Source organism: Paenibacillus alginolyticus DSM 5050 = NBRC 15375, assembly GCF_000422905.1.
Taxonomy (GTDB): Bacteria; Bacillota; Bacilli; order Paenibacillales; family NBRC-103111; genus Paenibacillus_E; species Paenibacillus_E alginolyticus.
On the sequence record NZ_AUGY01000015.1, the window covers coordinates 1 to 57,671 of the forward strand.

56 protein-coding genes and 2 pseudogenes (1 of these 58 running past the window's edge) are annotated in these 57,671 nt (G+C 43.4%); 44 read left to right on the forward strand and 14 right to left on the reverse strand.

The genetic code is table 11. The features are described from left to right. Positions 1-93: 93 nt before the first annotated feature. The 5 genes and pseudogenes from G519_RS48785 to G519_RS0108215 all read left to right on the forward strand — a co-directional run. Positions 94-285 (forward strand): annotated as a pseudogene (locus G519_RS48785) (GNAT family N-acetyltransferase); the annotation flags it as partial. 46 nt (positions 286-331) lie between these two features. Beyond that, positions 332-766 (forward strand): hypothetical protein, encoded by a 435-nt coding sequence (locus G519_RS0108205; protein WP_029194265.1) that lies wholly within the window; start codon positions 332-334, stop codon positions 764-766. After that, a complete protein-coding gene (locus G519_RS50050; protein WP_154669555.1) occupies positions 751-891 on the forward strand; it encodes a hypothetical protein in 141 nt (46 codons plus the stop codon). The genes G519_RS0108205 and G519_RS50050 overlap by 16 nt, the downstream gene beginning before the upstream one ends. A 74-nt stretch (positions 892-965) precedes the next feature. After that, the gene (locus G519_RS0108210) at positions 966-1,751 is read left to right on the forward strand and encodes an arylamine N-acetyltransferase family protein (RefSeq protein WP_029194266.1); all 786 of its coding nucleotides are present in this window, start codon (positions 966-968) and stop codon (positions 1,749-1,751) included. 145 nt (positions 1,752-1,896) lie between these two features. Continuing rightward, positions 1,897-3,249: a stalk domain-containing protein gene (locus G519_RS0108215; protein WP_029194267.1), complete on the forward strand. Its 1,353-nt coding sequence runs from the start codon at positions 1,897-1,899 to the stop codon at positions 3,247-3,249. Positions 3,250-3,323: 74 nt separating this feature from the next. Here G519_RS0108215 and G519_RS0108220 read toward each other — a convergent pair whose 3' ends face one another. After that, positions 3,324-3,884 carry a hypothetical protein gene (locus tag G519_RS0108220; RefSeq protein WP_029194268.1) on the reverse strand — a complete coding sequence of 187 codons (561 nt, stop codon included), beginning with the start codon at positions 3,882-3,884 and terminating at the stop codon, positions 3,324-3,326. Positions 3,885-4,079: 195 nt separating this feature from the next. Here G519_RS0108220 and G519_RS0108225 point away from each other — a divergent pair, with 195 nt between their 5' ends. Further along, positions 4,080-5,054, forward strand: a complete 975-nt coding sequence (locus tag G519_RS0108225) for a LysM peptidoglycan-binding domain-containing protein (RefSeq protein ID WP_036632385.1) — start codon at positions 4,080-4,082, stop codon at positions 5,052-5,054. Positions 5,055-5,215: 161 nt separating this feature from the next. On the opposite strand, the gene G519_RS42235 is transcribed toward G519_RS0108225, so the two are convergent. Then, complete coding sequence (locus G519_RS42235; protein WP_051253249.1) at positions 5,216-6,130, reverse strand: polysaccharide deacetylase family protein; 915 nt, start codon at positions 6,128-6,130, stop codon at positions 5,216-5,218. A 229-nt stretch (positions 6,131-6,359) separates the two neighbouring features. Here G519_RS42235 and G519_RS0108235 point away from each other — a divergent pair, with 229 nt between their 5' ends. From G519_RS0108235 to rpoN, 4 genes are all read left to right on the forward strand, one after another. Beyond that, complete coding sequence (locus G519_RS0108235; RefSeq protein ID WP_029194270.1) at positions 6,360-6,692, forward strand: metal-sensitive transcriptional regulator; 333 nt, start codon at positions 6,360-6,362, stop codon at positions 6,690-6,692. A gap of 17 nt (positions 6,693-6,709) precedes the next feature. Then, positions 6,710-6,913 carry a copper chaperone CopZ gene (gene copZ, locus G519_RS0108240; RefSeq protein WP_029194271.1) on the forward strand — a complete coding sequence of 68 codons (204 nt, stop codon included), beginning with the start codon at positions 6,710-6,712 and terminating at the stop codon, positions 6,911-6,913. A gap of 96 nt (positions 6,914-7,009) precedes the next feature. After that, positions 7,010-9,439, forward strand: a complete 2,430-nt coding sequence (locus G519_RS0108245) for a heavy metal translocating P-type ATPase (protein ID WP_029194272.1) — start codon at positions 7,010-7,012, stop codon at positions 9,437-9,439. 145 nt (positions 9,440-9,584) lie between these two features. Beyond that, positions 9,585-10,910: an RNA polymerase factor sigma-54 gene (rpoN, locus tag G519_RS0108250; RefSeq protein ID WP_029194273.1), complete on the forward strand. Its 1,326-nt coding sequence runs from the start codon at positions 9,585-9,587 to the stop codon at positions 10,908-10,910. A gap of 18 nt (positions 10,911-10,928) precedes the next feature. Here the strand turns inward: rpoN and ablB are convergent, their stop codons facing one another. Further along, a complete protein-coding gene (ablB, locus tag G519_RS0108255) occupies positions 10,929-11,786 on the reverse strand; it encodes a putative beta-lysine N-acetyltransferase (RefSeq protein WP_051253250.1) in 858 nt (285 codons plus the stop codon). A gap of 298 nt (positions 11,787-12,084) precedes the next feature. On the opposite strand from ablB, the gene G519_RS0108260 reads away from it, so the two are divergent. The 5 genes from G519_RS0108260 to G519_RS0108280 are packed head-to-tail and all read left to right on the forward strand — an operon-like array spanning position 12,085 to position 16,432. After that, positions 12,085-12,348 (forward strand): YokU family protein, encoded by a 264-nt coding sequence (locus G519_RS0108260; RefSeq protein ID WP_029194275.1) that lies wholly within the window; start codon positions 12,085-12,087, stop codon positions 12,346-12,348. Between the two features lie 34 nt (positions 12,349-12,382). Beyond that, the gene (locus G519_RS0108265; protein WP_029194276.1) at positions 12,383-13,735 is read left to right on the forward strand and encodes an aspartate aminotransferase family protein; all 1,353 of its coding nucleotides are present in this window, start codon (positions 12,383-12,385) and stop codon (positions 13,733-13,735) included. Continuing rightward, on the forward strand, positions 13,732-14,463 hold the full coding sequence (locus G519_RS0108270) for a CoA transferase subunit A (protein WP_279626866.1): 732 nt from the start codon (positions 13,732-13,734) through the stop codon (positions 14,461-14,463). The genes G519_RS0108265 and G519_RS0108270 overlap by 4 nt, the downstream gene beginning before the upstream one ends. Continuing rightward, a complete protein-coding gene (locus G519_RS0108275) occupies positions 14,430-15,092 on the forward strand; it encodes a 3-oxoacid CoA-transferase subunit B (protein ID WP_029194278.1) in 663 nt (220 codons plus the stop codon). The genes G519_RS0108270 and G519_RS0108275 overlap by 34 nt, the downstream gene beginning before the upstream one ends. A gap of 59 nt (positions 15,093-15,151) precedes the next feature. Further along, positions 15,152-16,432 carry a peptidase gene (locus G519_RS0108280; RefSeq protein ID WP_409372000.1) on the forward strand — a complete coding sequence of 427 codons (1,281 nt, stop codon included), beginning with the start codon at positions 15,152-15,154 and terminating at the stop codon, positions 16,430-16,432. A 164-nt stretch (positions 16,433-16,596) separates the two neighbouring features. On the opposite strand, the gene kamA is transcribed toward G519_RS0108280, so the two are convergent. The 5 genes from kamA to fdhF (G519_RS0108305) all read right to left on the reverse strand — a co-directional run bounded on the left by kamA (position 16,597) and on the right by fdhF (G519_RS0108305) (position 24,347). Next, positions 16,597-17,997, reverse strand: coding sequence for a lysine 2,3-aminomutase (gene kamA / locus G519_RS0108285; protein ID WP_036632389.1), 1,401 nt, complete (start codon positions 17,995-17,997; stop codon positions 16,597-16,599). A gap of 114 nt (positions 17,998-18,111) precedes the next feature. Then, a complete protein-coding gene (locus G519_RS0108290; protein WP_029194281.1) occupies positions 18,112-19,560 on the reverse strand; it encodes a sigma-54 interaction domain-containing protein in 1,449 nt (482 codons plus the stop codon). A 182-nt stretch (positions 19,561-19,742) separates the two neighbouring features. Then, complete coding sequence (locus tag G519_RS0108295) at positions 19,743-20,798, reverse strand: P-loop NTPase (protein ID WP_029194282.1); 1,056 nt, start codon at positions 20,796-20,798, stop codon at positions 19,743-19,745. A gap of 114 nt (positions 20,799-20,912) precedes the next feature. Beyond that, the gene (locus tag G519_RS0108300; RefSeq protein WP_029194283.1) at positions 20,913-21,392 is read right to left on the reverse strand and encodes a helical membrane plugin domain-containing protein; all 480 of its coding nucleotides are present in this window, start codon (positions 21,390-21,392) and stop codon (positions 20,913-20,915) included. A 15-nt stretch (positions 21,393-21,407) separates the two neighbouring features. Beyond that, positions 21,408-24,347: a formate dehydrogenase subunit alpha gene (fdhF, locus tag G519_RS0108305; RefSeq protein ID WP_029194284.1), complete on the reverse strand. Its 2,940-nt coding sequence runs from the start codon at positions 24,345-24,347 to the stop codon at positions 21,408-21,410. Positions 24,348-24,701: 354 nt separating this feature from the next. Between fdhF (G519_RS0108305) and G519_RS0108310 the strand changes: the two genes are divergently transcribed. The 19 genes from G519_RS0108310 (at position 24,702) to G519_RS0108400 (ending at position 43,498) form a co-directional block, all read left to right on the forward strand. Next, the gene (locus tag G519_RS0108310; RefSeq protein WP_029194285.1) at positions 24,702-25,061 is read left to right on the forward strand and encodes a Na-translocating system protein MpsC family protein; all 360 of its coding nucleotides are present in this window, start codon (positions 24,702-24,704) and stop codon (positions 25,059-25,061) included. Positions 25,062-25,063: 2 nt separating this feature from the next. Next, the gene (fdhD, locus tag G519_RS0108315) at positions 25,064-25,858 is read left to right on the forward strand and encodes a formate dehydrogenase accessory sulfurtransferase FdhD (protein WP_029194286.1); all 795 of its coding nucleotides are present in this window, start codon (positions 25,064-25,066) and stop codon (positions 25,856-25,858) included. A gap of 24 nt (positions 25,859-25,882) precedes the next feature. Then, positions 25,883-26,899, forward strand: coding sequence for a GTP 3',8-cyclase MoaA (gene moaA / locus G519_RS0108320; RefSeq protein ID WP_029194287.1), 1,017 nt, complete (start codon positions 25,883-25,885; stop codon positions 26,897-26,899). Between the two features lie 245 nt (positions 26,900-27,144). Next, positions 27,145-27,930, forward strand: a complete 786-nt coding sequence (locus G519_RS0108325; protein WP_029194288.1) for a formate/nitrite transporter family protein — start codon at positions 27,145-27,147, stop codon at positions 27,928-27,930. 12 nt (positions 27,931-27,942) lie between these two features. Beyond that, positions 27,943-29,208: a molybdopterin molybdotransferase MoeA gene (locus G519_RS0108330; protein WP_029194289.1), complete on the forward strand. Its 1,266-nt coding sequence runs from the start codon at positions 27,943-27,945 to the stop codon at positions 29,206-29,208. Between the two features lie 51 nt (positions 29,209-29,259). Beyond that, a complete protein-coding gene (locus G519_RS0108335) occupies positions 29,260-29,640 on the forward strand; it encodes a phosphate-starvation-inducible protein PsiE (protein WP_036632391.1) in 381 nt (126 codons plus the stop codon). Between the two features lie 174 nt (positions 29,641-29,814). Beyond that, complete coding sequence (gene fdhF, locus G519_RS0108340) at positions 29,815-32,787, forward strand: formate dehydrogenase subunit alpha (protein ID WP_029194291.1); 2,973 nt, start codon at positions 29,815-29,817, stop codon at positions 32,785-32,787. Next, positions 32,762-33,244, forward strand: a complete 483-nt coding sequence (locus G519_RS0108345) for a helical membrane plugin domain-containing protein (protein ID WP_029194292.1) — start codon at positions 32,762-32,764, stop codon at positions 33,242-33,244. Before fdhF (G519_RS0108340) ends, G519_RS0108345 begins: the two co-directional genes overlap by 26 nt. Before the next feature lie 25 nt (positions 33,245-33,269). Continuing rightward, positions 33,270-33,560 carry a heavy-metal-associated domain-containing protein gene (locus tag G519_RS42240; RefSeq protein ID WP_051253251.1) on the forward strand — a complete coding sequence of 97 codons (291 nt, stop codon included), beginning with the start codon at positions 33,270-33,272 and terminating at the stop codon, positions 33,558-33,560. A gap of 283 nt (positions 33,561-33,843) precedes the next feature. Then, on the forward strand, positions 33,844-34,005 hold the full coding sequence (locus G519_RS50055) for a hypothetical protein (RefSeq protein WP_154669557.1): 162 nt from the start codon (positions 33,844-33,846) through the stop codon (positions 34,003-34,005). A 199-nt stretch (positions 34,006-34,204) separates the two neighbouring features. Continuing rightward, complete coding sequence (locus tag G519_RS0108360; RefSeq protein ID WP_029194293.1) at positions 34,205-36,526, forward strand: xanthine dehydrogenase family protein molybdopterin-binding subunit; 2,322 nt, start codon at positions 34,205-34,207, stop codon at positions 36,524-36,526. After that, positions 36,523-37,362 (forward strand): FAD binding domain-containing protein, encoded by an 840-nt coding sequence (locus tag G519_RS0108365; protein ID WP_029194294.1) that lies wholly within the window; start codon positions 36,523-36,525, stop codon positions 37,360-37,362. Before G519_RS0108360 ends, G519_RS0108365 begins: the two co-directional genes overlap by 4 nt. Then, on the forward strand, positions 37,359-37,832 hold the full coding sequence (locus tag G519_RS0108370) for a (2Fe-2S)-binding protein (RefSeq protein WP_029194295.1): 474 nt from the start codon (positions 37,359-37,361) through the stop codon (positions 37,830-37,832). Before G519_RS0108365 ends, G519_RS0108370 begins: the two co-directional genes overlap by 4 nt. Positions 37,833-37,949: 117 nt before the next feature. Then, a complete protein-coding gene (locus tag G519_RS48790) occupies positions 37,950-38,069 on the forward strand; it encodes a sporulation protein YjcZ (RefSeq protein ID WP_084160074.1) in 120 nt (39 codons plus the stop codon). A gap of 162 nt (positions 38,070-38,231) precedes the next feature. After that, positions 38,232-39,719 carry a spore germination protein gene (locus tag G519_RS0108380; RefSeq protein ID WP_127527791.1) on the forward strand — a complete coding sequence of 496 codons (1,488 nt, stop codon included), beginning with the start codon at positions 38,232-38,234 and terminating at the stop codon, positions 39,717-39,719. Further along, on the forward strand, positions 39,700-40,791 hold the full coding sequence (locus G519_RS0108385; RefSeq protein ID WP_029194297.1) for a GerAB/ArcD/ProY family transporter: 1,092 nt from the start codon (positions 39,700-39,702) through the stop codon (positions 40,789-40,791). Before G519_RS0108380 ends, G519_RS0108385 begins: the two co-directional genes overlap by 20 nt. Continuing rightward, positions 40,788-41,888 carry a Ger(x)C family spore germination protein gene (locus G519_RS0108390; protein WP_029194298.1) on the forward strand — a complete coding sequence of 367 codons (1,101 nt, stop codon included), beginning with the start codon at positions 40,788-40,790 and terminating at the stop codon, positions 41,886-41,888. Before G519_RS0108385 ends, G519_RS0108390 begins: the two co-directional genes overlap by 4 nt. A 222-nt stretch (positions 41,889-42,110) precedes the next feature. Then, complete coding sequence (locus G519_RS48795; RefSeq protein WP_051253252.1) at positions 42,111-42,593, forward strand: PepSY domain-containing protein; 483 nt, start codon at positions 42,111-42,113, stop codon at positions 42,591-42,593. 308 nt (positions 42,594-42,901) lie between these two features. Then, positions 42,902-43,498, forward strand: coding sequence for an undecaprenyl-diphosphatase (locus tag G519_RS0108400; protein ID WP_029194299.1), 597 nt, complete (start codon positions 42,902-42,904; stop codon positions 43,496-43,498). Positions 43,499-43,574: 76 nt separating this feature from the next. Here the strand turns inward: G519_RS0108400 and G519_RS0108405 are convergent, their stop codons facing one another. Then, positions 43,575-43,775 (reverse strand): hypothetical protein, encoded by a 201-nt coding sequence (locus G519_RS0108405; RefSeq protein WP_029194300.1) that lies wholly within the window; start codon positions 43,773-43,775, stop codon positions 43,575-43,577. Positions 43,776-43,948: 173 nt separating this feature from the next. Here G519_RS0108405 and G519_RS0108410 point away from each other — a divergent pair, with 173 nt between their 5' ends. Then, entirely contained in the window at positions 43,949-45,364 is a 1,416-nt protein-coding gene (locus G519_RS0108410; protein WP_029194301.1) for a LysM peptidoglycan-binding domain-containing protein, read from the forward strand. Positions 45,365-45,662: 298 nt separating this feature from the next. On the opposite strand, the pseudogene G519_RS42250 reads toward G519_RS0108410, so the two are convergent. Beyond that, positions 45,663-46,142: pseudogene (locus tag G519_RS42250) on the reverse strand (C40 family peptidase); the annotation flags it as partial. A 275-nt stretch (positions 46,143-46,417) separates the two neighbouring features. On the opposite strand from G519_RS42250, the gene G519_RS0108420 reads away from it, so the two are divergent. From G519_RS0108420 to G519_RS0108435, 3 genes are all read left to right on the forward strand, one after another. After that, positions 46,418-46,837 carry a GTP pyrophosphokinase gene (locus G519_RS0108420; RefSeq protein ID WP_029194302.1) on the forward strand — a complete coding sequence of 140 codons (420 nt, stop codon included), beginning with the start codon at positions 46,418-46,420 and terminating at the stop codon, positions 46,835-46,837. Positions 46,838-47,122: 285 nt separating this feature from the next. Beyond that, entirely contained in the window at positions 47,123-47,602 is a 480-nt protein-coding gene (locus G519_RS0108430) for a GNAT family N-acetyltransferase (RefSeq protein ID WP_029194304.1), read from the forward strand. A gap of 337 nt (positions 47,603-47,939) precedes the next feature. Further along, a complete protein-coding gene (locus G519_RS0108435) occupies positions 47,940-48,389 on the forward strand; it encodes a DUF441 domain-containing protein (protein WP_029194305.1) in 450 nt (149 codons plus the stop codon). A gap of 153 nt (positions 48,390-48,542) precedes the next feature. Here the strand turns inward: G519_RS0108435 and G519_RS0108440 are convergent, their stop codons facing one another. From G519_RS0108440 to G519_RS0108450, 3 genes are all read right to left on the reverse strand, one after another. After that, positions 48,543-48,773 (reverse strand): cold-shock protein, encoded by a 231-nt coding sequence (locus tag G519_RS0108440; RefSeq protein ID WP_029194306.1) that lies wholly within the window; start codon positions 48,771-48,773, stop codon positions 48,543-48,545. 72 nt (positions 48,774-48,845) lie between these two features. Next, the gene (locus G519_RS0108445) at positions 48,846-49,046 is read right to left on the reverse strand and encodes a cold-shock protein (protein ID WP_029194307.1); all 201 of its coding nucleotides are present in this window, start codon (positions 49,044-49,046) and stop codon (positions 48,846-48,848) included. Between the two features lie 186 nt (positions 49,047-49,232). After that, positions 49,233-49,655 (reverse strand): MarR family winged helix-turn-helix transcriptional regulator, encoded by a 423-nt coding sequence (locus G519_RS0108450; RefSeq protein WP_029194308.1) that lies wholly within the window; start codon positions 49,653-49,655, stop codon positions 49,233-49,235. Positions 49,656-49,850: 195 nt separating this feature from the next. Here G519_RS0108450 and G519_RS0108455 point away from each other — a divergent pair, with 195 nt between their 5' ends. From G519_RS0108455 to G519_RS0108480, 6 genes are all read left to right on the forward strand, one after another. Further along, a complete protein-coding gene (locus G519_RS0108455; RefSeq protein ID WP_029194309.1) occupies positions 49,851-50,306 on the forward strand; it encodes a CBS domain-containing protein in 456 nt (151 codons plus the stop codon). Between the two features lie 44 nt (positions 50,307-50,350). After that, a complete protein-coding gene (locus tag G519_RS0108460) occupies positions 50,351-51,799 on the forward strand; it encodes an MDR family MFS transporter (RefSeq protein ID WP_029194310.1) in 1,449 nt (482 codons plus the stop codon). 217 nt (positions 51,800-52,016) lie between these two features. After that, positions 52,017-53,462 (forward strand): eCIS core domain-containing protein, encoded by a 1,446-nt coding sequence (locus tag G519_RS48410; protein ID WP_064743405.1) that lies wholly within the window; start codon positions 52,017-52,019, stop codon positions 53,460-53,462. Between the two features lie 140 nt (positions 53,463-53,602). Continuing rightward, on the forward strand, positions 53,603-54,208 hold the full coding sequence (locus G519_RS0108470) for a pentapeptide repeat-containing protein (protein ID WP_029194311.1): 606 nt from the start codon (positions 53,603-53,605) through the stop codon (positions 54,206-54,208). A gap of 85 nt (positions 54,209-54,293) precedes the next feature. Then, positions 54,294-54,695 carry an Rrf2 family transcriptional regulator gene (locus G519_RS0108475; RefSeq protein WP_029194312.1) on the forward strand — a complete coding sequence of 134 codons (402 nt, stop codon included), beginning with the start codon at positions 54,294-54,296 and terminating at the stop codon, positions 54,693-54,695. Positions 54,696-54,975: 280 nt separating this feature from the next. Further along, the gene (locus G519_RS0108480) at positions 54,976-56,382 is read left to right on the forward strand and encodes an MATE family efflux transporter (RefSeq protein WP_029194313.1); all 1,407 of its coding nucleotides are present in this window, start codon (positions 54,976-54,978) and stop codon (positions 56,380-56,382) included. Positions 56,383-57,238: 856 nt separating this feature from the next. Here G519_RS0108480 and G519_RS47320 read toward each other — a convergent pair. Then, positions 57,239-57,671, reverse strand: partial view of an alkaline phosphatase family protein gene (locus G519_RS47320; RefSeq protein WP_051253253.1) — the final stretch only. 752 nt of this gene lie beyond the right edge of the window; only the last 433 of its 1,185 coding nucleotides appear in the window; the start codon falls outside the window, past its right edge; the stop codon is at positions 57,239-57,241.

A 57,671-nucleotide genomic window follows, 5' to 3' on the forward strand; every position in this document is an offset into this window, starting at 1 on the left:
CCTTTTCCTTTACTGTGATACGGTCATTATATTCGTCAATCCCTGGACAGGCAATTCCGTCAGCTTTTGGGCATTATGATTCAGCGGCAACAGTACACCCCAAATAGCGAAAGAAATAAGGGATACGCCTCTGATTGTGTTTCGGCATTCACTCAATTCTTGTTAGATCGTGGTTATAAAACAACAAGTTTATATACGGATCTCAGTAATCCTACTTCCAATAAAATTTATATTCAAATTGGATATGAACCAATAATGGATTCAATCGGGATTGTTTTTAAATAAAAGTATTGCGGGTTTATTCCAAAGCTTCCCATACAAGGAGGAACCAATGGAGGATTTCAAGAAATCGGCGAACCGTTTTGTTAAGGCACACTTCGGTGACCGTGCCCAACATCTAGTGCCACTCGCTGCCGGCGATTGGTCGCAAGCCTATTCCTTCATGCTCGACGGGCATGCGATGGTTATCCGTTTCGGCGCCCATCTGGACGACTTTGAGAAGGATCGTGTAATGAGCACATTGTCATCAGACATACTTCCGATTCCGAAGGTTCTTGAGGTAGGCGAGACGTCGAGAGGCTACTTCGCCGTATCTGAGCGAGTTACTGGAAAGCATCTCGATGAGCTGAATGGACCAGAGATACGACTTGTCTTGCCCCAATTGCTAGAAGCTCTCTACGAGCTCCAAAAACTCGACCTCACAAAAACAAAGGGGATTGGCCTTGGTTTCCGAAATGGCAAGAGATTGACTTGCAGGAAATTCTAGACCGCCACTGGGATAAGAACGGAGGCCGACCTGAACAGCTGGAGGAACGACTTCTTGTTGTCTCATCCACATCAGCCTCGACCATATCGCCTACAGCGCTTTTAGGCAGCGCACAGAAGATATGAGACGTCACGCCAAGCAATTGTTGACCTACATACTTTAAGGTGGATTACACAAAAACATGGAGGATATCTATAACATGAATGAGTTAAATGGTTTATTTCGTAAAAGACTAGGCATTCCAGAGAACGAAATACTTACATTCGAAAAATTAGATAACATTCTTGTGAAAACAGCAAGAACCATTCCTTTTGAAAATTTAAACATCATTTCAAATGAAACAAGTGCTATTACAAAAGAGAGTTTGATTTCCAAAATTCTCATGAAAAATGAAGGCGGTTTATGCTATCAATTGAATCCTCTGCTATATTTTTTCCTAGTTGAAAATGGGTTTAATGCCGTGTTAGTTCGCGGAGAAGTGTATAATTATGCAACGAAGGACTGGTCAAAGCTTGGGAGAACTCATGTAACTATTCTTTTGCAGCATAAGGGTCAAACGTACTTGGTTGATACTGGATTTGGTGGAAACTTACCACTAAAACCTGTGCCGCTAAATGGAGAAACTGCCTCATCTGTGAATGGAGAATTTCGAGTCCGAGCAACGGAAACTGATTATGGGGACTATATACTTGAAATGAAGCTAAAATATAAAGATACAGATTGGAAAATAGGGTATGCTTTTGATACAAAACGACCATTAAAGGACTTATCTGAATTGAATGAAGTCCAAGAAATCATCGTCCAGCACAAAGAATCACGATTTAACAAAATCCCACTGATGACTCAACTTACAAGCGATGGAAACGTTACATTAACCGATACTTCTTTCACACAATGGATTCAGGGGAAATCGAGTAAGGAACAAATTGATAAGGATAAATTTAAAGAGCTAGCAAAGCAGCATTTTGGATTTCAAGAACTATGAGAAGCCGTGTTGAAACGGCTTCTTTTTGTATAGGAAATTATGATAATGGTGAAAATTAACATTTTTTTAATAAGGTTAGGGATGTCCTTTTACACTTGTCTGTTAGCCTAGTTAAGATAGAAACTAAGCATAGGGGTGCAAATGGATGAAAAAAATGTTGAAAACATGGATAGGAGCAAGTCTTACAAGTGTGATGCTGCTAGGGGGAGGAGCAACAGTCGTCACTGCTGCCGATATGGGCGATTCAGCGCTGCGCACGACGATTGAAAGCATGAACGGCACATTAGGTTGGGCTTCAGATGCACAACAAATTACGGTCGATATTGCAGGAAGCAAAGCAACGCTGAAATTAGGTTCAGTAGACGCAACCATGAAGGGACAAGCTGTGAAGCTGGACAAAGCGCCTTACTTGGCTAATGGCGTTACACAAGTGTCAGCCGCCACGGTGACACAGCTGAAGGATGCTTTCAAGAGTACGGACAAGCTTCTGTTCACCCATTCATCCGTAGGGGATTGCCGCATTGACAGCACAGTAACAGATGCTTCTGCACAGGATCTGAAGTGGCTTGTTAACAGCAAAGTGTTAACTCGAATGATGGATGAAATGCAAGCACAGAAGTCAAGCATGCTGTTCTACAATGGCGACATGATCATGGGTTACACACCGAACTCGGATGTAAATATTTTGAACCGCGAGTATGCGTTCTGGCGTGGAATCGTAGCTACAGCGTTCGAACACGGCATGTACGTGTTTCCAGTGCCGGGCAATCATGAGACACAGGACAATTATGTGGACTCGAATGGCAAAACCGTGAAGGTATCGACCAAAGCAAACGAAGATACATGGCGGGATAACATGGGTGACATCATTGTTGACCAGAAGCGTTTTGCACAAATTCTAGGTGAGAATATCGCAGGATGGGACCCTAATAACTATCCGCAAATCGGCATGGATCATATCACAACGCAGCAACAGCAATTAGACTATTCCTTCGACTACCGTGGCTCCCATTTTGTTGTGATCAACACGGATCCAACGGGAAATGACTCCCACGCACCAACGGAATGGCTGGATAAAGATTTGAAAGCAGCCAAAGATCGTGGCATGAAGCACTCATTCATTTTCGGGCACAAGCTTGCTTACACTTATTATTTTGACTCCTCTGCAAAAATTAGTGGACTTGATGTAGATAAAGACGCGGCTAGCGCGTTCTGGAAAGTAGTTCAAGACAACAAAGCTACTTACCTGAGTGGTCACGAGCACATCTTCAATGTAAGTCGTCCGAACAACGGTTCCGCTTACCAAGTGGTTGTTGGTTCCGGCGGTTCCCCATTCGAAGCGAAGAAAGCAACAAGCAATCCGATTGACCGCGACTACGCTTATGTAACTGTAAAAGTGTACGAAAGTGGTAAAGTACACTTCGATGCTTACGGATTCGATGCGTTCTATGGCCCTACTCAAAACTTCATGAGCTGGGATTTAGATCAAGGCTTCTAAGTCTAAAAAGTAAGTCGTCACGAGGTTCTCGTGGCGACTTTTTCGTATCATTAGGTAGTCCGGATGGGTACAGCTTACTGTCCAAGAAAAAATGAATTTTCATAAGAAGCGCCGTTTGGAAATCGAAATGTTAACTGCAAAGCGCTGCCGGACTCCCCTGTAACAGTTAGTAGATAAGGAGATTTGACGAGCTCCCTAACAGCACTTGATAATTTGGCGTCATTTTGAGTATTTATCGCATTAACGATTCTATATACAAACCGTCGATCAGTAGCTAGCTTAAAATACAGCGGAACTACCGCTTTAGACAATAAACGAAACTCATTTGCTCTGAATTTTTTGTTCTCGGTGCGAACCGCTGTTAGGTTACAAAGCTGATTACCTAGAACACCAAAACAAATAAAAAATCCAATTTGCTCTACTTCAATAGATTCTGATGAAACGGAAGGTACTGTTTCTTTGATGATTCTGTCGATTCTATCGCCGCTTTGCTCCCGAAGTGCCCTTGCAAATCGAGTTGAATAAGCGGCATCGTTTGCCACACGACGATACAGCGGAAGCATTGTCCCTGCAGTTCCTTGAAGCAACGTACTCTGAACTTGTTGAATTTGGATCTTCTCTTGTATTTTCTTCATGGTGGTTTCACTCCGATTTCTTCTAAATAGTATCATTTAATGCAGCAATATCCGATTACGTAAGGGGCAAGGTCCCATTCAATCAGTTGAATTTCATTGTTTCCTATTTTGATTACGAAAAATTAGGCTCGAGATATAGTCCCATTTCCCAACCTACTGAATAAAAAGTAATATCCAATCAAAGGTGGGATAGAAATGGCTATTGCACGAAATTTTCAAATGACTATCTTTTTGTCACAGAAGGATTTTTTCGAAAATATACGAAGGACTTTCAAAAATAAAACGCTTATTGTTCAAAATGGCATTGGTTACCTTGCTCTGGACGATGTGCTGGAGATTCTAGAGTATGATCTAAAAGGAGGAAATGCCAGATTCCGATTTGCTACGGATGGTTCTGAATTTTTATCGCTTCCGCGTAGTGGCGGGATAGCAAGAAGAGAGGATGTCAACTTCCGCATTGATCCGTTAATAACCGATCAAGGGAAATTATACGTGAGTTTGCGCTCTATCAATCGGCTCTTTAATGTAGATGTATCTGCAAATTTAGTGAAAAGCCAAGTTTTTATTCGGCAACCCGCACTATTTTTCATAACTTTCAAAGGAGATACTTTACGAAGTTTAACTAAGCTTTTAAACACGACGGTGAATAAATTGCTTGCACTTAATAAAAATTTAAAAGAACCAATTCCAGCTGGTATCCGATTAAGGATTCCTACAACTCAACCTAATTCACCTACAGTTAAAGGTAATACAAAAAAATCATCCGTAAGAATCAAGCAAACAGATAAGGCACCTACCATTATTGCTCTTGGCACGACTTTAATTGGAACGCGCTATCAATTTGGGACAGCCCCCTATCCAAGGTCAAAAAGATTTGATTGTTCTTCCTATTTGCAATACATTTTCGGGAAAAACGGAGTCGCATTGCCAAGAACATCTAGAGCTCAAGCGACGGTGGGCAAAAGGATTGGACAAAGGGACATAGAGCCTGGCGATATAATATTCTTCCGTAGACCTCGCTATTCGGATAATCGAATTGGACATTGCGGGGTCGATATCGGAAATGGGCGAATGCTGAACACGTATTCCTCCCCTCCCGGTGTGACGATAACAAGATGGAAAGACCCGTATTGGTTAAGCAGATACATTACTGCTAGCGAAATTTTATAGTCTGAGCAAATCGATAGAAGGGACATGTGGTAATGTTCTAGTAAATATGGGATGCTTTACGGCTTAGAAGGAAGAAGAAGCCCTGGCAAAACTGCCAGGGCCTTTAATATGTAAAATATTAATATTCGTACATACAACAAGGTAGTAATTATTTTTGAATACTATTCTGACATTCGCTGCTTTACGATAATGTTTTTCAAGAATATTCTCAGATTTCCGGTTACGCTTGTTTCACCATTGAGTATGCGCAGCAGACTTTTTGCTGTAACATGTGCTGATCCAACATTTACCCGTTTTATCAACTTAGTTCCAGGCGTGTTCAATCCATCCAACCCAGTAAAGTAATATTTAATTCCTAACTGGTCTCCGATATCTAAAAGGGTATTATTATACCTCCCGTGAGGAAAACAAAATAATTTATCTGGATTTCCCAATTTCATTTGAATGATTTCATCTGCTTTTTTTAGATCGATTTTGACTCGTTGTTTATATTCTTCCTCGGTTTCCATTCTGTTCTGGTCCTTTAAATAGATAGGATTAGTTAAGGGAGAAATCGGATTTCCGTTTTGATCAGCAGCAAAATCATGGGAATTAAAGGTGTGGGAGTAAAAATCAAAACCATCACTCTTCATGGTCTGAATTTCATCCCAGTTCAAAAAAGGAGTTCCAGGATTAGTTCCTAAGTAATTTACAATAATGAAATTAGTAGCCGTCATGTTTTGCTCTTTCAAAGCAGGATAGGCATATTTGTAAAAAGATTCATACCCGTCATCAAAGGTAATTACAACGGCATCAGGGGGAACAGAGCCTTTACCATTTAGAAAATTAACGAATTCTTTCATTGAAATCACATGATAGTGATTAGCCTTCAGCGCTTCTAAATGTTTTTTGAATGTATCAGGAGTTATGGTAAATTCAGATTCGGTAGGATCGATGTGGTGATATTCAAGAACTGCAACCCGATTGCTGTAGTGGTATCCGTTATAGGTTTTATACTTATCATTTAAAAGTGCATAACAAAATACCAAGCTTACAAATGCTATACAAAAGTATTTTATAAAGTTCTGTTTAGACATGTTGTGTAATCTCCAACTTTCCATGGTATCATTTACTCATCAATCCTGAGGCTTGCGAGATGTGTCAGTACCCGATTATACGACTAAAAAAGAACGAGGTAAAGTTTTACGCTTTCGTCGTACTCCCTAATTAGATTTAGAAACTTGAAAAGGAAATGGAAAAATGTAAAAAAGGGCTTGATATAGGGTATGGGGGTATAGTATATTATGAATGTGAGGAGGAAATGCTATGGAACAACATGGTAACCAAGAACTAAATGAGGCCAGCTGTCATTCGGGCAGTGATCGAAAAAGTCATCATTCGGATAAAACAAAAAACAATTTGATTTCTAGGCTCAACCGCATCGAAGGACAAATTCGGGGTGTGAAAGGTCTTATTGAGAAGGATACGTATTGTGACGATGTGTTAAATCAAATCGCCGCGGTTCAATCCGCTTTAAACGGTGTTGGGAAACTGCTTCTCGAGCATCATCTAAACAGCTGTGTGATCGAACGCATTCAAGAAGGCGATAATGAGGTTATCAAAGAACTCATGATTACCATGAATAAATTAATGAAATAATAAGGGAGAGATTAGATATGCAATCAATTACACTTAAAGTTGAGGGTATGTCCTGCGGTCATTGCGTGAATTCGGTCGAAGGCGCCGTTAAGAAACTTGGTGCTAATGGTAAAGTTGATTTGAGTGGTGGATCCGTTACGGTAGATTTCGATGAGTCTAAAATTTCTTTGGACGCTATTAAAGAAGCGATTGAAGAACAAGGCTATGACGTTGCGAAATAAAGATAAATGAGCCGCTGCAGGCGGCTCCAATGTAAGACCTATTTTTTTTCGAAAATATATACCCCGTAGGGGTATGTGGAGGACGGAGGAACTGAAATGGCGAAACAAGTAGAGCAGCAGCAAGCTAGTCTGCAAATTACGGGCATGACATGCGCGGCATGCGCGAACCGAATAGAAAAAGGCTTGAAGAAATTAGAAGGCGTTGCAGAAGCCAACGTGAATTTTGCACTTGAGAAGGCTTCGGTGAGATATAACCCGAATCAAATCAGTGTTTCTGCCATGGAAGAGAAAATACTGGATCTGGGTTACAGCACCGTAAAGGATACAGTCGATTTTAATATCGTTGGTATGACCTGCGCAGCGTGTGCGACTCGTATTGAGAAAGGTTTAAATAAAATGTCTGGGGTTAGTAAAGCTACAGTTAACCTCGCCTTAGAAACAGCCCATATCGAGTATAGCGCAGCAGAAGTTTCTGTAAGCGATATGGTTAAAAAAGTCGATCAGCTTGGATACAAAGTCATACGTAAAGAGGAAGTGGAAGCTAAAGGCGATTATAAGCAAAAGGAGATACGTCACAAGAAAATACAGCTAGCCGTATCAGCAATCCTTTCGCTGCCGCTTCTGTGGGCCATGGTAAGCCACTTTACATTTACATCGTGGATTTACCTGCCAGAGTTCTTGATGAATCCTTGGGTCCAGCTTATTCTTGCCACACCGGTACAATTCATTATCGGTAGTCAGTTTTACGTTGGAGCATACAAAGCACTTCGCAATAAAAGCGCCAATATGGATGTGCTTGTTTCTCTAGGCACTTCAGCCGCGTACTTCTATAGTCTATACCTAACGCTGCAATGGGCAGCATCTACGGATGCTCATCACCATGCGCCTGATATGTACTACGAAACTAGCGCGATTCTTATTTCTTTGATTATTTTAGGAAAACTATTTGAGGTGTTGGCAAAAGGGCGAACCTCTGAAGCCATCAAGAAATTGATGGGGCTTCAAGCGAAAACAGCGTTAGTCATTCGAAATGATCAAGAAATGTCGATCCCGGTTGAAGAAGTTGTCATCGGGGACATGGTACTTGTAAAACCGGGAGAGAAAATTCCAGTCGATGGTGAAGTTGTAGACGGATTGTCTGCTGTTGATGAATCCATGCTTACGGGGGAAAGTATCCCTGTCGAGAAGAAAACCGGTGACGCCGTTATAGGCGCTACTGTTAATAAAAACGGCAGTTTGAAAATTAAAGCAACTCGTGTTGGTAAAGAGACAGCTCTTGCTCAAATTATTAAAGTTGTGGAGGAAGCCCAAGGCTCCAAAGCACCCATTCAACGTATAGCTGATGTGATCTCGGGTATTTTTGTCCCGATCGTTGTAGGTATTGCTGTTATAACATTTCTGGTATGGTATATCTGGGTTGCTCCTGGCGAGTTTGCCACTGCGTTGGAAAAAGCTATTGCTGTCCTTGTCATTGCTTGCCCATGTGCATTAGGTCTTGCAACACCAACCTCGATTATGGCCGGATCCGGTCGCGCAGCGGAATTTGGCATCCTGTTTAAGGGTGGAGAACATTTAGAATCGATGCAAAAAGTGCAAATTATTGTACTTGATAAAACGGGTACGGTAACGAAAGGCAAACCGGAACTTACCGACGTTCAAATTGAAAACATAGATGAAGAAGAAACAATTCTTAGACTAATCGGCTCTGCCGAAAAACAATCGGAGCATCCGCTTGCTGAAGCGATCGTTGCCGGAATTGTGGCTAAAGGAATTGCCCTTACTACCACCGAGCATTTCGAAGCCATTCCTGGCTACGGAATTCGTGCCATTGTAGAAGGCAAGGAAGTGCTGGTTGGAACCCGTAAGCTCCTGCAGCGTGAAGCCATTGACTTCGGAAAAGCAGTTACTGACATGGAAAAGCTCGAATCCGATGGTAAAACCGCTATGCTCGTTGCAGTGGATAACAAGTACGCAGGTATGGTAGCCGTAGCGGATACGATCAAAGACACATCGAAAGAAGCAGTCACGCGCTTAAAACAAATGGGCATCGATGTCATCATGATGACAGGTGACAATCAACGGACGGCGCGTGCTATCGCGAAGCAAGTTGGCATCGATCATGTTCTCGCGGAAGTCCTTCCGGAAGGCAAAGCCGAAGAGGTGAAGAAACTACAAGAACAAGGAAAAATAGTGGCAATGGTGGGTGATGGCATCAACGATGCTCCTGCTCTTGCGACTGCAGACGTCGGGATAGCTATCGGCACCGGCACCGACATCGCGATGGAAGCAGCGGACGTGACACTGATGCGCGGAGAGCTTACAAGCATTACAGATGCCATTTATATGAGCCGTAAAACGATGACGAACATTAAACAGAACTTGTTCTGGGCACTTGGTTACAATACGCTTGGGATTCCGATTGCGGCACTGGGACTTTTGGCTCCTTGGGTAGCTGGTGCAGCAATGGCACTAAGCTCGGTGTCCGTTGTATTAAATGCTTTGCGCTTGCAACGAGTAAAGTTATAAGGATCAACGAATAATGCCACACAAATAAAAGCAGTCTAGTTTTCTTAGAAAACTGGGCTGCTTTTATGTTTCAACCCCGGAATATCGAAATAAAGGGATCATACTTGAATACATATAGAAGCAAAAACGTAAAGGGGTGATGCACATGCGCCCAGGATACGGAATGTTCCAACAGCAAGCTGCGAAAATGCGATTGACTCCGCAACTGCGAAAAGCAATAACGATTCTCAAGCTCTCGACCCCGGAATTACTGGAGGCAGTCCAGCAGGAGATGAATGATAACCCGATATTGGAATTCTCCGGAAACGAATGGGATGCTTATACTACCACTTATAAATTTCAGAGTGCAATAGGCAGGCGTGACCAGATCTATGACCCCTTACAACACGCCTCATCGAACGAGGAATCCCTGGAAAGGCATTTAAAGGAACAGTTGAGCTTTGTAAAAAAGATCTCGCCATCCATTCGTAAAATGGTTGCGTTTATGATCGGAAATCTGGACAATAATGGCTATCTAGGGCCTTCTTTGCATGAAATTTCTGATGTATGTAAGGTCGATCTTGCTCAAGCGGAACTTGCGTTAAGAATCTTGCAGGGCTTTGATCCCATCGGTATCGGAGCTAGAAATTTAAGAGAATGTTTGCTTCTACAGGTCCAGTCCTTGTCAGAATGCTTTCCGTTAGTCTCCTTATTAATTCGTAATCATCTGAAGGATGTTGCTGATTACCGCATCCATAAGTTGTCGACGATACTGCAAGTGACCTCTCAAGAAATTCAGGCTGCGATCGATGTGATCAAAGAATTGAATCCTAGACCCGGCTCAGCCTATCACATAGAAGCTGTTCATTATATTATCCCCGAGGTTATCATCGAAAAGACAGGTGAACAGCTCGTTGTGCTGATTCATCAAGCAGCGTCGCCCCGCCTATCGGTTAATGGGTATTACCAGCGAATGGGGAAAGAGAGTAGTAACTATAACGAAGCAGCCAAGTTCCTCTCTGTTAAATTAAATTCAGCAATGTTTTTCTTAAAGTGTTTGGAACAAAGACGAAAGACCATATTCCGCGTAGCACAAGCCATTGTGGAGGAACAGACCGAGTTTTTTTGGAAAGGTGCATCTTTTCTGAAACCTATGACGTTGAAGCATATTGCGGATAAATTGGGCGTGCATGAATCAACGGTAAGCCGCGCGACAGTTGGCAAATATGCTCAAACACCATGGGGCATATTCGAGCTGAAGCACTTCTTTCCCTCTGGTTTACTTAAGGAAACAGGAGATTCAGCATCCTCGGAGCATATAAAAGCAAGAATAAAGGAATGGATCCAAAGGGAAAACATCGCCAAGCCTTACTCTGACCAGAAGCTAACAGAGCTAATGATCCAGGAAGGCATTCAAATTTCTCGCCGTACGGTAACTAAATATCGGGAGGAGTTAGGCATTTCTTCTTCACTGAGAAGGAAACGCATATAGATACTATGGGGGTCACAATCACTTCAACATTTTGCACCACAAATTCATGTCCTCAAATTTGTCGTAAATATCACAATTTTTCGTTAGTCTGCCATAATATCGGTACCCCATCTGAAAGAATACGGCATTCATACCGAAAGATAGAGCTCTAGATAACGAGTAAGCGCAAGTGATGTTTCGCGCAATTAATTCATCTTCCAAAGCATGCATAAGCAGTCTCATGAGTCCTTGATTCCGATAGGCAGGGAGTGTGGCGCAATCCGTCATTTCCGCATTAGCGTAAACCGTATTGATCTCTGCGGATGCGGCGCTAATCAGTTGCTGCGGCGATTCTATCAGATAATAAACCGTACCCTCCCGCATGGTTTTTTTGACATACTCAGGTTCATTCATAGGTGTCGGGTACGTTTGAAATATTTGATCATATAAAAGAGAAAGCTGCTCAGCATCCTCCATCCTTGCTATACGCAGTATACATTGTTCCGGAACTAAGGGCCGATCTGGCTTGAGGGGAAGAGCGAGCACTTGCTTTAATATGTGATCTTCCTCTATCCAATAATCGCTAGTCCGCCGCTCAAGATCATCGTAGAGAGCCATACAGTAAGCGTCGCCACCGTTGAAATATCCTTTATAAATTCCCTCCAGCATGCAGCCTTTGGATAGAAAGGTTTGCCAATCATCCTCCCTCGATTTAATAAACATTTTGGTCAAAGCATGGGCTTTGGCAATTTCGACAATTCGCTTGCAGATGGCATCCGCATTTCCTAGATAATCATCTACTCGAAGCCTCTTGTTCAAGAAATCAAGGCAATAGCTTACCGTATATTCGTCGCCATTCTCAACCAGATTTGTATAAGTTGGCAGATTACTTGGCATGGGGTATTCCCCTTTCTCCCTAAAATAGTTCCATCCAGGTATGTGCAAAAATAGTGCCAACTGCAAAACGAGATCATGCTTTGTGCTGCAAGCGTGCAATACGTGTGAATTCTAATTTTTGCTGCCAAAAATATAGCAACTGCCAAATAATTGGCGGCTTTTCCCACAATAACCGACCCTGCAGCAGTTTAGTTGCCTACTTCAAAAAGTTGGCATTTATTTTGCTTAATAATCAGACAGCGATAAGAAGGTTCTATATACATCACTTTGTGGGATACATGGAGGAGGATGGATGCATATGAAATGCATATGGTGTGAGACGGAGGATATTCGTGAAAGTGTGAAAGATTGCTACTGGATCATGCCGGATGGGAGAGTGTCGGTTCAGATTTTGGAAGTCCCGGCTATTGAATGCGCCAACTGCCGTACTTACGTATTGGAGAGCACCGCGCAGCAAATTGAAGAGACACTTTACTGGCATGATGTATCCGCGTTAGGTACTGCATTCAGCTATGAAGATCTGTTGAAGGCTCCTCGAGTTAAGAATATGTTTCTAAAATAAAACCATAGCAATGGTTATCAATGGAGGGAGCCTTATGACGCGGGAGCATTTGATTAAGCCGGTTTTGGATCACCATTATCCCACCATTCAATATGGAAAAGGCGTTTTTTTGTACGATGATCAAGGCAAAGCCTATATAGACGCTTCCTCGGGAGCTGTGACAGCCGGAATCGGGCACGGGGTTCAAGAAATCATCGATGCGATGCTGGAGCAGGCGGGCAAGGTCTCTTTTGTCTACCGTTCTCAGTTTACCAGTGAACCTGCCGAAAAGCTGGCGAAGAAACTGAGTGATTTGGCGCCTGGCCAAGATTACTGGGCTTTCTTCGTGAACAGCGGATCTGAAGCAACGGAAACAGCGATGAAGATTGCCATTCAGCACTGGCAGGAGAAGGGGCGCCAAGGAAAAAATAAAGTTATTTCAAGACGGATGAGCTATCACGGTATCACGATGGGCGCTCTTTCGATGTCAGGCCATGTACTTAGAAGAAGACGATTTATTCCGTTATTGGAGGACTTTCCGGTCGTCGTTCCACCTTATTGCTACCGCTGTCCGCTTAACAAAACCTTTCCGGATTGCAAATTGGCGTGTGCGGATGATATGGAAACCGCTATAAAACGGATCGGAGCTGAACATATCGCAGCATTTATTGCTGAGCCAATCATTGGAGCTGCAGGGGGGGCCATTGTACCGCCCGAAGGATATTACAAGAGGATCAAGGAGATTTGCGATCGGAATGAGATTTTATTTATCGCCGATGAGGTCATGACAGGCATTGCCCGCACAGGAGCTATGTTCGGTATGCAGCATTATGGCGTCGAACCGGATCTGATTGCTCTAGGAAAAGGCATGAGCGCCGGATATACGCCAATGGCGGCAGCTTTGGTTAAAGATCATGTGATGGAACCCATTTTGAAAGGCTCCAAAAGCATCATGTCTGGCCATACCTACAGCGCAAATCCGCAATCAGCGGCAGTTTCACTGGCGGTTCTCGCCTATATTGAAGAACATCAGTTAGTCAGGGCAGTTGAGCTCAAAGGCAGCTATTTGCTGGGCCAGATGCGCCAAATGGCAGACCAGATCGAGATCGTCGGCGATGTGAGGGGTCAAGGACTTCTTTTGGCTATGGAATTCGTTTCCAATCGGACCAACAAGCTGCCGTTTCCATCTGAGCTAGGTATCACCTCTCGGATCATCGAAAAATCTTTTCAAAAAGGCCTGCTAGTGTATCCTGCATCAGGCGCGGTGGAAGGGGTAGGCGATGCCATTATTGTGGCTCCTCCTTTTGTGATTACAGAAGAAGAAATGGATCAGCTCGTGCGGATTTTGGATGAATCCATTCGGGAAGTCATGGCCCAGGTTACCCGATCCGAATTGGAGGAGAGATGATGGTGTCACGTGAGAATTCACATGCGGTCGTAGAAGGAAAAGTAAGGACTTTGGAAGATGCGCTTCATGAAATCACAGATGGTTGTACGTTGATGTATGGCGGGTTCGGCGGTATTGGAACGCCCCCAACGTTGATTGAAGGTATTTTGCAAAAAGGAATAAAAGATCTAACGATCGTTGGGAATGATACCGGGTTTCCGCATATCGGCATTGGTCGCTTAGTCACAGCAGGCAGAGTAAAGAAAGTGATAGCCTCCCATATCGGCTCCAACCCGAACGCCGGCCAAAGGATGGAGGATGGCACTATGGAGGTGGTATTTTACCCGCAAGGAACGCTAGCTGAGAAAATTCGGGCGGGCGGCGTAGGTCTTGGCGGCATACTTGTGGATGTCGGCGTCGGAACGATTATGGAGCAGGGGAAGTCTACCGTATCCATCGACGAGAAAAAGTATCTGGTGGAGCCTGCACTGACGGCTGACGTTGCTATTGTTCATGCAAAAAAAGCCGATCCGTTCGGGAATCTTGTCTATGATAAAAGCGGCAGAAATCTGAATCCACTGGTAGCCATGGCCGGCAAATTTACGATTGCTGAAGTCGATGAAATTGTAGCGCTTGGCGAGTTAGACCCCGAAAACATTGTAACGCCGGGCATTTTCGTAGATATGGTGATACTCAGCAGAGGGGTGACTTGGGAATGGGTATGGGAAAAGAAACCCGCGTCCGAATAGCAAAGCGGGCTGCGGAGGAATTAAAAGACGGCATGGCCGTCAATTTAGGAATCGGCATTCCGACGCAGGTTGCAGATTACGTTCCTGAAGGTATCGATGTTGTTTTCCATGCGGAAAATGGAATTCTTAGGGCAGGGGGTGCCCCGCTTCCGGGGGAAGAAGATGCTTTTCTTTGCAACGCAGGGGGATACCCTGTCACGATTACCGACGGTGCTTCCTACTGCGATAGCAGTATTGCTTTTGCCATGATTCGTAGAGGATGTATAGATATCACAATACTTGGGGCGCTAGAGGTTAGTGAAAATGGGGATTTGGCCAATTGGATCGTACCAGGGAAGCGGGTGGCAGGGATCGGAGGGGCGATGGAGCTTGCGCAAAAAGCGAAAAAAGTCATCGTTCTAATGAACCATGTTAACAGGCAGGGAGAATCCAAGGTTAAAAAGCAGTGTGACTTGCCGCTAACAGCGCGGGCCTGTGTCAAATTGATTATTACGGAAATGGCCGTGATGGAGGTCACTGAACAAGGATTGCTTTTAAAAGAAATCATGCTTCCTTATACGATAGAGGACGTTGTCAGCCATACGGAAGCTGCATTAATCATTCCGGAGAACGTTGCGTACATTCCATAACCGTTGTTACAAAGTCGCTTACTCGTGACTAACTGAAGGAGGGAATTCCTTTGCCCAATCTGAACGCTGAACTGCAAAAGCAAATTCATGAGTGGATTAGGCTTCATCGTGAAGACGGAACCGAATTTCTGCAGAAGATGGTCAGAATCCCCAGTACGCAGGGCCATGAGAAGGAGGCTCAGGCCTTAATTGCCGAGAAATTTCGCGAGTTGAAACTGGACGTTGATGTCTGGGAGCCGGATGGAGAGGCTCTAGAGGCGCATCCTTATTTTTGTTCCCCTAGAAACCGTTTTACGGGCAGTCCCAATGTAGTGGGTGTCATGAAAGGGTCCGGAGGGGGACGATCTATCCTCCTTAATGGTCATATTGATGTCGTTCCGGAAGGTAATCGGGATCAATGGCAAGATGATCCTTTTGGCGGCAATGTGGTGGACGGTAAGCTGTATGGACGCGGGGCAACAGATATGAAGGGCGGAAACGCTTCGCTTTTTATTGCTGTGGAAGCTATTCAGAGTCTTGGCATTAAGTTGAAGGGCGATGTCATTGTTCAAAGCGTTATTGAAGAGGAAAGCGGTGGGGTTGGCACACTGGCTGCGATTGTGAAGGGTTATCGAGCGGATGCGGCTCTTATTCCGGAGCCTACTAATTTACGTATATTTCCGAAGCAGCAGGGCTCTATGTGGTTCCGTACCCAGGTTAAAGGCCGCTCGGCACATGGGGGAACCAGGTACGAAGGGGTTAGTGCCATTGAGAAAAGCGTGATCGTACTGCAGCATATCCGGGAGCTTGAGGAGCAACGAAATGCTCGGATCTCGGATCCTTTGTACGCTCAAAACCCTATTCCTATCCCCATTAATATTGGTGTCATTCAAGGAGGGAATTGGCCTTCATCCGTAGCGGACACCGTAAAGCTTGAAGGAAGAATGGGTGTTGCACCTGAGGAAAAGCTTGATGAGGCTAAGGAGGAAATGGCGCGATGGATGGAAGGGCTTAAGGGAAAAGATCCTTGGTTTGAAGAGCATCCGGCAACCGTTGAATGGTTTGGAGCCCGGTGGGTCCCTGGCAGCGTCGATCTAGGTCATGACTTGATGCGGGTTCTGATGGAGCAATATCGAGAGGTTAAGCATGAGGAACCAATCATTGAAGCATCGCCATGGGGAACAGACGGAGGTTTGCTCACGCAGCTCGGGGAAACGCCTTGTATTGTTTTCGGTCCAGGCATCACACAAGTGGCCCACTATCCAAATGAGCATATTGTGCTGGATCATGTATTTCAGGCAGCGGAGATCATCGCATTGACCCTGATTCATTGGTGTGGATTTGATGGGATGGAGGCATAGGGAAGGATCAGGAGACGAATTGTTTAGTTATTGAGAATGAAAAGGCACCCTATGGGTGCCTTTTGGGTTTTACTTGTGTTGTCGCCCGCCGCTCCAGGAAATCCATCTATTCTACTTGTAACCGCGCTGCTCGGATAACGAAATGAGAATCGAGCAAGATTGCTTTAATTCTCGGTATTTAGAATACTCTCCGTATCTTCCTTATTCTCCTTCTGCTGTGCTTTCATCAATTTGTCTTTCATTTCATCCCTTTTTGGCCGACGATCCTTCAACGAAGCGTGCTCCGGCGTTTCTTGATAAATTTTCCTTCTGCCAATTCGGCGCAAATTTTCTGGCACTAGGTTAAATTTTTCATCTTTCATGAGTGCAATAATACCAGTGCTTTCAGGTTGTTTCTCAATACCGTAGATTTCGTTGAAATATTCGTCTGCACGGCCCGGTACATAGTTTTTCGGCTCGGGATACCCGACGATAACACCTTCATAATTACGCAGAATGACCTTATCCTGGCTTTGCGAGATCAAATAATTGGGCTGAAGGGCAATTTTTCCGCCTCCTCCAGGAGCGTCAACAACGAAGGTAGGTACCGCATAGCCTGAGGTGTGGCCGCGAAGTGATTCGATTATTTCCAAACCTTTGGATACAGGCGCCCGGAAATGACCGATCCCTTCAGACAGATCGCATTGATAAATATAGTAGGGACGAACGCGTATTTTCACAAGATCGTGCATAAGCTTCTTCATTATATAGATACTGTCGTTAATACCAGCCAGAATCACGGACTGATTGCCTAAGGGAACTCCGGCATTCGCCAACATTTCACAAGATTTTTTCGCTTCGTCCGTCATTTCCAAAGGATGATTAAAATGGGTATTCAGCCAAACCGGGTGGTATTTTTTGATAATGCTGCACAAATGCTCCGTAATCCGCTGCGGGAAAACAACCGGGGCTCTCGTGCCGATACGAATGATCTCAACATGAGGAATCGCCCTTAAATTTTTCAAAATATACTCCAAAATATTGTCGTTAATTAAAAGCCCATCCCCGCCAGAAAGCAGTACGTCACGGACCTCCGGCGTATTTCGAATATAAGCAATCGCGTCATCCAATTGTTTTTTGGGAACCCCCATGCCTACCTGACCGGAGAAACGGCGGCGAGTGCAGTATCTGCAATACATGGAGCATTGGTTCGTAACTAGAAATAGCACCCTGTCAGGGTAACGATGAGTTAAACCAGGGGTAGGGGAGTCCTCATCTTCGAAGAGGGGATCCTCGAGATCATACTTTGTTTTCAATAATTCGGCGGAAATGGGAACCGACTGCATACGGATCGGGCATCGAGGATCGTCCGGATTCATCAATGATGCGTAATAGGGAGTAATATTTAAAGGGATGGTCTGAGTTGAAATGCGAACGCCATCTTCTTCCTCGGGGGTTAAATTCACTACTTTCTTCAGATCTTCCAGGGTACGAATGGTATGTGTCAGCTGCCAAAGCCAATCATTCCACTGTTCATCTGTTACGTTTTTCCATAGTTCAATTTGTTTCCAGTCACGTCGTTCCATAATTGCACCTCCAGTAATGATGCCTGCTCATAAGTAGTAGATGCAAAAAGCGTGCCAACATTTCCACACTATTTAACAAAAAAAGACTCCTGTCGGAGTCCAGACAAACGATTTTTATGGTTTTTTCATAATGCCGTAGCGGCTCAGTTTATATTGTAAAGCTTGGCGCTTAATTCCTAGCGCTTGTGCGGTGAGAGTGATGTTATATTGATGATTTTCCAAAGCATCCGTAATAGTTTCCTTTTCCATTTGCCTCATTTTATCGGTCAATCTTCCTGCTGAAACGGTTGCCAATTCGTTATTCCACGGAGCGGCTAGCCGGTTGGGAGTTGTCGTTGGTATATAATTCCCCATCAAATAAGCGGGAAGGTGATTTTCTTCAATGATCTCACTTTCCAGTTCCATCATATTGTAGGTGGATTCGATGGCATGGCTTAATTCGCGAATATTGCCAGGCCAATGGTAGTTCATTAAGCTATTGAGTGCAGCAGGGGTAATGCCTGTTATTTTCATGCCGAAAATGTGATTAAATGTATCAATAAAGTGGTAAGTGAGGAGAGGAATATCTTCTTTTCTTTGCACAAGAGGAGGCAGGTATAGATTAACGACATTTAAGCGGTAGAAAAGATCGCTGCGCAGCAATCCTTTTTCTAAAGCTTCCTTCGGATCAATATTCATGGCGGTAATAATGCGGACATCGACTTGCTGTTCCTGCGTTCCCCCGACTCGCCGTATCATTCCGTCTTGAAGCACCCGTAATAGTTTGGCCTGCAAAAATAAATCCAAGCTATTTAACTCATCCAGAAAAAGAGTCCCGCCGCTAGCTTGCTCGAATAATCCAGCACGGTCAATAGCGCCAGTAAATGCGCCTCTCGCAGTTCCGAACATAATACCTTCCATTAACTCGTTGGGGACGGCCGCGCAATTTTGAGCAATAAAGAGGCGGTTTCGCCGAGCTCCGGCATTATGTATACTCTGGGCGAACAATTCCTTACCGGTTCCGGTAGGTCCGGATAGCAAAACAGGCGAGCTCGTACGAGATGCTTTTTTGGCGAAGGAGACCGTATGTAGGAAGCTTTCGCTTTTGCCAATTAAATCGCTGAAATGGTATCGAGCAGAGCTTGCATTTTTCTTATCTTTTGACGGAGATTCGTAGATTTGATGCCTGAGATCAAGGATTTGGTCGTGAAGATGAACAATACTTGTTATATCCTTAGCCACTTCTAAGGCGCCGATGATTTCACCATGTTCCAAAAGAGGATACGTGCTGTTAATGGTCGTGATCCGTTTCCCCGTTACACTGACATAGGTTTGTATTTTTTCTCGTATTTCTATGCCTGTTTGCAGAACTTTAATGAAGGTGCTGGTATCATTCGTAAGAGAAGGAAAAAGGTCGAAAAAGTTTTTTCCAACCACTTGTTCTCGCTTAAAACCATCGGTTTCAGCCATTTTATTATTATAAAAAATGGTTATTCCCTTGTTATCGATCAGATGAACACCGACATCAATGATATTCAACATTTTCTCAAAATACTTCGATCCATGATTGCTCTGCTCGGACATTATGTTCACCTGCCTCACGTAGAATGATTCAATTAACACCTTATGAAATTCTGTCTGGAAAAATGACCAGTGGAAAAACAAAAAAGGCTCCGATATTGCAGGGGTCGGTGAAGGATTAGAAGGGGCAGCTCCAGCTTTATACAAAATAGCAAAGGGTTGCCGCGTGGCAACCCTTTGCACAATTATTTATCAGCTTTTTGAACTAGTTCTTCAGCTAAATGTGTAAAGACCTCCCCTAGGAGAGAATCTTCATCATAAACAGATGAACCGCTATTTTCCTCTGGCTGTGCAAAAGGAATTCTGGCGATGACCTCGGTTTGCAGCTGCAAAGCAAGCGTTTCTCCGCCGCCTTTGCCAAAAAGGTAATTCTTCACTCCAGCCTTGTCCTCATAATAAGACATATTTTCCACTACGCCTATAATGTCATGTTTGGTATGCATAGCCATAGCACCCGCCCTTGAAGCGACAAACGAAGCGACATTATGAGGAGTGGTCACAATGATTTCTTTGGCTTGTGGAATCATGGCAGCTACATCAATCGCGACATCACCCGTACCGGGAGGTAAATCAAGCAGAAGATAATCTAATTCTCCCCAGTGGGTATTCGCGAGAAAATTTCGGATCCATTTGTTGAGCATAGGCCCGCGCCACATGACTAGATTGTTTTCCGGTGAGAAAAATCCCATGGACATTACTTTAATACCGTGACTAATGGGAGGGATAGCCGTTTGATCAATCATCGTTGGCTTTTGGCTGATTTGCATCATGGCAGGGATACTGAAGCCGTATATATCAGCATCTAGTATGCCTACTTTTTTTCCTAATCGCGCCAATGCGGCTGCGAGGTTAATCGTTACAGTTGATTTTCCAACTCCGCCTTTGCCGCTAGTTACAGCGATAAACGTTACACCCGAATCCGGGCGTAACATTTTGGGCATTCCTGCTTCTGTAGTAGCCTCTTTTTTGAGTGACTGTGTTAAGGCGGCTCGCTCTTCATTCGTCATGGAACTGAATGTTAAGGAGATATCTGAAGCTCCGATGCTTCGAAGCGACTCTTTGATATCTTGCTCAATTTTAGCTTTCAAAGGGCAGCCTTGGATGGTTAACACAACTTCCAGCCCAATATGAGCACCATTGATTTTAATATTTCTTACCATATTTAAATCAACAACGCTTTTATGGAGCTCTGGATCTTCTACATGTCTTAGGGCTTCTAAAACATTTTCGTTTGTCAGCATACGATCATTTCCTTTTCTAAAAGATAGAATCACATCAAATTTAGGAAAGGAACCTTTTGTCTAAATAGACGAAAAGGTTCCTTTGAAGTAGATTTTAAAAAATCTTTCTAACTATTAATCTTTTAATCCTTTACCTAAACCCTTCATGAAATGAATTCCGAATCCGATTGCGCGGTTAATATCCGGATCATTTAATACTTTTAAAAGATCAAATGTGCCTATTTTTTTATTGCTTTGCAAATGTTTACTTCCTTCATCTAAACCTAATGTCAAACTGCCTACAAGTTTTGTTGTAAGTTCGGGATCAAGGTTTGTTAAAGCGCCGGCCGCGCCCATAAGATTATTGATCATATTGGTAATGGGTTCACGGGTTACTTGACCCAGGGCTATTTTTGCAATTTTTTCTTTAGCCTGAAGCATGGCATTTGCAGCCTCAAGGACGCCGATGTCGTTCAGTTCACCAATGATATCCAAGATTTTGTTTATGGCTTGTTCGTTAGCGGTAAGCAGTATTTTTAAATCATTCAGCTTTTGCTGCTGCTGTTCTTCATCGGTCCATTCTTGCTTTTGAATAGCTGTAATTGGTGCCGCCATATCCGTTCCTCCTGTCTAGTTATTCGTTAAGTGAACATATCCTGGGCGATCCCATTTGCGCTGGACCTCGACACCATTTTGGGGATGACGTTTTTTGTTGCGCGGGTTCGTACGCGGCAGAGGATTTTCTCCATCTACACGCAGCACTTCCAAACGAACCTTGGTTTGTTTATAAGCTGGCGTATTCGTGCGTTGGTCGACCGCAGGTCCGGTCAAAAAGTTAATCGCCGATTCTTTATCTACTGAGTTCATCGGAAGGAAAATCTCATTCGTTTTTACACGATCCGTTACAAGTGCGTGTAATTTTAGCGCTCCAAAAGGGGACACTAAGCGTACAAGAGAACCGTCTTTAATACCGCGTTCTTCGGCAAGTTCCGGAGAAACCTCAACGAAAATCTCAGGCACTTTAGACTGAATACCTTTTGATTTGTTGGTCATGTTTCCTTCGTGGAAATGCTCTAGCATACGGCCATTATTGATGTGAAGATCATATTCTTCAGGGAATTCAGCCGGGAGTACCCAATCCGATAGGGCAAAACGTGCTTTTTTATCAGGGAAGTTAAATCCATCGACATAAAGCAGCGGTGTGCTTGCTCCATCAAAGCTTCCCCATAAGAAGCTGTTCCAACCTTCAAGCACTTCATAGTTGGCTTCACCGAAAATGGGTGACAAGCTTGCCATTTCTGCAAAAATTTCACTAGGATGGCTGTAGCTCCAGTTTTGTCCCATACGGTTTGCGATCTCTTGCACAATCCACCAGTCGGGCTTGGAATCTCCCAGTGGAGGAAGTGCTTGATACAATCTTTGTACACGGCGCTCTGTGTTCGTAAATGTGCCATCTTTTTCAAGAGATGGCGTTGCAGGCAAGACGACGTCTGCGTATTGAGCTGTTTTGGAAAGGAAAATATCCTGAACCACAAAGAAATCAAGACTAGATAAAATTTCGTGCACATGATTTGAATTGGAGTCTACTAGCGCCATATCTTCACCTACGAGATACATGGCTTTCATTTTTCCTTCATCAATGGCATGAAGCATTTGAATGTTATCGAGACCTGGTTTGCCATCGATTGTAACGCCGTAGGCTTTTTCAAATTTGGTACGGGCAGCATCGTCGGTAATATGCTGATAGCCTGGGAGCCAACCTGGGAGAGTTCCCATATCGCAAGCACCTTGTACATTGTTATGGCCGCGAAGCGGATAAGCGCCAGCGCCTGGACGACGATAGTTGCCAGTTGCAAGAAGCAGGTTCGAAATCGCGGCGGAAGTATCGGAGCCGCCTGTGTTTTGGGTGACGCCCATACCCCAAAGAATGCAAGTACCGTCTGCATCGCGAATCATTTCAGCTACTTGAATAAGAGTTTCTGTTGAAATTCCTGTAACTTCTTCTGCATACGTTAGCGTATATTTTTCAAGCACAGCCTTGAAATCATCGAAGAAGTTAACATTCTCATTAATAAAGGATTGATCATGCCATCCTTGATCGATCATATATTTGGTAACAGCCATAAGCCATACTTGGTCTGTACCTTGCTTAGGACTGATAAAGATATCAGAACGCTCCGCCATTTCGTTTTTGCGAAGATCCGCAACAATCAGTTTTTGTCCGTGAAGCTTATGTGCCCGTTTGACGCGAGTGGCTAATACCGGATGACCTTCTGCTGGATTAGCGCCAACAATAATTACTAGGCCCGCTTGGGCAATATCTTTAATGGTCCCCGCATCGCCGCCCATACCAACTGTACGGAACAAGCCGTCTGTAGCAGGAGATTGGCAGTAACGAGAACAGTTATCGACGTCGTTCGTTTCAAATACTTGACGCGCCAATTTTTGAATCACATAGTTTTCTTCATTCGTAATCTTAGAAGAAGAGATGAAGCCTACCGAGCGGTTACCGTATTGTTGCTTAATAGAACCTAATTTACTTGCAACTAAATCGAGCGCTTCTTCCCAAGTAGATTCAACGAATGTTCCGTTTTTACGAATTAATGGCTTGGTGAGACGTTCTTCAGCGTTGACGAAGTCCCAACCGAACTTCCCTTTAACGCAAGTTGAAATGGCATTGACCGGCGCATCCGAAGTGGGTTGGACTTTAAGAATCTTGCGTCCTTTCGTCCATACTTCGAATGAACAGCCTACGCCGCAGAAGGTACATACTGTTTTTGTTTTTCTTGTACGTGTATCACGCATCGCCGCTTCTACTTCCGAAATGGCAAAAATTCCACTGTAGCCCGGTTCTACTTCTTTGATCAGATCGATCATAGGATCGAGAATGTCCTCTTTTAATCCAGTCATAAACCCGGCTTCGCCTAGCATTGATTTTTCCATTAAGGCATTACATGGACAAATAGTGACACATTGACCGCAGCTAACGCAGGAAGAATCGTTAATGGCCGATCCATCATCCCATATAACGCGGGGACGCTCCGCTTCCCAATCAATAGACAACGTTTCATTGACCTGGAGGTTTTGACAAACCTCAACGCATTGCCCGCAGGCAATACACTGATTAGGGTCATAACGGTAGAAAGGATGGGACATATCGACTTCAGATACATCTACTTTTGGTGTATATGGGTATTTTTGATGTTCAATCTCCATCAGCTCAGCCGTGTTATGTAACTTACAGTTTCCGTTGTTGTTGTCACATACCGTACAGTAGAGCAGATGATTTTCTAATAAGCGATCCATCGCTTCAGTTTGAGCCTCTTTAGCGCCCTTCGATGACAATTCTATGTTCATGCCGTTCATTGCAACCATGGAGCAAGACCGTACAAGCTTTCCATCGACCTCAACCATACAGGTGTCACATGTTTGGATGGGATCTACTTCTGGAACGTAACAGATTTGCGGGTGATCAATCCCATTTTGGTTAATAATTTCTAAGATCGTTGAACCGGGTTTAGCTTGATACCCTTTACCGTCAATTGTAATTCTAACCATGTTTTCGTTCATGGTTTACCTCCTTTTAGACAAATAAAAAACCACCATGCGCATACACACCTGTAGTGACAGGAAAGGTGTATGCTCATGGTGGAATAGTTTATTAGCAGATCTTGCTAACACACCAATCCATTTATAAGTGAATGAAATAATAGAATCATAACAGGATGTATATCACGACTCCATCTTTAACGTTTATTATTATAGCGCTTAGCGGGCGTATAAACAATATAAAACTATTTGTTTGTATATCCAGTTTTAGGCTCCACACTTTTTTTTTTCGCAATGTTGATTTATGATTATAAAATTAATTAAAGTAACAGTAATCATTTTAAATCAAACGGTTTAACGAGGAGAATTGTGGATATGTCAAAAATGGTGCATGAGTTCAATGATATTATTCGAAAGCTTCGAAAAGATTTATTTGGCAAAGGGCCGGAACGCATTCATACTGTATTTGTAGAGAACATGGCTGTTTCCACGCTGTACGGAAATTTGACGCCTACGGAAAAGTTTATTGCAGGAACACCGGACGGTAGCGATATGGTTCATGTTGCTCGAACGAAAATGATACAGCAAGTTTACTTTACGAATCTTCCGAAAGGTCTGGAAGAAATCGTTGGCGCCAAATTGGTTCACCTGTTTTCGGATATGAAGGTCGAAGAAGATATTGCAGTTTCCGTATTTGTATTTGATAAAAACATAGTCATAGATAGGGGCCACTGATCATGAAACCAATTGAGGTGAAAAGGGAGATTCTTCGTTATGTTAATGGTCGTGCCGAGGAGGTTGAGGATAGCATTGTAACGGAATATCCGGTTACAGTGAAAATTAACGGTCAGGAATTTGTTACGATGGTGTGTACGCCAGAATATATAGAAGATATGGTCATAGGTTTTTTGGCATCTGAAGGTATTATCAAGAAATATGATGATATTGAAAAAATATGGATACAGGAGAGAGAAGGATTTGTCCATGTGACAACAACAAAAATCAATCCATATTATCGTGATTTTCAAAGCAAACGATATATTACCTCCTGCTGCGGGATGAGCAGGCAAGGATTTGTTTTTGTGAATGATGCCTTGACCGCCAAGAAGATGGAGGATATTCGTGTAAAAGTTTCCATCGATGATTGTTTTCGATTAATGAATGAGATGCAGCAATCAGCGGATACTTTTCGTCATACGGGAGGAGTCCACAATGCGGCCTTGTGTGACGCTAACGGAATTGTTTTAAGTCGGATGGACATCGGAAGACATAATGCACTGGACAAAATTTATGGATATTGCTTGAAAAATGATATTTCCATCGGTGATAAAATAATCGTTTTTAGTGGCCGTATATCCTCCGAAATCTTATTGAAAGTTGCCAAAATAGGCTGCGAAGTGATATTGTCCAAGTCTGCTCCGACAGAATTGGCCTTACAGCTGGCAGAACAATTGGGAATAACCACAATTGGTTTTATCCGGAATCATTCGCTAAACGTGTATACGTGCCCGAAAAGAATTGTAAATATTTGATATAAAGAAGCGAGGGCCATTCACATGGAAAATGTTGTGCTGGATAACATGCAGCGCCCTTTAAGGGATTTGCGAATATCGGTTACGGATCGCTGCAATTTTCGATGTCGGTACTGTATGCCGGAAGAAATATTCGGTTCTGACTACTCATTTTTGCCTGACGATAAAATTCTATCGTTTGATGAAATTGAAAGATTAGCACGGATTTTCGTGTCTTTAGGCGTAAAAAAATTGCGTATTACGGGAGGAGAACCTTTGCTGCGTAAAGATCTCCCCACACTTATCAAACGGCTGAACCAAATCGATGGCGTAGAGGATATTGCCTTAACCACTAACGGTTCCTTACTAAAGAAATTTGCAGGTGATCTATTCAATTCCGGTTTATCCCGGGTAACTGTGAGTTTGGATTCGCTAGATGAAGAACGTTTTGCTACTATGAACGGAAATAGAAGCAAGGTGCAGACGGTTCTTGATGGCATGCAGGCTGCATCCGAAGCGGGAATGAAAGTGAAAGTAAATATGGTTGTCCAAAAAGGAAAAAATGAGCAAGATATTATTCCGATGGCGCAATACTTCAAAGAGAAGAAGTATACCCTTCGGTTTATTGAATATATGGATGTTGGCAACTCCAATGCTTGGAAGTTGGATGAAGTCGTGTCCAAGCAAGAGATTTTAAAGATGATACATGAGGCTATGCCGATTGAGCCCATCCTTGCGAATTATCACGGAGAAGTGGCGTCCCGCTTCCGTTACACAGATAGTGATCAGGAAATAGGGATTATTTCGTCGGTGACAGATTCCTTCTGTTCTACCTGTACAAGAGCCCGCATTTCGGCAGAGGGAAGGCTGTATACTTGCTTATTTGCTTCTGGAGGCTATGATCTTAAAGATCTGCTCCGCAGCGGGCAATCGGATGAGTCTGTTACCGATATGATTCGTTCCATTTGGAATAACCGTTCCGATCGTTACTCAGACGAACGGTTAAGTCATACCCATCATAAGACATCTCCTAAAGTAGAAATGTCGCATATCGGTGGATAAGAAATTCAAAAAAGAGGATTGCTGGTATCTTCATTTTTTGTTATGATGGACAATGCTAGCATATGCATTTTGTATATGCGGAATGGAAAGTATGCAAGCTCTGTATACTTTCTATTCTATTGACAGTGATGATTTGATATCCTTGTAGGAAAGCGTGCAAGGAAATTAAGCAGCATTCAAGAAACCGTACCTTAGGTAGGGATTCTTGATGCTGCTTTTTTATTTGAACAAATGGAGGAATGGTTATGTCGTTTCATGTGCCGGGGAAAATCGCCGGTATTGCTGTTGAAGTTGGAGTCCAAAAGACGAGGCTGTCTCTACCTACTATGCTTATGCTTGGTTTTTTGGGAGGAGCATTCATCTCATTAGGGTTTTTGCTCGATATTCGGGTTATCGGCAATTTGCCGCCCGAGTGGGGGAGTCTAAGCAATTTACTGGGAGGCATCGTTTTCCCTTTGGGGCTCATTTTAGTTATTTTAGCAGGTGGAGAACTCATTACAGGGAATATGATGTCAGTGTCGATCGCATTTTATGCGCGGAAAATTACTTTGAAACAGTTACTGAATAATTGGTTTTGGGTAACATTAGCTAACTTTGCCGGTGCTCTTTTTGTTGCTTATTTGTTCGGACATGTGGTCGGATTGACAGAATCAGGGCCCTATTTGGCTAAAACCGTGGCCATAGCTCAGTCTAAATTACATGACACTTTTGGACAAACCTTAATCTCTGCAATTGGTTGCAACTGGCTGGTTTGCCTCGCGATTTGGATTTCTTTAGGGGCTGACGATATCATTGGGAAAGTTGTTGGAATGTGGTTTCCGATTATGGCTTTTGTCGCCATTGGATTCCAGCACGTTGTAGCGAATATGTTTGTAATTCCTGCAGCTATCTTTGCGGGGCATTTTTCATGGATAGATTTTATTGGTAATATTGTTCCTGCTTTTATAGGGAATGTTATTGGCGGTGCTGTATTTGTTGGGTTTGCTTATTTCTTTTCTTTCCAAAAAAGTTTACAGGAAAAAGGGATTTAAGGAGTGGTAGTAATGCTAGAGAAACGGACACCAATTTCAGTAGGAGAAGCCGTTTGTAATCTGATGAAATTTGCAAGTCCAGGTTTAATAGAAATGGTAGCACTTGAATTGGCACATGGGCGTTACTTATCTGAAGATTTGGTAGCGGATCAGGATATTCCATCCTTTGACCGTTCTCCTTATGATGGTTTTGCGATTAGATCAGAGGATGCCGTTCAGGCAACCAAGGATCATCCAGTCACCTTCGAAGTCATTGGTAAAATTGGGGCTGGTTCCGTATACAGTGGAAAGGTAGGACCATTCCAGGCCGTTCGCATTATGACAGGTGCGGAAATTCCGAAAAACTGCGACGCAGTTATCATGCTTGAATTAACAAGCCAGTATGAAGAGAACGGTCAAACCTATATAGATATTAAAAGGTCGTTAAAACATGGAGCCAATATTTCAGTTCAAGGGGAAGATGCACGAAAAGGGATGATCCTTGCGAAGCGAGGCACTTACATTCATCCAGGTATCATGGCCCTCCTTGCTACATTTGGCTATAGTCAAGTACCTGTTGCTAGAAAACCAGTCATCGGAATCATTGCGACTGGAAGTGAGCTTCTTGATGTAAAGGAGCCACTTGTGCCGGGGAAAATTCGAAATAGTAATACGTATATGATTCTGTCTCAAATTCAAAGAGCGGGGGGAGAAGCCAAGTACTTAGGGAAACTTAGTGACGATTTGGAGACGTGTTACTCGGCTGTGAAAGCATCATTAAACCAAGTAGACATGTTAATTACAACCGGAGGCGTCTCGGTAGGCGATTATGATTATTTACCAGCTATCTATGAAAAATTAGGGGCAACCGTACTTTTTAACAAAGTAGCCATGCGTCCAGGAAGTGTGACGACTGTAGCACATTTAGATCATAAATTATTATTTGGTTTGTCAGGTAATCCTTCTGCTTGTTACGTTGGCTTTGAGTTATTTGTACGTCCGATTGTTCGCACTTCTTTATTTAATGGAAAACCGCATTTGAAAAAAGAAAAAGCAATTTTAGGAGAAAGTTTTCTAAAACCTAATCCATTTACAAGGTTCGTGCGAGCAAAACTCACGTATGATGAGGGAAAACTGATGGTATCCCCATCCGGCTTTGACAAGTCTAGTGCCGTTTCTTCATTAGCTGAAGCCAATGCGCTGATTGTCCTTCAAGGCGGTACAAGAGGATATGACAAAGGGATGTACGTGGACGTTCTATTATTAGAAGATCATCAAGGCAGCGAATGGCCTTGGTGATAGAGAATTTTACAAAAGGTGTCTAAAGGTAAATTTCTTTTGGAGGGTTACATGAATAACCGGATTTTGAGTGCGTTCCAATATATACTTAACGGTTCCTTAATTGTTCTTGGTATCATCTTAACGTTTTTAATGATACGTGAACTATGGATTATACTGTTATCTACGATTCAGACAACTCTAGACATTCATATTGTTTTGCAGGAAATTCTCGCCTTCTTCCTCTATTTTGCTTTTGTGTCTATGATCGTCAAGTATTTTAGAGAGAATTACCATTTTCCTATTCGTTATCTTTTATACATAGGTATAACAGGCACAATACGTTTTATTATTGTTAACCGTGATAATCCAACGGAAAATCTGATTTTGTCCTTTGTGATCCTGGTTCTAATGATTGCCTATTCTTTAAAAATTTCATCGTCACATCACTAATCCAAGTATGAATTAAGCAAAGCGTCTCAAGCCGAAAGATGGCAGGAGGCGCTTTATGTTTATATCGAATGGAGTTAATTGTGTGGATATGTATGGATTTAATTCAAGGGGGGAAAATAACATAAATTCTCAACATTAAAAACGTTAACCAAATCCAGCTGACATGGGGGTCACATGAAGGATCAAACGCTACAAATCAACGGACAAAATTTCACCTTTTCCCCTAACCAAAGCATTTTGGAGGTGGGTAAATCTCATAGCTTCTACATTCCTCATGTCTGTTATCATGAGAATTTGGGTACGATTCAATCTTGTGATACGTGTATGGTGGAAGTGGATGGCGTCCTGCAGCGCGCTTGTGCCACCGACGCGAAACCAAATATGAAGGTGGACACCAAATCACAAAGAGCGAAAGACGCTCAAATGGAGGCCATGCAGCGCATTCTGCAAAATCATGAGCTGTACTGCACGGTTTGCGACAATAATAACGGGAACTGTACGGTACATAACACAGCTGAATACTTGCAGGTTGAGCATCAGAAATATGAATTCAAGTCGAAACCGTACCCGCCGGATCATTCAAATCCGTTTTACCGTTATGAGCCTGACCAATGTATCCTTTGCGGACGCTGCGTCGAAGCTTGTCAAGATCTTCAAGTGAATGAGACGTTAACGATTGATTGGAGTTTGGAAAGACCGAGAGTTCTTTGGGATAACGGAGTCCCGATCGATGAATCTTCCTGCGTTTCCTGCGGACACTGCGTAACCGTATGTCCTTGCAATGCGTTAATGGAAAAATCGACGCTAGGCGAAACCGGTTATTTGACAGGTATTCCGAATGATCTGCTGCTGCCAATGATTAACCTTACCAAAGAAATCGAGCCTGGCTATCAGGAAATTTTTGCGGTATCGGAAGTTGAAGCAGCCATGAGAAAGTCGCGAATTAAACGGACGAAGACGGTTTGTACATACTGCGGTGTAGGGTGCAGCTTTGAGGTTTGGACGAAAGACCGTCATATTCTTAAAATTGAGCCGCAAACGGAAGCGCCAGTAAATGGAATCTCGACCTGCATCAAAGGAAAATTCGGCTGGGATTTCGTAAATAGTGAGGAACGCCTAACCACACCGCTAATTCGAAAAGGAGATCGGTTTGTTGAAGCGACGTGGAATGAGGCTCTTGATTTAATAGCTAGTAAATTGACTGAACTTAAGGATGCCCACGGTCCTGATTCGATTGGGTATATCGCTTCTTCAAAATGCAGCAATGAAGAAAATTATTTGTTTCAAAAATTGGCCCGGGCTGTTATGGGAACCAACAATGTCGACAATTGCTCACGCTACTGTCAATCACCGGCAACGGCGGGACTCATGCGTACCGTCGGAATCGGCGGAGATTCTGGAACAATCCATGATATTGCAAGCAGCGATTTGGTGCTAGTTATTGGGGCAAATCCAGCGGAATCACACCCTGTCCTTGCAACTCGTGTCAAACGCGCCCATAAGCTGCATGGTCAAAAGCTGGTTGTCATTGATTTGCGAAAACACGAATTGGCCGAAAGAGCCGACTTATTCCTCCGTCCTAAACCGGGTACTGATTTGATTTGGCTGTCCGCCGTTACGAAGTACATAATCGATCAAGGCTGGGAAGATGATAGCTTTCTCGAAAATCGAGTAGACGGATTAGATAAATATGTTCAAAGCCTTGAAACATACACATTGGATTATGCTGAAGAACAAACAGGCTTAAGTAAAGCAGATATTATTCAACTAGCGACCATGATTCATGAGGCCAAATCGGTGTGCGCCTTGTGGGCTATGGGCGTTACTCAACACATGGGGGCAACAGACACCAGCACGGCCATTAGCAACTTACTAATCATAACAGGCAATTACGGCCGGCCCGGTACTGGGGCATATCCACTACGCGGACATAACAACGTACAAGGAGCTTGCGATTTTGGCACGATGCCCGCCTGGTTTCCGGGTTATGAAGCCGTTCAGGATGACGCGGTAAGAGCTCGTTATGAACAGGCATGGGGTGTAAAGCTGCCGGAAAAGCCGGGTTTAAACAATCACCAAATGGTTGAGAGTATTCATGAAGGAAAGTTAAGAGCTCTTTACTTGTTTGGCGAGGATATGGCCCTTGTTGATTCCAATTCGAACCACGTGGAAGATGCTTTTGACAAGCTCGACTTTTTTGTGGTTCAGGATATTTTCTTTTCCAGAACCGCACAGTTTGCCGACGTGATATTACCAGCAGCGCCGAGTCTGGAGAAGGAAGGGACATTCACCAATACGGAAAGGCGCATACAACGCTTTTACAAAGTATTTGAGCCTCTTGGCGTATCGAAGCCGGATTGGGAGATTTTCCAAGAGATAGCCAATCGCCTCGGGGCTAATTGGCATTATAAGCATCCGGGAGAAATTATGGCAGAAGCGGCAAGCCTTGCACCTATTTTTGCCGGAGTCAGCTATGAGAGGCTGGAAGGCTGGAACAGCTTGCTCTGGCCCGTCGCGGCGGACGGGGAAGACACACCGCTTTTATTTAAGGAGCAGTTTGGTTTTCCGAATGGCAAAGCGAGGCTGTTTCCGGTTGAATGGACGCCTCCGTTTGAGGCAGGAGAGGAATTCAACTTGCATTTAAATAACGGGCGATTACTGGAACATTTCCACGAGGGAAATATGACCTACAAATCCGAAGGGATTACTCATAAGGTTCCAAGTGAATGGCTGGAGGTATCCCCTGAGCTTGCAAAAGAGCGCGAGATTGAGAGCGGCGCGTTGGTACGACTCACTTCGCCATACGGACAAGTTAAGGTAAGGGTTGAGGTAACGGATCGGGTTCAGGGCAATGAATTATATTTAACGATGAACTCGACCGACGAGGGCTCGGCAGTAAATCGTTTGACGAGTAGCTATCACGACCGGATTACGCATACGCCGAATTATAAAGAAATGGGTGTTAAGATGGAGGTTTTGGAACCGAGCGGAGAACGTCCGCTTCCGCGTGTTAACCATCGATTCGGAAACCGTGTACCTCAAATCGGCGTGAAGGTGGAAGAGAAATGGAACCGTTCCGACTATATACCGATTCCTGAATTAATTGATGGAGGGGAAGTCCATGGCCAAAGCGATTACCAATATTGAAAAGCAAATACCAGATCACATCGAGGCGGAGTCCTTAGCTTTGCAGCAATTAGTAAAAGACATAACGCACCGTCAGGATTCACTCCGTAAATTGCTGGATATCGCAGGTGAGTTAGAGAAGCTGGGTGTTCTAGACGCTCTTCAAGGAATGTTGAAAAACAGCAAACAAATCACTTTGATCGGTCTGGAGCAATTGAATAAATCAGGGGCTCACCGAATGCTCAAGAATGGGATGGGGGCCGCCCAATTTTTAACCCAGGTGGATCCTAACAAGCTGCAAACTTTACTGAACAGTGTGGCTGCCGGTATAGATCAAGCGGTTGATACAGAATCAAACAAAAAACAAGGCATATGGGGTATTATTAAATCATTACGGGAGCGGGAAATGGTCTCCTCGCTTTCTTTAATGACTCGATTTTTGCGCGGGATGGGAAGCGCTTTGAACAAATCACCATGACGAAGGATGAACGGGAGTGTAGATAATGGTAACGAGCACCTTAGTCATCCAAGGGATGACAAATCAAGATGACTCCAACAAAGTAAGTCGTGCCTTGCAGCAAATTTGGGGTATAAACAAGGTGGAGGTTTATTTGGACAGGAAAGAGGCTATATTCTCCTATGACGAAAAGGCAGCTACCTTTGACGATTTTCAACAGGCAGTTCTGGAATTGGGGTTTGCTGTTAAAACTAAGGATGGATTTAGGAGCCGCAGCTTGCATGTATGGCAACTTGAACATAGGGAAGGAGAAGCATCGGATGCCCCTAATCTGTGAAGTTTGCGGTAATGAGGATGCTGCAGAAGATAGTCCGGTTAGCGCCCATCTATATATTTGCACGAATTGCAGGGAAGATCGACGGCCGCCTGATTTATCAGGGTTACGAGAAGAGGGTCAATAAAAAAAGCTCCTACGGCACAAAAAAAGCCGAGTAGGAGCTTTTTTATTGGTTTACAGGATATATGTCATTCCTCTCAAACATTCTCCATAATTTCTCAGCCATAAACTCTCCAATATCCGTTCCACGATTATCTCGCCGGGTATGACAGAGTCGGAACTGTTGAATACATATACGAGCCCCGAGGTTCAAGCGATGGCGAGTCATATTAGCAGTCTGGGCATATCTCCATACCGAATCGCTAGTGCTATCGCCTATGTCATCAATGAACCTGAAGATACAGGTGTCAACGAGATTGTGATTAGACCAACGCTACAGCCATAATACAACGCTCATTTCTTAAAAGAACTGCATGAAAGTGATCGCCTTCTTCATGTTCAGCATGGGGAGGGCGATTTTTTTATGTATTGTTGTATGAGCTGAATAGGACAAGATTTTTCACTATATGATGTAGAATAACGTTTCGTCGAATCAATTTGGACGCCTAATTGGCCGGCTGATACAGAGAGGGAGTGTGTTGTGATTGTCGCTAATTGGAAAGGCTATTCCGAGGATTGAATCGAGAGATAAAGTAACCGGATTCGCCAAGTATACGAACGATATACAATCCCCCAATCTTTTGCATGGCTGGCTTGTTACCAGCCCCTATTCGCATGCCGATATTACATCCATCGATAGCTCGAAAGCATTGGAAGTAAGCGGTGTACATAACGTTATCACGGGCGATTATTTTCCTGTGCTCACCGGTGGCCTTCTCGCCGATCGTCCGCCCCTTGCGTACAAGAAAGTGCGCTATTTCGGCGAACCAATCGCCGTTGTAGTGGCGGAGACGGAACAGATTGCGAAGCGGGGCGCAGAGCTTATTCGAGCTGAATTCGTTCAGCTTCCTATTGTTCATTCCCCTAGCGCTGCCTTGCAGCCGGAGGCGCCATTGATTCACAAAGACTTAGGAAGTTACAAAACATTTGGCCCCGTGAATCCCGTTCCGAATACCAACATCGGAAACCATGTGAAAATCCGAAAAGGCGATATGCAGAAAGGCTGGGCAACAAGTGAGGTAGTGGTTGAAGGCTCGTATGCCTTTAACACATCCGATCATTGCGCTATGGAACCGCGCTGCTCGATCGTTGAAGTGATGCCGAGCGGCCTGATTGATATCCAAACCTCGACGCAGGATCCGTTTATCATTAAACGTTTGTTTCAACGCTTCTTCCAAGTCGACGAGCAAAATGTTATTGTGCATGTGCCGTTTGTAGGTGGAGGGTTTGGGGGAAAAGGCTCCGCACAGCTGGAGTATATCGCCTATTTGGCATCGAAAGCGTGCGGCGGCCGACCTGTGAAAATCAATAATTCCCGCGAATCGGACATGGTCAGTTCGCCCTGTCACATCGGGCTGGAAGCGAAAGTGAAGCTCGGTGCGAGCAGAGATGGAAAGCTTACTGCCCTAGAGATCACTTTCCTATTTGATACCGGTGGCTACACGGATGGGGGTGCAGCCGTCACGCAAGCTGCTGCGATCGATTGTACTGGACCCTATCGGATTGACAATGTATGGTGCGATTCATTGTGCGTTTACACAAACCACCCGTATACGAATGCATTCCGGGGGTTCGGCCATACGGAAGCGACTTATTGTATGGAGCGTACAATGGACTTGCTTGCAAAGAAACTGCAAATGGACCCCTTGGCGTTGCGGCTTCACAACGCCATCAAGCCGGGTGACACGACACCGACACAAGCACCGCTGAATGGCAGTAACATTGGCGACGTGACTGCATGCATCGTCAAATTAAAAGAGCTCATTCAGTGGGAGGAAGGAGAGCGGATTGCCGTTGACCGCTTTAAAGTCAGGGCCAAAGGAATGGCTTGTGTGATGAAAACCTCCAGCTCCACGATAGATACCGGATCTGGTGCGACGATTACCATCAATCACGACGGCACGTTCAACCTTAGCGTAGGCGCCATCGAGATAGGTCAAGGAAACCGCACGATTATGAAACAAATCCTTGCCGAGCGGATGAATATGACTGTCAACCAGGTCCATATCAAAATGGATGTCGATACGCAAATCACCCCGGAACATTGGAAAACAGTGGCAAGCAATAGTACGATGATGGTCGGACGGGCCGTACTGGATGCGGCAGAGGATGTCATTGCCCAGTTAAAGCAAAATACTTCAATCGTACTGAAAAGGCCTCAAGAGGAACTGGAAGTCGGTCGCGGCAGGGTCTATGTCAAAGACAATCCGAACATTGGCTTGGAGATCCTTGAGGTCGCTAGCGGTTATATGAATCCGGATGGCAGCGCGTCCGGTGAGCCGGTCATCGGTCGAGGACGATACAGAGTCCATCAGTTGACTGCTCTTGACCCAGAAACGGGCAAAGGCATTCCTGGCCCGCAATGGACAGTCGGTGCACAAGCAGTCGAAGTCGAATTCGATACCCGTGAGTGCACGTATCGAATACTTAAAGCAGCATCCGTTTTCGACGCTGGAAAGGTAATTAACGAAGCAACGGCAAGAGGTCAAGTCAAAGGCGGCATGAGCATGGGACTCAGCTTTGCCAGCCGGGAGGGATTTTTGTACAACAATGCGGGTCTTGTACTCAATCCCCAGCTGCGTTCTTATAAATTGACTCGTTTCGGAGAGAATCCGAGCTATTTGGTAGAGTTTGTGGAAACGCCGTACTTGGAAGGCCCTTATGGCGCACGTGGTATTGGAGAGCATGGCACGATTGGAATGGCCGCTTCTCTCGCGAATGCGTTATCAATTGCCGCTGGTGTCGAGCTAAACATACTGCCACTAACCCCAGAGCTTATCTGGCGTTATAAGGGAGGCTGCCCATGATCTCGTTTGATTTCGAATACTACACACCAACTACCGTCGAAGAAGCGGTTCGCATTTTTCAGCAGGCCGATTCGAATGGCAAAGAGCCTCTTTACTATTCCGGCGGGACAGAGATTATTTCCATGGCGCGTCTGAACCAGCTTCGCACAGGGGCTGTCATCGACATTAAAGGGATTCCCGCATGCAATGTGCTTCAAATTCAGCAGGAACAGCTTGTCATTGGAGCAGCTATTACGCTCACGGCTTTATCGGAGGCCAACCTGTTCCCATTACTCGGCGAGACCGTTCGAGACGCAGCCGACCATACCAATCGCAACAAAATTACCGTTGGCGGCAACCTTTGCGGGAAATTCATTTATCGGGAAGCACTGCTTCCTTTTCTACTCGCCGACAGCCAGCTTGTTCTAGCCGGTACCAAGGGGATTCGCCATGTTCCGGTTCACGAGATATTGAACGGTGAACCGCGTTTGGAAAAAGGCGAGCTCCTTGTGCAGATTTTAAGCGACAGACGATATCTCGATTTACCTTTTGTCACTGTAAAGAAGACCAAGATGGAAAAAATCGATTATCCGATCGTCCGGATTTCCGGTCTTAAAACAAAGGAGGGTATTCGAGTTGCCTTTAGTGGAGTAAGTGCCGTCCCTATTCGATCGCTGATCATAGAGGAGGTTCTGAACGATAGTGCAATTCCCTTGGAAGAACGCATAGAGAGTGCCATCCGTTTATGGCCTGTACCGATTTTGAACGACATCTTAAGCTCCAAAGGGTACAGAACATTTGTTTTACGAAACACGTTATTCGATACAATGTCGGCTTTGGAACGGAGGCGTGTATGAAATCACATGGAACTGTTAAAAGGGAAATTGAGCTGCATGTCAATGGGAAGCGACAACATGCAGTCATTCGTTCAGCGGATACTTTATTGCGTGTGCTGCGCGAACAACTTGGGTTAACCGGAGCCAAAGCCGGCTGCGAAAACGGTGATTGCGGAGCATGCACGGTCATCGTTGGCAAAGTACCTATCAAATCTTGTTTGATGCTTGCGATAGAGGTGCGGGAAAGCAGCATAACAACCATCGAAGGTTTGGGGGGAGACACGCCGATCCAACGCGCATTTGTTGACAATTTTGCCTTTCAATGCGGATTTTGTACACCTGGATTTATTATGGTAAGCCACGCCTTAGTTAACAATTATCCGCATGCAAGCGAAGAGGTGATTCGAGAGTGGCTGCAATCCAATATTTGCCGCTGCACGAGCTATGAAGAGATTCATGCTGCAGTCAGGTCAGTAATATCCCATGACTGATTATTTGTTCGCACTGTGTCCTGGGCATTAAACCCCGTGGCAAACGTCCAGTCAAGCACTATGTACCGTACATATACTTACAACGTAGTGAAAAAACATTGAGGGGAATGAGTAAACATGGGAGCAGTTGGTTATGGAGCAGGTTGTGGTGTAGGTTATGGAATGGGTAGTAACGTAGCTATTATCTTGGTTCTTTTTATTCTTTTGGTCATCATCACAACAGCTTTTGTTATTTAATATTCCTTCATCCATTGAAAAGACTATCGAGTAAAATAGAGACGGCCCTATCGCAAAATAGATGCGAACACGGGCTGTTTTTTCGTTCTTCATTCCCTATGAATACTCCTTTATTCAACTGGATAAAATAACCTTTGAAATGAGGGGCAGCGTGATGAAATCTTGGGTACAAATCCAGAAACTAAGGATATGGAGCTTTCGTCGTTACAAGAAAGAAAAAGTTATTTTCAAACACTTTTAAACAATACGGAAGATCTAGTTATACATACGTTGAATTGGAATCAACGACATGTCAACTTGATCTATTTGGCAACCTTAACGGATCAAGATACGATCTTAAATCAGATCATCTTTCCATTAAAGCGAACTAATGAAGGCGAGTTTCTTGACGCTTTGCCTCTGGGACAGCTTCAAATTACTTGCTTGATCGAGCAAGCTGTGGAAAATCTTTTGAATGGCGCTTGTGTCGTCGACTGTGAAGGTGAGACCGATTTTTACATTTTCCATGCCTCCTCTTCGATAGGGCGAAGCATCACAGAACCGATCAATGAGAAGGTGTTTGGAGATTCGCATGAGGGGTTTATTGAAAGATTAAATACAAACCTTCATCTAATCCGCAGAAAAGTGAACAATAAGGATTTGATGATTCGCTATTTTACAGTGGGCATGGAGACGAATACGCGTCTAGCGTTGGTTTACATCGAGTCGATAGCGAATCCGGAAATTGTGACCGAGCTAGAAAAGCGAATCACATCAATCCGGATCGATTATATTGCTTCTTTAGGTTTTGTAGAGCAGCTCATTGAAGATGTGCCCTTCTCCCCATTTCCGCAAATTTTAAGTACCGAAAGAGTGGACAGAGTAGCAGCCAATATCATGGAGGGAAGAATTGCCGTATTAGCGGAAGGATCAGCGAAAGCGATCATTTTACCTATCAATTTCTTTGCATTTTATCAGTCACCTGACGATTACAATGCTCGTTGGATTAACGGAAGCTTCTTCCGATTGTTAAGGGTTTCCAGTTTCTTCATTGCCATTACATTACCAGCCTTATACATTTCAGTTGTCACTTTTCATTTTGAGACCATCCCGAATGAATTGGTGCTTCTTATGCAAAGTGCCGTACTGGAAATTCCGTTTCCTCCGATTATTGAAGCTCTGCTAATGGAAATAACCATTGAAATGTTAAGAGAAGCAGGCTTGCGATTACATACGGCCGTAGGACAGACAATCGGTATTGTTGGAGGACTTGTTATTGGAGATGCCATCGTGAAGGCGGGGCTGGTGTCCAACATCATGATTATAGTGGTAGCATCGACGGCCCTTGCTTCGTTTGTCGTGCCATCTCATGAGTTCAGAGAGACGGTGCGTTTTCTTCGTTTTCCGATGATGATGTTGGCTGCTACTTTCGGCTTTTTGGGAATTACGTTCGGATTTACATGTATTTTGATCCACTTGTGTAAATTAGAGGGTTTTGGAACGCCCTATTTTTACCCCTTTTCTCCATTCAAATGGAGTGGTTTGAAAGACTCTATCTTCCGGTTGCCAATATGGAAAATGAATCGGCGTCCTGAGGACAGTCTTCCCCAAAAAAAGCTGCGGGAATTATTTTCTAGGGGATGGGTGAAGCATGAACGCAGAAAAAGATAGTATCACCAAAAAGCAGCTGGCTTTTTTCACGATCCAAACAGCGATAGGTGAGGGAGCGTTAACGGTTCCTTATAGTGTCCATTCTGAGGCATCTATCGATGGATGGATTTCCATGCTGCTTGCGGGATTTGCCACCCACCTGGTCATTATCTTGATATGGATGATCTGCAGGAAATATCCAAAGATGACGATGATCGAATTTCTCCCTCAGATGGCAGGGAAATTTGCAGGTCATCTTATTAGTGTTCTTTATATTATTTATTTTATTGGAATTGCAAGCGTGATCCTCATGAATTATTGTCGAATCATTAATGCCTGGATTTTCCCTTCGACACCGAAATGGGTCATTATGTCATTGATGATGGCTACCAGTTATTATCTAGCAAAAGAAAGATTGAAAATAATTGTCCGATTTGAAACGCTGGTTTCTATCCTTATAATCATCATTATCTTTTTGATCATTTTCCCTTTTAGCAAAGGAAATCCTTTGTATATTTTCCCCATTGGTCAATCTGGGATTGGTCCTATGATAAGAGGTATGAGAGAGGCTGTCGTTACACTGGCCGGCTTCGAACTGCTTCTCATGGTTTACCCTCAAGTTAAGGGGAAAGACAAAGACATATTAAAAACGATGTTGATTTCATACACGTTTGTCACCCTATTTTACGTATTAATTATCCTGTCATGCTTTATGTTTTTCAGTCCTGAGGAACTTAGTATCATACCAGAGCCTGTTTTATATATGCTAAAGGCGTTTTCTTTTAGGATTGTAGAAAGATCGGATTTACTGTTTTTATCGCTTTGGGTTGTGATCGTCATGACGTCTATTGTCAATTATGTTTTTCTTGCTTCAACGGGGATTACTCAAATATTGAAAACGGGTAACAGTTCAAAGGTGACTTTGCTGGTCATTGCCGCTTGCTTACTGATTGCGCTGTTGCCGCATAATTTCTTGTTTATCAGCAAGCTTAATAAATGGTTTTCTTATTTCGCTTTGGTCATGATCTATTTGTTACCTATCCCGTTATTACTATTGACCATCCTAAGAGGAAGGAGGAAAGCAACGGAATGAAAAAAATCCGGCCTGTATTGCTCGGCATACTTTCCATAAGTCTCTTAACCGGTTGTTGGGATCAAACGTTATTAAAAAACGTTCGTTTAATTCTAGGGATAGGCTTTGACAAAGCAGAAGGTGAAAATGTCTTAACCACCTTTGTCTTACCGGATGTCTCGGATAAGAAGAGGAATGCACCCGAAATCATATCGGTTACTGGTGAAACAGCTCGAGAAGCAAGAGGTAACTTGGGGAAAAAACTAACCTTGGTTCCGGACGGAGCCAAGAACCGGTTTATAATGATTGGGGAACAGCTGGCGAAGGTTGATATCTATGCGGTTCTGGATGTTTTTTATCGCGATCCCAAAAGTGCATTAAATGCCAAAATTAGTGTTGTCGAAGGTCGAGCCGAATCACTTTTGCAAACTAGTTATATGAGAAAGCCGAATTTCATCTTAAATCTGGATAAGCAAATTGTCAGTGCAGAATCATTCACGATCGTTCCAGAAGAAAATGTACAATCGATTTGTACCGTGTTATTTGATCCTGGGCAAGATGTCATTTTGCCGTATCTGGCAGTTGGGGAAGGAACCCCACTTATTAAGGGAGTGGCCTTGTTTAACAGTAAAGCCTTTGCAGGGACTCTGGATACCAAAGAATCAAAACTCTGTTTATTAATGGCTGATCGGATGGGTAAAAAGGCAAGTCTGACATTACCAATTCCTAATAAAACGAAGAAAATTGGCAGTAAAATGACTTTTCGAGTATTTCATGCAAAACGGAGATTAGATTTAGAGGTAAATAATGGGAATTTGTTGGTAACCCTTGATCTTCTGCTCAAAGTAGAAGCCGAGGAATACACTCCGGATCATTTAGATGAAGATGGACAGGCTTCCAAATTGAACGATTATCTCTCAATGGAGTTAACAAAGGAAGCTCAAAAGATCGTTCAGAAGCTGCAGAAGGCCAATTGCGATGTATTTGGAATAGGCAGACGAATTATGGCCTTCCATCCTAATTATTGGAAAACGATGGATTGGAAAAGCAACTATCCGACTATTACGATTCAACCGAACATAAAGGTAGAGATATCGAGACCTGGAATTATTTTTTAGAACTTCAGGATGGCGACGGCAAATACGATAACACCATTGTTATGGGGAGATTTAATGAATGATACTCATAACGTTTAGTCATTGATGCATGTGCTAATGTCCGTTGCCATTATCAACCCCAGATTCTCATATAAATCTCATACGGCGTTTATCGTACTATCAGAAACTATTGTTACACTAATCAATGTAAGAAAAATACAATTGATAAGGTGGAATGAACCCATGAAATCGATTAGCAAGAAGATCATTGTAGGAACAGTAGCAGCAAGTTTAGTTCTAGGGAGCGGAGTAGTTGGACTGTTACATTCAACTGCGTTTGCGAATACAGTGGGGACTTCAACGCCTCTAATGACGACAAGTCAGGTAACGAACACTGAAAACGACAAAGAAGTAGCTGGCAGTGCTGAACAACAAGATCAAGATCAAGAGGTTGCTGATGACGTAGAACAAGCAAATTTACAGAAACAAGCCACAATCACAAAAGAACAAAGTGCAGCAATTGCTATTGGACAAGTTCAAGGAAACGTCAAAGATGTTCAGTTGGAAGATGAGAACGGTGTGGTCGTGTATAATGTGCAAATCCAAGATAGCAAAGGTCTGTTATTTGAAGTTAAGGTAGATGCTAAGACAGGGAAAATCACGAAACAAGAACAAGATAACGCAGAGCAAAATGGACAAGATGATACAGAAACGAATGACGATTAAAAAATATCGGGTTTAAGTAGGGGCTGTCCTAGTTAGATGACCGTTTAGAGCAAATAACGCCAAAGTAACTGGAGGAATTCCTGTTAGATATCGCTCCCTTTCGAAACAAAATAGAGGCTACTCGCTAGGTTATTAACCTTTTGAGTCAGCCTCTTTTTATTTTATCCACATTCTTTCTAGTTGACCAATTAAAAGCTATCTTGAAAATTTAATGAATGAAGTATAAAGCCGCGTTCACTCATAATCTTTTAATCTATGTTTAGTATTATTATTAACCGAGGTTAATAACACGATTAAAGGAGACATTTATGAATTTATCTCAACTTGATTATCAGTGGTTTCAAGCGATCAATGACTTAGCCAGCAAGTTTGCCGCCTTGAATCCTCTGATGGCTTTCTGTGCTGATAATTTGGATTACCTGTTTTATTTGGGTGTTATCGTTTATTGGTTTAGACGAACGCCTGATATTCGTAGAATGGTGTTTAATGCTTTAGTATCCGCGGCCGCAGCGTTAGGCACTAACAGCATTATCGGCAGCTTCTATCATCGTGATCGTCCATTCGTGGCACATCATGTTATTCAATTAGTTCATCACGAGGCATCCGCCTCTTTTCCGAGCAATCACGCTGCGGCTGCATTTGCCGTTGCAGCCTCGATCTGGCTTTGGCGGCGGAAGGACGGGAGGGTTTGGTTCATACTGGCTGCCCTTATCGGCTTCTCTCGTATTTGGTCTGGCATTCACTACCCGATGGATATTATAGGGGGAGCGATTTTAGGGATTCTCATTGCGGTCCTAATTGGCAAGCTGATGCGTTGGCAATTACTTAAATGGTTATCTGAATCCTTGATCCGCATTTATGAATCCGTTGAAATTAAAGTATGGAAACCTCAGAAAACGAAATAAAAGACACTGCCATGAATTCCGAATTAGAACCTAACCAAAAAAGCAGTCATTAAATTGACTGCTTTTTTGCTATTTATTAATTTGTTCCGCTGTTGTCGTTATCACTATCGTTAATGTTTATAACACTATTTACCAAATTTTTCGCAAGACCAAGTGTTGTTCCTACAGCATTTTCTGCCGTGTTAAATACGAAACTGCTGATAGATTGAATACCGTCTACAACAGCACCTGTTGTATTTTCAACGAAGTTGTTTTCATTTTGTTTATTCTCTGACATATGCATGCCTCCAAATTGTTATTTATGTTTTAATGTGCCATGAGCAGCGTGAAAGTATGTATGCATCTACGGATAATGCACAAAAAGAAAATTGGGTATTCGCCTAAAACACTAGAGACATTAGCGGAATAAAGTACATGTAGAAGTTAAAGGCGAGAGAGCGAGGTATTACTGTGCAAATTCATGTGGTGCAAAGAGGGGAGAACCTGTGGCTGATTTCAAGTCGTTATGGTGTGAATGCCAATCGGATTATCGCCGTCAATGAGCTTCAGGATCCCAATCGTTTAGTCATCGGTCAGGCATTAGTCATCCCACCGCCTTATCCCGAATATGTGGTCCGATTGGGAGACACGCTTAGGACGATTGCAGGCCGTTTCGGCATTTCCGTAGAGGCCATTGCTAAGGCCAATTCAATAACCGATGCCACGCAGATTAGACCCGGACAAGTATTAATCATTCCGGTTTTGTACCATACCGTGCTGCCTGGTGAAACACTGTGGATGATCGCCAACCGTTACGGCGTTACTGTGCAGGCCATCGCACAAGCTAATCAGATTACGAATCCTGCGCTTATTTCTCCGGGTCAAAACTTGAAAATCCCGGAAAAGATGAGGCAAATCATTGATGTCAATGGTTATACCAACGTATTCGGAAAGGTAGCTGCTGGGCAAGTTCGCAAGGATGGGGTGCATCTAACGTATTTATGCCCATTTGGGTATCGCATGAAGGATGATGGAAGCCTTGAGCCCGTTGATGATCAGGAGCTCATCGCAGCCGCATATGAGAAGCATGTCGTACCGGTCATGTCGATCACCAATTTTTCCGCAACGGAAGCCGGCTCGAAGCTGGCACATACCATTTTATCAAGTCCCGAATTGCAAAATAAGCTAGTGGCGAACATCTTAACCATCATGACAAACAAGGGCTATCGTGGGTTAAATGTTGATTTTGAAAATGTATATCCAAGTGATCGTGAATTTTATAATCAATTTCTTCGACTTGCCGTCCGTAAACTGCATGAGAAAGGTTTTTTCGTATCATCCGCCCTTGCCCCTAAGACTAGCTCAGAGCAAAAGGGTTTACTTTACGAAGCTCACGATTACGCCGCTCATGGAGAAATTGTCGACTTTGTTGTACTCATGACGTATGAGTGGGGTTACAGATTCGGTCCACCTCAATCCATCTCTCCCATTAACGAAATACGACGCGTTCTCGATTATGCCGTCACAGTCATTCCAAGAAATAAAATATTTATGGGCTTTCAGTTATATGCACGTGATTGGCTCCTTCCTCATGTAAAAGGACAACAGGCAGAGACATTCGATATGCAAGAAGCTATTCGCCGAGCTGTTCAACATGGGGCGGAAATCAAGTACGATCGGCTGTCCCAAACGCCATACTATCGCTATGCAGATGAGAAACAACATACGCATGAAGTCTGGTTCGAGGATGCAAGGAGTGCGCAGGCCAAATTCGATCTGGTAAAGGAATATAACTTAAGAGGGGTTAGTTACTGGGTACTGGGTTATCCGTTTCCGCAAAATTGGGTATTGCTAGAAGATAATTTTCAAATCCGTAAAATCATATAAAAAATACGAAAGCCAACTCTTTACCAAATATAATTGCTATGATGGACGAAAATTTTATAATAGAACTAAGAGCCCAAATTAGATCATGGGCTCTTAGTTAAAGTATTTTAACAAAATATTAGAATTAATTTTCTTCTTGTTGGTTCTCTCCGCCCGAACTTCTTGTAGGACGGTGATATACATTTACTGGGTTAGACGAATGTTTGGCTGGTGTGTAGGCTGGTTTTGGCTGAGTTGCATTAGGTGCAGCTTTTTGTTGCGGCTGAGGAACGCTAGGATTAAAGGTTTGACCATCTGGCAGCACGCGGCGGGCTGTCGTATAGTGAGAATTCCACCATCCGGAGTTCAAATCAGTGATCGTTACTCCCGCGCTGCCGAAAGTATGCAATAGTTTTCCGTTCCCCATATAAATTGCTACATGATGAATGGGGCTATAAAAAAACACAAGATCACCAGGTTGCAATTGATCTCTTGAAACATAAGTCCCTGCTTGCGACTGTTGTCTGGACGAACGAGGGATATTAACGCCGTTAGCTTTGTAAACATATTGAGTAAATGAAGAGCAATCAAAGCTGCTCGTATTTCCAGTACGTGCACCAAATTGGTAACGTACGCCCATAAATTGTTGGCCAGTTTTAATAATGTTGCTTGCAGTAGATGAAGTGGACACTGAAGCGGCATGAACTGATTGAGGACTCAACATCATACTTCCTGCAGCAAAAATGGACAAACTAAGGCTTAATCCCACTAACGACTTGCCAAGACGGGTTTTCTGCATGTTTATCATGTTGTATTTCCTCCTGTGTTGGATCGTATTTGGCTTTCGCCTGAAAACATCGTATCATAAATATAGTCTACTAATATTTACCGAATAGGATGTAAAAGCAAGCACTTCCTAGTATTAGCGGTGATTATTAGAAACCTATTAGAAAAACATGAGAGAAGATACCTTGAAAGTTCAAAAACAGGTAAAACCATTCCTTTTTTCTACCGTCTAAATAGTAATAGGAAAAGAAAATGTTCAGAAAATAGTTCACTAGAGGAGTTGTCAAAATGAGCACTTTAACCAAAGCCATACTAATAGCCGCGAAAGCTCATGATGGTCAAACAGATAAAGGCGGAAATCCATATATCTTACATCCTGCCAGATTAGCAACTAAAACTAGCAGCGAAGAAGAAGCAATTGTAGCCATTTTACATGATGTTGTGGAAGATTCAGATATTACGCTATTTGATATAAAAAATACAGGTTTTAGCATAGATATTATTGAAGCTTTAGATTGTCTTACAAAAAGAGCAGATGAATCATATGAAGGTTTTATCAATAGGATCAAATTAAACCCCTTAGCGACGAAAGTGAAGCTTCTCGATCTAGAGGATAACATTGATATAAGTCGAATACCAAACCCAACAGATAAAGACTATGCAAGGATTGATAAGTACAAGAAGGCACTTGCAGAACTTAAATTCTAATACAACTACTATTACGAATAACGAAAATACAGCATGAGAGGATTGCAGATGTAATGAGTGATACGGTTAATCTTACAATTGGAGGTTCCTATGTTTTTGCTCCAGATAATCCAAGAAAGACGAAGAATCGGGGTAGGAAATGCACCATTCTTTCTTTCGAGTTAAATGATGAGTATGAACTAGAAGTTAGGGTTGTATATCATGATACGAATAGAGAAGCATTATTACAGGTAAGTGATTTAAAGACAATAACGGAATGAAATAAATATTCTAAGAGGTGAGTCAGTGGTAATTGTAAGACTTTTAGAAAAGCAGGAATATGATTTTTTCATGGATATGCACTATGAGTCCATATATGTATTAGAGGGCAAGCCATCCAAAAATGTACTTTTAAATGATCCTAATATTAAGAAATACAGTGAGGGATGGGGAAGAAAGGGAGATAGGGCTTTGGTAGCTCTGATTGAAAATAAACCAGTTGGGGCTGTATGGTATAGATTATTTGGCGAATCAAATAAAGGATATGGATATGTTGATAATGAAACCCCAGAATTAGGTATCGCTATTCTACCTGATTTTAAAAAACAGGGAATAGGTACGATACTTATGAAACAAATCCAACAACAAGCTATTTCCGATGGATATAAATCGCTATCTTTAAGCGTTGACCCAGATAATCAAATGGCAGTTCGACTATACGAAAAACTTGGATTTGAGACTTTTGGCATGTCGGGAACTTCAAGGGTTATGAAATTGACTTTCTAATCTACATACTACGGATAACTATATTCCTTTATTTTGATGATAGAGAATAATAAATCCAAAGTATTATTTTTAAATGATGGTTTAATAAATATCCCTCAAAGAACGGAAAAGTATTACGACTTAATATATTGGTGAGAATCTTAGCGATCATATTGTTAGGTGGGATACGTTTTATCAAAGTGAGGCGTTCAAACAGCCCGTAATAAACTTGCCTCGAGTAAGGAATACTATACTAAAAACCTTTTGAACAAGAAGAACGCGATGCTTCGGCCTGCATTCATAGCATGTGAAATAATAGTGGCACTGTTAACTACATAAAAGAAGGAGGTTGGTCGATTTGCCTCAGCTAGATATGCCATCGTTGATGCTCATTCTGCTAGCGCTACTTGGAGTCATCAGCCGCAACAACTCAATTACGATTGCTGCCGTCGTGCTTTTGCTGATTCGAGTCGTTAAGTTGGACCAAGCCTTCCCGTGGATTGAGAAAAATGGCCTTTCACTTGGCATCATTATCCTGACAATTGGTATTCTTTCGCCTCTGGCCAGCGGCTCGATCAGCATGAAGGAGCTTTATCAGTCCTTCTTGCATTGGAAATCAATCGCCGCCATTATCGTTGGGGTATTGGTAGCTTATCTAGGCGGACGAGGCGCTCATTTGATGGCCGGCAACCCTACGATCGTAACAAGTCTCGTCATCGGGACGATTATAGGCGTGGCATTTCTAAAAGGAGTGCCTGTTGGGCCGTTGATCGCTGCCGGAATTTTATCGCTGCTGATTGGGAAATGACAGATAAGCATTATTTGACGCTATGTACGAATGGGGAGGACATCGTAACAAAAACCTCATTATTATTTTAAAATTATAAAAAAAGAGGAGCCGCCCTGTGGCAGCTCCTTTTGGGTACTCATCCTATATACCTTTTGTCATACTTACAGACGTCTATGAGATCTGTCTGCCTTTATTAAGGGACTTCATATCTATGTTGGAGTTGGCAAGTAGAGGAAGCATCTTCACAGAGCTAATCATAGGAGAAAGGCACTGGTGGCAAGTTGGAACGTACTCAAAAGCGAAATTGTCTCGAATCCAACCCGTACAATCATCTTTCTTGCAAGACCAGATTTTAGTGTTTTCTTGAGGGAGATCTTCTAACGATTTTCTTCGAAAATACATTGTATACTCCTCCTTAGATTAAAAAAACTGTCCTTAACACATGTTAAGGACAGTTTGCTGTGTATTACAGTTCTACAGCTTTACAACATTCTCGGCTTGAGGTCCGCGGTTGCCTTGAGCTACATTAAATTGAACACGTTGTCCTTCGTCAAGTGATTTGAAACCATCGCCTTGAATCGCGGAGAAATGAACGAATACGTCATTTCCGCCTTCCATTTCGATAAAGCCAAAGCCTTTCTCTGCGTTAAACCATTTTACTGTTCCTGTTTCCATAATCAATTACCTCCAAATAGTTATTTAACATGTTTTTTTAAACAAAAAAATCACACATTGAAAAAGGAACCATTACACAAATGATCACCTTTTCAATATGTGAATTTATGTTAACACTGTTTATAAGGTCATCTTATCATACAAAGGTATGTAAAGCAATTTATTGACGATGTTGGTCAGAAGGGTCTATATAAAAGTGCGATTAAACTTACTCAGAAGTTTCCCGAACATTTGCTGATCTTCCAAAGACCAGTCATGCAATAGCTCCGCTACACGTTCGAATCGAGCCTGTTTGTTTAACGCTAGTTCTTTGGCCCCGCGTTCTGTGATTTGAAGGGAATAGGCACGTCCATCCTGGGGATCTAGAATTCGATACACATAGCCTTTTTGTTCCAAAGCGGCAGACTGTCGGCTGATTGTCGAGATATCCAGATGAAATTCCTCCGCCAAGGCTTTGACGCCTGCAGACCCGTGTGTAGAGATTTGATGAAGTAAAAGATAGGCTGCACGATCAAGATTCCCAACTTTCATATTGGTGGTTGCGGCCATTAACCGGCGCATAAGAATCGCTAATTCAAGCTCAATCGTTTCTGCAGGATGATTCTTCATAGGTTACCTCGTCTTTAATTTCATTATAAATTTTTACTATATTTACTGTAACATACCCGGTATGGTTTGAAAATCTTCGAACATAGGACTACATATGGATTGACATCGTCACATATAGTTGTATAATGCAAGTATATATTTTCATCATACAACTTATTTGAACAGAAGGCAATTTCTTAACTGGAGGGGATCGTCATAAAAGCATATGAGATTATGGTCCGTCAAGTCTACAAAGTAAAAGAAGGCGATTCTGTTCGCGACGTGATTGAGAAATTTATTAAGCACAGAATCAGTGGGCTTCCCGTTGTTAACGATCGGAATGAAGTGGTCGCTTATCTGAGTGATGGAGATATTATGCGCTACATCGGAAAGCATGAGGACCATGTCTTCGGCTCTTATTTCTACACAACAGTCATCAAGGGAGACAACGAAGAGTTCCACGAAAGAGTTCACAGCCTGCTTCCTTTAAATGTCATGAAAATCGCACAAAAGAAGGTAATTGCCGTAGACTCTGATGAGGATATTGAACAAATTGCTGCCATTTTGGGTAAAAAACGAATTAAAAAACTGCCTGTTCTGAATCAAGGCGTTCTTGTCGGAATTATCAGCAGGGGGGATGTTATTCGTCATTCCTTCCAATCCATTTTGTAAATACGCTTGATGCAGGGACAGAGCAACGAGTTGGAGGAATAGAAGTGGAGAGTACTGACTCAATACAGAAACCATTCTGGCGTATTGTTTTTGCCATATTTTTCGGAAATTTCATGGCCACCTTGAGCACGACTTCTATAAATGTGGCTTTGCCCGTATTCATGGATGATTTTAATGCTCCGCTGAATACCGTTCAATGGATGATGTCAGGATTTATGCTGGCAACAGGTGTTATTGCTCCTATTATTGGTTATATGGGAGATCGATTAAGTTATAAACGTCTATATGTCTATGCGTTAGGTGGATTTACTCTAACATCCTTACTTTGCATTTTCGCATGGAATATGGAGTCGCTGATCGCATTTCGAATTCTTCAGGGACTCTTCAGCGGCATTATTATGCCCACAACGATGACGATTATTTACCAGGTTATTCCCAAAGAGAAGCAAGCTAGCGCAATCAGTCTTTGGACGGTCTCAGCCATGTTGGCACCGGCATTCGGCCCAACGCTCGGGGGTTGGTTAACGGAATCTTATGGCTGGAAAGCTTTATTCCTCATGAACATCCCGATCGGGATTATAGCAATGATCGTTACTCAGCGTTTTATTCCGTACTATCGGTTGGGGAAAGGTTTATCCTTAGACTTCATCGGATTTATTACAGTCATTATCGGAACGAGCTCGCTGCTAACATCGTTTAGCCAGAGTCATAGCTGGGGATGGACATCGTGGAAGACGATATTGCTAATGCTAGTCGGCATCATCATGATTGGCTACTTCATAATTACGTCACTAAAATCAAACGAACCGCTGCTTAATTTGCGCTTATTCCAAATACCTCGGTTTACGTACAGTCTAATTTTGAATTGCAGCATTACCATTTCTCTCTATGCGGGAACTTTCCTTATCCCGATTTACTTGCAAAAAATCCAACATGAATCAACACTGTACACAGGACTTGTCATGCTGCCGGGAACACTGGCTATGGCGCTTGTTTCATCACTGGTTGGAAAAGTGTATAACAAAGTGGGTCCATTCCGGTTGGTCATGTCCGGTGTCCTACTAATGGCTGTGGCTACATGGGCGCTGTCCCGATTAAGCATGACATCGGGTACCATCTTCGTTGTTAGCTGGATTGCCATTCGTTACATTGGAATCGCTATGAGCAATATGCCTGTAACCAATGCCGGTATGTCCGCCATTCCGTCTCAATTGTCAGGTCAAGCATCCGCGCTAATGAACTGGATCCGTCAAGGAACAGCGGCACTTTCTGTTTCTCTTTTCAGTACCATTTTATCTTCCAGAACTCTTGATTATATGGGGAAATCAGGAGCGAATGATAGTCTAGCGGCTTCGCGCGCACTCACCTTTAGCATACAGGATTTGTTTATAATTGGAACGATACTTGTTGTCATTGCGGTTCCACTCACTTTTTTCCTCCGGGAAAAAAATCACTCTGAAGGTGGACTGATCATACGAAAGATAGAGGGGTAATGCAAATGAATATCCGCCTAAATGGCGGCTTTTTTTACCACATAAGAAAGTATAAGTTTTCGGATCACGAAAACCACTTTCTTATTGGCGATAAAACCTACCTCTAAACGCGGTCGCTCATCTTTGAATGGCCTCGATAGAGGTTTTCTCATAGCATTCATGTTCGACATAATGTGATAAAATAGAAGTAAATGGTATGTGACGAGGAGGTGTCAGGATGAAAAATCAAAGTTTAATGCGCAGACCAAGTGAAACATCCTCTTTAATAAATCACGGGCAGGCAGCTTACGCGCAAGCGTCAATGGGGCAAAATTATATACATAACTTACATAAAACAGTGGGAAATCGGGCTGTTGCCCAAATGATGCGGGCTGGCCTACAAGCCAATCCGATGCAAACGGTCCAGAGTAAGACGAACCGTACAGGGCTTCCAGATGATTTGAAATCAGGCGTGGAGAGCCTTTCGGGGATTTCACTGGACGATGTGAAAGTCCACTATAATTCTTCTAAGCCTGCCCAATTGCAAGCCCATGCTTACGCGGAGGGGACAGATATTCATGTTGCACCCGGACAAGACCAGCATCTCCCTCACGAAGCGTGGCATGTAGTGCAGCAAAAGCAAGGTCTTGTGAAACCCATGATGCAAATGGGAGGTGTTGCGATCAACGATGATGCAGGTTTGGAGCAGGACGCTGATATCATGGGTGCCAGGGCCTTACAGCAAGCCCAAGGGGGAACTGAGAATTCACCTCCAGCCATTCAAAGAAGTTCGCTGAGTGGAGCCGGCGTTGTACAAAGAATGCTTGTTTCCAGTGTCAAAAAAAGTAACGGCGACGAGGAAGAAAAGCAAGTGAATGCCTCCGATCTCGGAGAATCTAATGTCATATTTAAGGAGTACGCGCAATTCCTTGAAAATGACAGCTCTGCCTATGTCAAAGGTGAGGTAAAAAAAGGGATTGCAGGCCTGAAAAAAGTACTGAATGAAGCGGAAGTCGACGCCGGTGAGTTAAAAGAAAGCTTTATTGCCGGACTGATTCAGAATGGGTTATGGAAAGAAGCAAAAGATAGCGATTTTGATGCGCTGCGGACACAAATATCCACGCTTTATCCAGATTTCAAAGGTGTTGACGAGTATACAAATCAGGAAACAATCGATTACTGTAAGGATGATCCTGAGCCGCTGCAAGTCTGGTTAGAGGAACTTATAACATTGACAGGGGACAAGGTGTCTGATTTTGTCGCTGGCGCTGCTTCCTTAACAGCAGGTTGGAAAAATTACTTGGCCTACGTTCTTTATGATAAGGCTAAGGTTAAATTTTACGATATGACGGAAGAATTTGTTCCGTTTGTTCAGCCATTTATTCAACTCATCGAGGATATCAACGCCAACCGGATTGATAGTTTGGACTATGTGAGAAAGTATGGCAATAACCCAGCTAATTACGGGGCTGAATTTGAGGTTGCGGGCCCTGCTGAAATGGTCACGAAGTATGACGATAAAGCCGTTGTCCATACGCATTATGACGCTAACAATGCACAGCCAAATTATGGGCATACGAAACCGTATGATAAAAGATATGAAACGGGTTACGGATATACGGTTGTAAATCTTCCCGCACTCTTAGGGATGGATGACACTCAAAAAACGTATAATGCCTTGTAGAAATTGTTGGTTCAGATGTACAGGCATATTATCCCCTTATAATCCGCATTCACTGCGGATTTTTTTGTTTTTGCTTTCTATTTGACTCGGCCAATCACTTAAGATAGAATTAATTATTTTCATTTAGAAGGAGTTGCCAGATGTATTCATATGTCGATCAAGAATATGTTGAACAAGATTTCAGCCATGCCGATCAGAAAGACGGAGAACTGCGGAATTGCACGTTTACAAGGTGCCGATTTCGCGGCACTCATTTAGAAGAAGTTTATACAATGGGTTCACACTTCATCGATTGTGATTTTACAGGCGCTCAGTTAAACGGTTCGGTACACACGGGTTCGGCTTTTACGAATTGCGTGTTTAAAGGAGCTAATTTATTCGTTGCCAAATTCATAGATTGCAAAATGATTGGTTCTGACTTTGCAGAGGCCTTGCTCGATGGCATTACCCTTCAAGGTGGTGATTGGTCTTATACGAATCTGAGACATACGAATTTAATGAAACAGGGGCTTAGGGGCATTCGTTTCCGGGAAGCCGACTTGAATGGATGCAATCTGGAGAAGTCCGATCTCAGGGATGCAGACTTGACTCGGGCTCAAATGGGGAAAGTAAAATTACAAGGATCGGATCTAAGAGGTGCTATCCTTGATGGAATTGATTTCAAGTCTCTAGATATTAAAGGGGTGCGGATGGATATGACACAGGCCGTAGCTTTTGCCCGAGCTTATGGAGCGAAAATCGACTAGATGCGTAGAGTTATTACTTGACACTTCCTATTTATAAAATCTATTATGGATAAATAAAATCTTTTATTGAGGAAGATGATTTCGTATGAAGTACTCGAAAGCTACGAACTATGCCCTTCACACCATGCTTTTTCTTGCAGCAGCCACGCCGAATAAGCCTGTTGGTGTGCAGCAAATGGCCGAGCAGCAAGAGGTTTCCCCTACTTATCTATCCAAAATATTAACCAAGTTAGTCAAGGCGGGAATGATTGAATCGGCATCAGGCGCCAATGGCGGATACAGGTTAAAACGGAATTGGGAAACCATCTCGTTCCTTGACATTATTCACGCTATTGAAGGGACTGCCTCTTTGTTCGATTGTAGCTTGGATCATGGAACGGAATGTATGATTATGCAAGTGGTACTATCGGCTGAGGAAAAGATGGAAGAACATTTGAGAAATCAGACCATGTCTGAGCTCGTCAAAAAAATGAAGATAGTTTTGTAAAAAAATTATCTTTTTTTTAGTTTAATTGCAGATATGAAATATCTTTAAAATCTATTATATAAGCAGCTCAAAAATATAAAGTTACTCCTATTATGCGAACCGGGCAGGATAGCGGGATTAACTGTTGAATATTGTTTGTATGATTTCAATTTAATAGAGAACGAGAACTCATGAAGGTGTTATGAAAGATAGTGAAGTTGGAATCCGATCTTGTCGTTTGTGGCCTAGTTCCCGCAGTTTCGGCGACTTCGGACGTTTTCGAATGGGAAGTGAACCTCTTATGATTCCGTTACGTTATAAGGCTCGATGCCATGCTATTTTGAACAAATATCTTTCAGGGGAATCTATTGATTACCGACAGGTCATATCGCTTCTTCTCCCGATCCTCATCGACCAGGCCTTCCTCGTCGGCCTAAGCTTGGTGAACACCGCGATGATCAGTTCGTCGGGGGTGGCGGCGATCAGCGCAGTAAGTATGGTTGATTCGCTCAATCTCTTCCTGGTTAATGTCTTCGTCGCTTTGGCGACCGGAGGAACGGTGGTGGTGGCGCAGTACAAGGGCAGCGGGAATGATAAGATGTTATCCAAGGCGGCGGCAGCATCGCTTACCGCGGTGACTTTGGTTGCGGTGACGCTCAGTCTGATCGTCCTTTTATTTTATCATCCGATCCTGAAGGTGCTCTTTGGAACAGCAGAACCGGATGTGTTCGACCATGCCGGCACTTATTTAGTGGGGAGCGCTTTGTCTTATCTCGGGATCGCGTTGAAGGAAGCGGTCTGCGGAGCGCTGAGGGGGATTGGCAGAACTAGAGTGACATTAGGGTTGTCTCTAATCCTGAACCTTTCTTACGTATTACTGAACGTCTTGTTTGTCCATTTCATGGAAATGGGGGTGCTAGGTTTGAGCGTGGCCGTGAATATTTCCCGTTATTTGGCAGCGGCCTGCGCATTGTACTACCTTCTCCGAATGGATGATAGCCTGCGAATTCGCCTTAAGGAATTGATGAGCTGGAATATTTCCATGTTTAAGAAAATCATGTTCATCGGGCTGCCCTTCGCTGCTGAGCAGTTGTTTTTTAACGGGGGAAAAATGTTAACCCAAATCTACATCGTCAGCCTAGGCACATACGAGATTGCATCAAACGCCATCAGTTCCGTATTCGCAATGCTTTTACAAATCCCAGCCATAGCATTATCTACAGCATTAGTCACTGTGGTAGGGCAATGCATAGGGAGGGGGAATATTCAGGATGCCCGCAAATTTACGAGGTCGTTTCTGTGGCTGGCGTCTGGCTCCCTTTTGGTGACAGGGCTTATTTTGATCCCGTTCTTTAAGCCACTGGTTAGTTTGTTCCGCCCTCCAGCCGAAATCATGGATGATCTGTATCTCATTATGATAATCAATATGTTAGCCCAGATCCCCCTATGGCCGATCAGTTTTCTGCTACCGGGCGCGCTGCGAGCAGCGGGGGATTCTCGTTTCACCTCCATTTCTTCAATGCTGACCATGTGGTTGTTTCGGGTTGTGCTCGGTTATGTGTTTGGTATTACGCTAAACCTTGGGGTAATCGGGGTGTGCGCGGCTATGCAATTGGAGTGGGGCGTGCGAGGTACAATCTTCCTGCTGCGTTATCGCGGGGAGCGGTGGTACAGGCACCGCCTGGTAGAGCCAGTGAGCGGAAAGTGAAATGAGTGACTGAAAATAAGAGCTTATTAAATAACTAACACGCACCCGGCATCACCAGATTTTAGCGGAACGTAGAAGCTTTATTTTGCTCTAAACAGCTTATTTCACGTTTTCGCGGAACAAGGAGCCTCTATTTCCCGCTTTCGAGGTGGAAAAAACGGTAAAACGGCAAAATAGGGCCCGTACGTTCCGCTGCGGGTCCCGCATTGGCATAATCATCGAAATAAGGGCTCCGCGTTCCCCGCGATCCTAAGATTTGCAGCCTAAATGTTCGAAATCACTCCACAGAGTTTCGCTTTCAAGTCGACCTATCATCCAGTGGATTTGACCGCCTTTTTATATGTATTTGAACAATTTTTTTCTATTACCTGCCCTCGCACCCAACTTTACACTACCCTCCAATAAAGGAGCAAGTCACATGGTTTACCACAAATCAAACAATGAATGGTCCCACCTGTGAACATATTCTTGACTATCTACCTGCCCTCGCACTCAACTTTCTACTATACACTCTAATGCCAGAGCATATCTCATGGCCTATCACAAGCAAGCCGCTCCAATAGTCTTCTATTTGTATAAGTCTGATGCCTAAGCAAACAAAATAATTTTGGAGACTGGAAGAAATTTTGGTAAAGTGGTGATTCGAGGTAAAGCGAAAAAAGGACTGTCCCATTAGGCGTTCATCTTTAGGCTTCCTCTGTTTTCATTGTTGCACTAAATGGAAAACTTCTTATTCTAGGTGCAGTTTTCCAGTTAGATGACCGTTTAGAGCAGTTACTCCAAATGAACAGGAGGAAATCCTGTTAAATTTCGCTCCGTATCGAAACAAAATAGAGACTGCTCGCTAGGTTATTAACTATTTCCACATAGATGTAATAGGCTGTATTTGCTGAACATCCCTTAGTAGCGGCAGACGATAAACGTCCTCAATCGTGCGAAGTACGTTTTTATGATTCACATACTCGTCATACTGCCCAGGTTTAACCATGGGTCCAACGACGATGAGGGGGATATGATTCGCCTTCGCATAATCGTCCTCATCCCATGTAACGATGAGCAAGCTCCGATGTGTTTGAGCCCAGGTCACATACGCATCCAGATTCGTTTGAAGCCAATCGTCTGCCTGCTTCACGGAACCGTCGTGCATATCGTCTTGATGATTTGGAATGACGAAAGATACGTTAGGTAGGTTCGTAAAATCCTGTGGAAATTGTGAATAGGGTTGATTCAGCTCTTTCGGTACGTTTGTAAATTGCACCCATGGATTATGCTTGCGCGCGTAGCCATTT

What these genes read in the sequence shown, in the direction of transcription:
- G519_RS0108205 (WP_029194265.1), top strand. Translation starts at nt 332, where the DNA reads ATGGAGGATTTCAAGAAATCGGCGAACCGTTTTGTTAAGGCACACTTC.
- G519_RS0108210 (WP_029194266.1), top strand. Translation starts at nt 966, where the DNA reads ATGAATGAGTTAAATGGTTTATTTCGTAAAAGACTAGGCATTCCAGAG.
- G519_RS0108215 (WP_029194267.1), top strand. Translation starts at nt 1,897, where the DNA reads ATGAAAAAAATGTTGAAAACATGGATAGGAGCAAGTCTTACAAGTGTG.
- G519_RS0108220 (WP_029194268.1), bottom strand. Translation starts at nt 3,884, where the DNA reads ATGAAGAAAATACAAGAGAAGATCCAAATTCAACAAGTTCAGAGTACG.
- G519_RS0108225 (WP_036632385.1), top strand. Translation starts at nt 4,080, where the DNA reads ATGGCTATTGCACGAAATTTTCAAATGACTATCTTTTTGTCACAGAAG.
- G519_RS42235 (WP_051253249.1), bottom strand. Translation starts at nt 6,130, where the DNA reads ATGTCTAAACAGAACTTTATAAAATACTTTTGTATAGCATTTGTAAGC.
- G519_RS0108235 (WP_029194270.1), top strand. Translation starts at nt 6,360, where the DNA reads ATGGAACAACATGGTAACCAAGAACTAAATGAGGCCAGCTGTCATTCG.
- copZ (WP_029194271.1), top strand. Translation starts at nt 6,710, where the DNA reads ATGCAATCAATTACACTTAAAGTTGAGGGTATGTCCTGCGGTCATTGC.
- G519_RS0108245 (WP_029194272.1), top strand. Translation starts at nt 7,010, where the DNA reads ATGGCGAAACAAGTAGAGCAGCAGCAAGCTAGTCTGCAAATTACGGGC.
- rpoN (WP_029194273.1), top strand. Translation starts at nt 9,585, where the DNA reads ATGCGCCCAGGATACGGAATGTTCCAACAGCAAGCTGCGAAAATGCGA.
- ablB (WP_051253250.1), bottom strand. Translation starts at nt 11,786, where the DNA reads ATGCCAAGTAATCTGCCAACTTATACAAATCTGGTTGAGAATGGCGAC.
- G519_RS0108260 (WP_029194275.1), top strand. Translation starts at nt 12,085, where the DNA reads ATGAAATGCATATGGTGTGAGACGGAGGATATTCGTGAAAGTGTGAAA.
- G519_RS0108265 (WP_029194276.1), top strand. Translation starts at nt 12,383, where the DNA reads ATGACGCGGGAGCATTTGATTAAGCCGGTTTTGGATCACCATTATCCC.
- G519_RS0108270 (WP_279626866.1), top strand. Translation starts at nt 13,732, where the DNA reads ATGATGGTGTCACGTGAGAATTCACATGCGGTCGTAGAAGGAAAAGTA.
- G519_RS0108275 (WP_029194278.1), top strand. Translation starts at nt 14,430, where the DNA reads ATGGGTATGGGAAAAGAAACCCGCGTCCGAATAGCAAAGCGGGCTGCG.
- kamA (WP_036632389.1), bottom strand. Translation starts at nt 17,997, where the DNA reads ATGGAACGACGTGACTGGAAACAAATTGAACTATGGAAAAACGTAACA.
- G519_RS0108290 (WP_029194281.1), bottom strand. Translation starts at nt 19,560, where the DNA reads ATGTCCGAGCAGAGCAATCATGGATCGAAGTATTTTGAGAAAATGTTG.
- G519_RS0108295 (WP_029194282.1), bottom strand. Translation starts at nt 20,798, where the DNA reads ATGCTGACAAACGAAAATGTTTTAGAAGCCCTAAGACATGTAGAAGAT.
- G519_RS0108300 (WP_029194283.1), bottom strand. Translation starts at nt 21,392, where the DNA reads ATGGCGGCACCAATTACAGCTATTCAAAAGCAAGAATGGACCGATGAA.
- fdhF (WP_029194284.1), bottom strand. Translation starts at nt 24,347, where the DNA reads ATGAACGAAAACATGGTTAGAATTACAATTGACGGTAAAGGGTATCAA.
- G519_RS0108310 (WP_029194285.1), top strand. Translation starts at nt 24,702, where the DNA reads ATGTCAAAAATGGTGCATGAGTTCAATGATATTATTCGAAAGCTTCGA.
- fdhD (WP_029194286.1), top strand. Translation starts at nt 25,064, where the DNA reads ATGAAACCAATTGAGGTGAAAAGGGAGATTCTTCGTTATGTTAATGGT.
- moaA (WP_029194287.1), top strand. Translation starts at nt 25,883, where the DNA reads ATGGAAAATGTTGTGCTGGATAACATGCAGCGCCCTTTAAGGGATTTG.
- G519_RS0108325 (WP_029194288.1), top strand. Translation starts at nt 27,145, where the DNA reads ATGTCGTTTCATGTGCCGGGGAAAATCGCCGGTATTGCTGTTGAAGTT.
- G519_RS0108330 (WP_029194289.1), top strand. Translation starts at nt 27,943, where the DNA reads ATGCTAGAGAAACGGACACCAATTTCAGTAGGAGAAGCCGTTTGTAAT.
- G519_RS0108335 (WP_036632391.1), top strand. Translation starts at nt 29,260, where the DNA reads ATGAATAACCGGATTTTGAGTGCGTTCCAATATATACTTAACGGTTCC.
- fdhF (WP_029194291.1), top strand. Translation starts at nt 29,815, where the DNA reads ATGAAGGATCAAACGCTACAAATCAACGGACAAAATTTCACCTTTTCC.
- G519_RS0108345 (WP_029194292.1), top strand. Translation starts at nt 32,762, where the DNA reads ATGGCCAAAGCGATTACCAATATTGAAAAGCAAATACCAGATCACATC.
- G519_RS42240 (WP_051253251.1), top strand. Translation starts at nt 33,270, where the DNA reads ATGGTAACGAGCACCTTAGTCATCCAAGGGATGACAAATCAAGATGAC.
- G519_RS0108365 (WP_029194294.1), top strand. Translation starts at nt 36,523, where the DNA reads ATGATCTCGTTTGATTTCGAATACTACACACCAACTACCGTCGAAGAA.
- G519_RS0108370 (WP_029194295.1), top strand. Translation starts at nt 37,359, where the DNA reads ATGAAATCACATGGAACTGTTAAAAGGGAAATTGAGCTGCATGTCAAT.
- G519_RS48790 (WP_084160074.1), top strand. Translation starts at nt 37,950, where the DNA reads ATGGGAGCAGTTGGTTATGGAGCAGGTTGTGGTGTAGGTTATGGAATG.
- G519_RS0108385 (WP_029194297.1), top strand. Translation starts at nt 39,700, where the DNA reads ATGAACGCAGAAAAAGATAGTATCACCAAAAAGCAGCTGGCTTTTTTC.
- G519_RS0108390 (WP_029194298.1), top strand. Translation starts at nt 40,788, where the DNA reads ATGAAAAAAATCCGGCCTGTATTGCTCGGCATACTTTCCATAAGTCTC.
- G519_RS48795 (WP_051253252.1), top strand. Translation starts at nt 42,111, where the DNA reads ATGAAATCGATTAGCAAGAAGATCATTGTAGGAACAGTAGCAGCAAGT.
- G519_RS0108400 (WP_029194299.1), top strand. Translation starts at nt 42,902, where the DNA reads ATGAATTTATCTCAACTTGATTATCAGTGGTTTCAAGCGATCAATGAC.
- G519_RS0108405 (WP_029194300.1), bottom strand. Translation starts at nt 43,775, where the DNA reads ATGTCAGAGAATAAACAAAATGAAAACAACTTCGTTGAAAATACAACA.
- G519_RS0108420 (WP_029194302.1), top strand. Translation starts at nt 46,418, where the DNA reads ATGAGCACTTTAACCAAAGCCATACTAATAGCCGCGAAAGCTCATGAT.
- G519_RS0108440 (WP_029194306.1), bottom strand. Translation starts at nt 48,773, where the DNA reads ATGTATTTTCGAAGAAAATCGTTAGAAGATCTCCCTCAAGAAAACACT.
- G519_RS0108445 (WP_029194307.1), bottom strand. Translation starts at nt 49,046, where the DNA reads ATGGAAACAGGAACAGTAAAATGGTTTAACGCAGAGAAAGGCTTTGGC.
- G519_RS0108450 (WP_029194308.1), bottom strand. Translation starts at nt 49,655, where the DNA reads ATGAAGAATCATCCTGCAGAAACGATTGAGCTTGAATTAGCGATTCTT.
- G519_RS48410 (WP_064743405.1), top strand. Translation starts at nt 52,017, where the DNA reads ATGAAAAATCAAAGTTTAATGCGCAGACCAAGTGAAACATCCTCTTTA.
- G519_RS0108470 (WP_029194311.1), top strand. Translation starts at nt 53,603, where the DNA reads ATGTATTCATATGTCGATCAAGAATATGTTGAACAAGATTTCAGCCAT.
- G519_RS0108475 (WP_029194312.1), top strand. Translation starts at nt 54,294, where the DNA reads ATGAAGTACTCGAAAGCTACGAACTATGCCCTTCACACCATGCTTTTT.
- G519_RS0108480 (WP_029194313.1), top strand. Translation starts at nt 54,976, where the DNA reads ATGATTCCGTTACGTTATAAGGCTCGATGCCATGCTATTTTGAACAAA.